Source organism: Pantoea hericii, from assembly GCF_014155795.1.
In the GTDB taxonomy this organism is placed as follows: Bacteria; Pseudomonadota; Gammaproteobacteria; order Enterobacterales; family Enterobacteriaceae; genus Pantoea; species Pantoea eucalypti.
In genome coordinates, this window is sequence record NZ_SCKV01000002.1 from 552,021 (window position 1) to 609,544 (window position 57,524).

Sequence of the window (57,524 nt, forward strand, 5' to 3'; positions counted from 1 at the left end):
TCGTGTCGAGCATTGCGAGACAACGCGCTTCAGCGCGGCCCGCAGGGTGAGGCGCAACGCGCCGAATAATCCTTCTCCCACCACCATTCTGCAAATCGCATATGAATCCCAAAAAACTACCCAAGCTTCCTGTTCTGCGGGGAGAGGGATGAGAACCTTCGATTAAGGTTCGTGTGCAGCATCGCGCTTCTGCGCTACCCGATAATTCCTTACCCGCTTTCGACCAATCTTCCCCTGTTCTGCCATGACTTTATGCATAAAAATCGTTACCATCTCCGGCTATCACTTGCTGAACAATGGTCGATCTCATGAAATTTGTTTCATTTAACATCAATGGGTTGCGCGCCCGCCCGCACCAGCTTCAGGCGCTTGTCGAACAGCATCAGCCGGATGTGATCGGTCTGCAGGAAACCAAAGTTCATGATGACATGTTCCCGCTGGAAGAGGTGTCAAAGCTCGGTTATCACGTCTTCTATCATGGACAGAAAGGCCATTATGGCGTGGCATTGCTCACCAAAGCTCAGCCCGTGTCGGTCAGTCGGGGATTTCCGGATGATGACGAAGAATCCCAGCGCCGTCTGATCGTCGCGGAAATTCCCAGCCCGATTGGCGATATCACCGTAATTAACGGCTATTTCCCACAGGGAGAAAGTCGTGACCATCCCACAAAATTTCCGGCTAAAGAGAAATTCTACCGCGATCTGCAACGTCTGCTGACCGACGATCTGCCTGCTGATAAGCCGGTTCTGATTATGGGCGACATGAATATCAGCAGCACCGATTTGGATATTGGTATTGGTGAGGATAACCGTAAGCGCTGGCTGCGCACCGGCAAATGCTCTTTCCTGCCGGAAGAGCGCGAATGGATGGATCGCCTGCTGAGCTGGGGACTGGTTGATACCTGGCGTGAGCACAATCCGGAAGTGGCGGACCGTTTCTCATGGTTCGATTACCGTTCGAAAGGGTTTGATGATAATCGCGGGTTACGTATTGATCTGGTGCTGGCAAGTAAAAACCTGGCGTCACACTGCGTCGAGACCGGCATTGATTATGCTATCCGGAGCATGGAGAAACCTTCTGACCATGCACCCATCTGGTCAACCTTCCGCTTTTAACTGACGGTCGCGTGGCAGAGCGCCACGCGACGGCTATTTCACAATCTTCCAGAGCAGGTTGTTGGTGCCAATGGAGTGTTCATCACGGGTGCATTGCAGTAACACACCCTCTGATTTCACCACCGCACCTTCCGTATAATTACGGTTCTCAAAGATACAGCAGCGAAGACAGTCTGGCTGACGTCGCTCAGCCTGCGTCCAGGCTTCGGGGGGGATATCTACTACCACGTCAGTATTCCCACCGCTGTTACCCTGTGGTGGCATCGACTGATAACGACTGTTCGCCTGCGCTGCGCTGGTCGCCAGCGTCAGGGCGATGACCAGTAATACTGAATAACGCCTCATTCCGTCTCCTTCACTTTACGCCTGGTTTTGCGCACCGGACGTTTCTGTCCGGTGGACGGTAATCCCCGAAATGCATGCGCCGCAGGCTGCTGTCGCGCCTGCTGGATAAGCGTCGTTAAGGTCTGCACCAGCGGCTGCATGAACTCATCATAGCGGCAGGCCTTTTCACTGATACGCGTCAGTGTCGATTCCCACTGCGCGGTCATATCCGGGCGGGCAGCCAGATCGGGCAACGAGTGAATAAGGGCACGTCCGGCATCAGTCGAATTGATGTAACGGCCCTTCTTCACCAGGAAGCCACGACGAAACAGTAATTCGATAATGCCGGCGCGTGTGGCTTCCGTTCCTAAACCATCGGTCGCACGCAGCACTTTCTTTAATTCTTTATCCTGGACAAAACGGGCAATACCGGTCATGGCGGAAAGAATGGTGGCATCGGTAAACGGGCGCGGCGGTTGTGTCTGCTTCGCCAGCACCTCGCCCCGCTCGCACAGAAGCTCATCCCCTTTTGCCACCACCGGCAGCGGCATACCATCATTCTCTTCATCCCGCTCTTTACTGCCCAGCAGCGCGCGCCAGCCTGCTTCTGCAAGAAAACGCGCTTTCGCCACGAATTTTCCGCCCGCAATATCAAGGTCGATGACGCATTTGCGGAACACGGAATCGGGGCAGAACTGCATCAGATACTGGCGCGCCACCAGCTCATAAATATTCTGCTCGTTTTCACTGAGCTTAACCGCGCTGGAACGCGCCGTGGGGATAATGGCGTGGTGGGCATCCACTTTTTTATCGTCCCAGCAGCGGTTTCTGCGATCGGCATCGAAGTCTCCGGGCGGGATCAGCTGCGACTGATGGGCTTGTATCGCCTTTAATACCGCATGTCTACCGGCAAAATGCTCTTCCGGCAGGTAGCGGCTGTCTGAGCGGGGATAGGTAATCAGTTTATGCGTTTCATAGAGCCGCTGGCAGGTATCCAGCACCGTCTGCGCACTCAGCCCGTAGCGTTTAGCCGCTTCAATTTGCAGGCTGGAGAGGGAGAATGGCAGCGGAGCCACCTCATTTTCACGCTTATCACTGTAAGCGGTGACGGTTGCAGGCTGGCCGGTAATGCGCGCCACCACATGATCGGCCAGCGCACGCTTGAGCAGACGGCCCTCTTCATCCTGCCACGGCTCACAGGCTTCGCTGGGGATCCAGCTGGCGATAAACTGAGTGCCATCAGGCGTGATAATATGGGCCTTCACTTCGAAGTAATCTTTCGGCACGAAGTTTTCGATCTCTTCATCGCGCCGGACGACCAGCCCCAGCACCGGCGTCTGTACGCGGCCAACCGACAGCACACCGTCATAGCCCGCATTACGCCCGAGAAGTGTCCAGGCACGGGTCATGTTAATACCGTAGAGCCAGTCAGCACGCGCGCGGGCCAGCGCGGAAACGCATAACGGGATAAACTCGCGATTCTCACGCAGGCGGTTTACCGCCCGGTCCACCGCCTGAGGATTGAGATCGTTGATCAGGCAGCGCTGCACGTTTTTACGTTTTTCTGGTGGCAGATTCAGGTAATCGAGTACCTCATCCACCAGCAACTGCCCTTCCCGATCCGGGTCACCGGCATGCACCACTTCGCTCGCCTGCGCCAGCAATCCCTCAACCACTTTCAGCTGCTTCGCGACCGAGGGACGAGGTTTAAGCTGCCACTTTTCCGGAATGATCGGCAGATCGGCCAGCGACCAGCGCGCATAACGGCTGTCATAACTGTCGGGTTGTGCCTGCTCCAGAAGATGGCCTACGCACCAGGTGACGATCTGATCGTTGCCGCAGGCAATGAAGCCATCACCGCGTCGATGCGGTTTCGGTAATACATCCGCGATAGCACGCCCAAGGCTCGGTTTTTCCGCAATAAACAAACGCATTGAATCAGGTAATCCTTAACATCAGGGGAACACGTTGATAACCGGTTGTTCGCTGTCGGTTTGCATCTCGCGGGCTATGTTAGCCTGGCTGCTCTTCTGGCGTAAGCGTGATACGCGGTGTTAGCGATCGTTCGCACAGGAACCGTGCAAAAGGCAGGGCTGAAGAGCACCCTGCCCGAACCCGCAGACAATCAGAAGTAACGGACGAAAGGCGCAGTGTCTGGCGGGAGCACAGTAGTGCTGGATTTCAGTTGCGGGGTGCCCAGATAGAGAAAGCCGACGATAGCATCCTGCTCGCGGCAGCCAAAGGCCTGGCGTACCTGCTCGTCATCGGTCCAGGCTCCACTGCGCCAGATACCGTTGAAGCCCTGGGCCACGGCCGCCATCTGCATCGCCATCACGGCACAGCTTGCCGAGGCGATCTGTTCCCAGCGCGGCACTTTATGGTGCTCTTCACAATGCGCCACTACCGTGATGATCATCGGCGCGCGAAACGGTGCCTGGCTCGCTTTGTTAATCGCCTTTTCATCCAGCTGATTATCGCGGGCTGCTTTCTCCAGCAGCTGGCTCATCCGGTCGCGTCCCTCATTTTCTACAATGATAAAACGCCAGGGCTGCAGCGTCCCATGATCCGGTGCGCGCATGCCAGCCCGCAGAATGTTTTCCAGCGCGTCACCTGCCGGTGCCGGCTCGGTCAGGCGTGAGGCCGAACGTCGGTTGACCAGTAATTCAAGTGCGTCCATGTTTCTCTCCCGATCTCTGTAATGTGGCCGTTATCCTGGCACAGGCAGATTTTTTGTAACAGTGCACAGTGATTTCCTGCTGACTTTTAACACGCCGCTCTTTAGGATGAGCTCGTCGGGGAAGTCTGGTCCGCGCGGCGGCCACTTCCTGCTACATATTTATGGAGAGTCTGATGCGCACATTGTGGCGAATAATTGCAGGTCTGTTCCGCTGGAGCTGGCGGGTATTGAATTTTATCAGGGAATTTATTCTGAATATTTTCCTGATTTTGTTGATTGTGGTGTGTGCAGGGATCTGGCTGCAGGTCAGCGGATCAGGCGGCAGTTCAGCGCCGGTTCAGCAAGGCGCACTGAAAGTCGATCTCAGCGGCGTACTGGTGGATAAACCCTCAGTGAGCAATCGTCTGAGTAAAATCGGCCGCCAGCTGCTGGGTGCCAGCAGTGACCGTTTACAGGAAAATTCGCTGTTTGATGTGGTCGACGCGATTCGCCAGGCAAAAGGCGACAGCAACATTAAAGGCATCGTGCTGGATTTACGCGAATTTGCCGGCGGTGATCAGCCTTCGCTGCAATATGTCGGAAAAGCATTACGGGAATTCCGTGACAGCGGTAAGCCGATTTATGCACTGGGCGACAGCTACAGCCAGGCGCAGTACTACCTTGCCAGCTACGCCACTAAAATCTATCTGTCGCCGCAGGGCAGCGTGGATCTGCATGGTTTCGCCACCAACGGGCTTTACTACAAAACGCTGCTGGATAAGCTGAAAGTCACCTCACACGTTTTCCGTGTCGGGACTTATAAATCCGCGGTAGAACCGTTCCTGCGTGACGATATGTCCCCTGCTGCACGGGATGCTGACAGCCGCTGGGTCGGTCAGCTGTGGCAGAATTACCTGAACACCGTGGCGGCCAATCGTCAGATTACGCCTGAGCAACTCTTCCCGGGCGCAGCGGCAATCATTGCCGGATTGAACGCGGTGAAAGGCGATACCGCGCAATATGCACTGGACAATAAGCTGGTTGATACGCTGGGTTCCCGTGCAGCAGCGGATGAAGAACTGATAAAGACCTTTGGTCTGGATAAGCAGAGCAATGATTATCGCAGCGTCAGCATTTATGACTACAGCGTGAAACCGGCTGGCTCTCAGCAGGATGGCAACATCGCCGTCGTCATGGCCAGCGGAGCCATCATGGATGGCGAAGAGACGCCGGGCAACGTCGGTGGCGACACCACGGCAGCTCAGATTCGCGATGCGCGTCTTGATCCGAAAATCAAAGCGATCATTCTGCGGGTAAACAGCCCGGGCGGCAGCGTCACGGCTTCTGAAGCCATTCGTGAAGAGCTGGCAGCGGCTCAGGCCGCGGGCAAGCCGATTGTGGTTTCAATGGGCGGTATGGCGGCATCCGGTGGTTACTGGATCTCAACACCCGCCAGCTACATCGTGGCGAACCCGAGCACGCTAACCGGCTCGATTGGTATCTTTGGCGTGATCAATACGCTGGAGAACAGTCTGGACAGCATTGGCGTGCACACAGATGGTGTCGCGACCTCCCCGCTGGCGGATATCTCTACCACCAAAGCGTTGCCAGCCGAAGTTCAGCAGATGATGCAGCTGACCATCGAAAATGGCTACCGCAACTTTGTGGGTCTGGTGGCGAAGTCGCGTCACAAAACACCAGAGCAGATTGATGCCATTGCCCAGGGCCACGTCTGGACCGGCAGCGATGCAAAAGCCAATGGTCTGGTTGATGCGCTGGGTGACTTTGATGATGCCGTGAAGAAAGCAGGCGAGCTGGCGAAAGTCGATAAACCTATGCTGAGCTGGTATCAGGATGACCCGAGCTTCCTGGATATGATGCTGAGCCAGATGAACGCGTCTGTGCAGGCAGTATTGCCGGATACGCTGAAAGCCTGGCTGCCAGCGCCGATGCTGGATGTGATGAGTGCCATGAAAGCCCAGCCGGGTCTGTTTGACAAACAAAACGATCCTCAGAACCGTTACGCCTTCTGCCTGAACTGCGGCGAAGTGCGATAAACCTCTCAGCCCGGCCGCTGGTCGGGCTGCTTTTCCCCGCTATTCCCCTTATACTGCGCGTTTTATGGCGAGTCTGAGTTCTCTGATGCAAAAGAAAAATATCTATGTAGCCTACACTGGCGGGACAATCGGTATGCAACGCTCGGCGCAGGGCTATATTCCGGTCTCCGGACACCTGCAGCAGCAGCTGGCAAACATGCCCGAGTTCCACCGCCCTGAGATGCCTGATTTCACTATTCACGAATATCAGCCGCTGATCGACTCTTCCGACATGACACCGGAAGACTGGCAGTCTATTGCCGAAGATATTCGCCAAAATTACGATCGCTACGATGGTTTTGTGATTTTGCATGGCACGGACACCATGGCGTTTACCGCTTCAGCCCTCTCTTTTATGCTGGAAAATCTGGCTAAGCCGGTAATTGTGACCGGGTCGCAGATTCCACTGGCTGAGCTGCGCTCAGATGGCCAGCAAAATCTGTTAAATTCGCTTTATGTCGCGGCTAACTATCCGATCAGCGAAGTATCACTGTTTTTTAATAACACCCTTTATCGCGGCAACCGTACGACCAAGGCCCACGCTGACGGCTTTAATGCCTTTGCTTCGCCAAACCTTTCTGCGCTGCTGGAAGCGGGCATTCATATTCGCCGCCTCAATACGCCACCCGCCCCGTCCGGTCAGGGCGAGCTCAGGGTCCACACGATTACGCCTCAGCCTATTGGTGTGGTCACCATCTATCCTGGGATTTCAGCAGACGTTGTGCGCAACTTCCTGCGTCAGCCGGTGAAAGCGTTGATCCTGCGTTCTTACGGCGTGGGTAACGCACCGCAAAACAAAGAATTCCTTGCTGAACTGCAGCAGGCCAGCGAGCGCGGCATCGTGGTGGTGAACCTCACTCAGTGTATTTCTGGCAAAGTGAATATGGGCGGATACGCTACCGGCAATGCACTGGAACATGCTGGCGTAATCAGCGGATTCGACCTCACTGTAGAAGCAGCATTGACCAAATTACACTTTTTACTCAGCCAGGATCTGTCGGCCGATCAAATCCGTGCAAGAATGCAGCAGAATCTGCGCGGTGAACTGACTGAAGACTGAAACGGAGCGACAAATAATGAAGCGGGCACTCATCATTATTGATATCCAGAACGATTTTTGCCCAGGCGGCCCAATGGCCGTTCATGAGGGTGATCACACTGTCGAGGTGGCAAATCGTTACGCACGCATGTTCCGTGAAAACGGTGAGTGCGTTCTGGCCCTGCAGGACTGGCACCCGGCCGATCACGGCAGTTTTGCCTCGATCTCAGGCGAACCGGTTTACACCCTGGGCGAATTAAATGGTCTGGCGCAGATCTGGTGGCCCGATCACGGTATTCAGGGCTCAGCGGGCGCAGATTTTCATCCCGGTCTGGATCGCTCGCTGTTTGATGCGACATTCCACAAAGGCGAAGATCATGATGTCGACAGCTACAGCGCCTTTTTTGACAACGGTCATCGCCGTAAAACCGAACTGGACAGCTGGCTGCGTGAGCGTGGCATTACCCATCTGGTGATGCTGGGGCTGGCGACGGACTACTGCGTGAAATATAGCGTACTGGATGCGCTGGAGCTGGGGTATCACGTTGAGGTGGTCAAAGAGGGTTGCCGCGGAGTCAATCTGAATCCAGAGGACAGTGAGATCGCCTTCGCACAGATGACCGCTCAGGGCGCTATTTTGATTTAAAGATAGAGCTGGCTCGACGCCAGCCAGCTCTATTTCGTGCAGATTAGTGCAGATGAATCCGTGTTACATCCGGGTCGATGCCGAACTCTTCTTTCAGTTCTTTTTTCGACTTCATCACCATCTCGCCACCTTTACCGATGGTCATATGCTGTGGCGCGTCGTTGTGCCTTGCCTGCCACATCATTACCAGTTGCAGGCAGTTGTCACGCTGCTCCTGAGTCAGCGCCACACCATCCGGCCACTTACCAATCTCAACCGCCGTCGCCAGCCGCTGATAAACTTCAGGTGTCATTGACGCAAGCATTGCTTCAAGTTGTTCCTTCATTGCCGTTACCCTTTGGTCTGTTCGCCCTGCTCGTCGGTAAAATTCAATGAGGCGGAGTTAACACAGTAGCGTTCGCCAGTCGGTTGCGGGCCATCGGGGAAGACGTGCCCCAGATGCGCATCACAACTGCCACAGCGGATCTCAACACGCTGCATGCCATGTGAGTTATCTTCGATGTAACGAATCGCATCATCACTCACTGGCTGATAAAAACTGGGCCAGCCACAGCCAGAATCATACTTGGTCTCAGAGAGAAAGAGTGGCGCCTCACAGACCAGGCAGTGGTAGATCCCTTCCTGCTTGTTGTGGAGCAGTGCGCCGCTGTAAGGCGGTTCCGTTCCGCGCTGCTGTGTCACATAACGCTGCATCTCTGTCAGCTCGGCGATTTTTGCGTCGGTTGCGGTGTCTTTAGCCATTTTAGGATTCCGGGGAAGTGCCATTCTGAAAAATTCGACTATTATTCTAACAAATGATCAACATAACCCGGGTCTTTTTTTGTGCTCACCCTTTCAGCCCGTCTGCTGCTAAGCGGATTTGTGACTTCGATCACCTTTTGTTTCGGGCATCCCTATATATTCGGCGATTGAATCGACGAAGCGCTATATGATGAGCGGCGCGCAAGCGGTTGCGCATCGAATAATTCCTTTCAGGCGAATTGACCTGTCGCAACAATTGACACGATTCCGCTTGACGCCTGGTAAGGTTTTTGTAATTTTACAGGCAACTTTTATTCACTAACCAATAGCTGGTGGAATATATGACTATCAAAGTAGGTATCAATGGTTTCGGCCGTATCGGTCGCATCGTTTTCCGTGCTGCTCAAAAGCGTTCTGACATCGAAATCGTTGCTATCAACGACCTGCTGGACGCGGATTACATGGCGTACATGCTGAAGTATGACTCTACTCACGGTCGTTTCGACGGCACCGTAGAAGTTCAGGATGGCGCACTGGTGGTTAACGGTAAAAAAATCCGTGTTACTGCTGAACGTGATCCAGCGAACCTGAAGTGGGATGAAGTGGGCGTTGACGTTGTTGCTGAAGCAACCGGTATCTTCCTGACCGACGAAACCGCACGTAAACACATCACCGCGGGTGCTAAGAAAGTCGTTCTGACCGGTCCATCTAAAGATGACACCCCAATGTTTGTTCGTGGTGCAAACTTCGACAAATATGATGGCCAGGATATCGTTTCTAACGCTTCCTGTACCACCAACTGCCTGGCACCACTGGCCAAAGTGATCAACGACAAGTTCGGCATCGTTGAAGGTCTGATGACCACTGTTCACGCGACCACTGCAACCCAGAAAACCGTTGATGGTCCATCTCACAAAGACTGGCGCGGCGGCCGCGGCGCATCGCAGAACATCATCCCTTCATCAACTGGCGCAGCGAAAGCCGTTGGTAAAGTTCTGCCAGAGCTGAACGGCAAACTGACCGGTATGGCATTCCGCGTCCCTACCCCTAACGTTTCCGTTGTTGACCTGACCGTGCGTCTGGAAAAAGCGGCGTCTTACAAAGAAATCTGTGCTGCAATCAAAGCAGCTGCAGAAGGCGAAATGAAAGACGTTCTGGGCTATGTTGAAGATGACGTGGTTTCTACCGACTTCAACGGCGAAATCCTGACTTCAGTGTTTGACGCTAAAGCCGGTATCGCGCTGAACGACAACTTTGTGAAACTGGTTTCCTGGTACGACAACGAAACTGGCTACTCAAACAAAGTTCTCGACCTGATTGCACTGGTTTCTGCTAAATAAGGCAGCCAGACAGCATTGAGAATAAGGGCGACTTCGGTCGCCCTTTTTTTATCCGTACAGGAAGGAAGCGAACATGCAAGATAAGCTGTTTACTCTGCCGGTGGTTAATCAGATTTCCCCTTACCTCACCCAGCGTCAGGTAGGTGAACTCCCGGCGATTGTCATCAGTCACCCTAAGGTTCGGGCTGCGATCACCCTGCAGGGCGCGCACCTGATCGCCTGGCAGCCAAGCGGTGAGAAGCCGGTGCTCTGGCTGAGCGATAAGAGTCTCTTCTCACCAGGCAAAGCAATTCGTGGCGGTGTCCCCATCTGCTGGCCGTGGTTTGGTCCGGCAGGCGAACCGGCACACGGTTTTGCCCGGATTCAGCCGTGGAAGCTGACTGCGCATGATGAGAATGAAGATGGCGTGATGCTGACGCTGGTGCTGGAGAGCAATGCACAGACGCTGAAGCTCTGGCCGCATGAGTTTACCCTGATTGCCCGCTTCCGCCTGGGCCAGCATTGTGAGATCGAACTTGAAGCCTACGGTGACTTCGAAGCGACAGCAGCGCTGCACAGCTACTTCACCGTCAGCGACATCAACGGCGTTGAGGTTTCCGGTCTGGGCAATAGTTTTATCGACAAGGTGAATAACGGCGAGGCTGGCAGCAGCGACGGCAAGCAACGTTATCCGGGACGCATTGACCGTATCTTTACCGCCGCAGAAGATTGCTCGGTGATCAATGATACGGCGGATCAACGGCAGATTGAGGTTTATCACCATCACCACAGTGACGTTGTCACGTGGAATCCAGGTGTGGAACTCTCCTGCAGCATGTCGGACATGGCGAATGAGGGTTATAAAACCATGGTCTGCGTGGAGACGGCGCGCATCAGTAAACCGTTACGCAGCGCAGGTGAGAAGCCAGCACGCCTGGCCACGACTTTCCGCCTGAAGAAGAAAGCCGCAGCGGGCGACAAGGTCAGCGGCTAAACGATATCCAGCGGTAACTTATGCTGTGGTGCTGGCCAGGCACGATCGATGAGCTGCAACTCTTCATCGGTCAGGACGACCTCCAGTGCCGCAGCATTTTCCTGAACGTGAACGACTGAGCTGGCTTTGGGAATGGCAATCACCCCAGGCTGACGAATGACCCAGGCCAGCAGAAGCTGCGCGACGCTGATGCCCTTCTGCTGTGCAATCTGCGTCAGTACCGGGTCGGTAAAGAGTGAGTCACGCAGCCTTCCTGCCTGTGCCAGCGGACAGTAGGCCATTATCGGCATCTCACGCTGCTGACATGCCGGCAAAAGATCAAATTCAATACCGCGTGACGCCAGATGATAGAGCACCTGATTGGTCGTACACTGACTTCCTTCCGGTTCATCCCACAGTTCTGCCATATCGTCTGTGTCAAAATTCGAGACGCCCCAGTGACGGATCTTGCCCTGCTGCTGCAGGCGTTCCATGGCCCGCAGGGTCTCTTCCAGTGGAACATTACCGCGCCAGTGCAACAGGTAAAGGTCAAGATAATCGGTCTGCAGACGGCGCAGGCTGCGCTCACAGGCTTCAATAGCATCCACTTCGCCTGCATTCCACGGATAGACTTTTGATACCAGCAGCGCCTTGTCGCGACGCCCCAGCATGGCCTGCCCGACCACCTCTTCGGCTCCGCCGTCGGCGTACATTTCGGCGGTATCAATCAATTGCAAACCACATTCAATACCTGCCTGCAGTGCAGCGATTTCAGCGGAACGCTGCGCCGGATTCTCGCCCATGTACCAGGTGCCCTGGCCAATGACCGGCAGATTGTTGAAGTCAGCAAAGTTAATCGTGTTGCGCATTCTGCTCTCCCGCCCCCTTTCGGGGCCCTGTAAAAGAACAGAGGGCAATAGATGCCCTCTTTTGGTGCGAATGAAGCGTTATCAGAAGGTGTAGCTGATACCCGTCCAGATTAACGCCTGCCCGCTTTTATCAATCATTGGGCTGTCTTTGATTTCGCTGTCAAAGCGCGTGTAGCGTCCTGTGAGGCTGGCATTCCACTGCGGAGAAATCTGATAGCTGGCATTCAGCTCAACGTAAGGGGACCAGCTGTCATCAGGGGTATAGCGACTGATACCGGTCCGGGCGCTTTCATGGCCGGATACACCGTAGTAGTAACGGTTTTGATTGGCGCTGTTCCAGATAGCACCAATGCCCGGAGTAAGACTGAAGTCGCCCATCTCAAAGCGATATAGGTAGGTTAAATCCCACATCATCCCGTTGCTGTTGTTCAGCACATCGCCCAGTAATGAAGTACGGACGATACCCCAGTCAGCAACGTGACGATACGTTGCGCCACCCATCAGCGTCATACGGCGTTTATCCAGCCCTTTCATGTCGCCCAGGTCATTCTCACTGGGTTTGTACTCCTGCGGTGAACCCAGCAGCGTCAGCGACAGCTGGTTCTGGGGATCTTTCCACAGATAGTAGCCACCCTGCAGGCTGCGGAACCAGAAGTCTTCACCCTCATAGTTGATCACCGGAAGGGGGATATAGCGATCCTGACCGCCGCGATAAGGTGACTGGGCATAGAGTACCGACGCACCAAGAGAAAGCGGTGCGGCAAAGGCCTGCGAGCTCAGTAAATAACACGGCAGAAGTGCAACAAGCGTCTTAAATTTGAATTGGTTCACAATTTATTCATTCCATAAATATAACAATCAAACAGGAAGTCTAACGTTTTTTTACGGCTGCATTAACTTATATCGAATTCCTTTAAGTTACTCACCAATCAAAGTGGCATTTAAGGTTAAAAACACGTTAAGTTAAAGCATCACCCATATGAACTCATCTCACGACAAACCTGAATTACTCTTGATCTCCCCCTCATTCACCTAAACCCGTGGAGGAAATTTCCTAGAAGCCATCTACAGTTAGAAGTAACAGCATAGAATTTGACCGAGCAGAGTAACCACAAACGTTGTGTATCCCGATAAAAAAGATCAGGTTGGCATAAGGGTTGCTGTACTCAACAGAGAATATCTTCCGGGAGCTGCTACAAGTCATTAATTGTGCTCCTTACCTGTGCTAAAAACGAAAGGACGGGCATCGCTATGAATATATTCGATCACTATCGTCAGCGTTATGAAGCTGCCAAGGACGAAGAGTTCACACTGCAGGAATTTCTTGCTATCTGTAAGCAGGATCGCAGTGCATACGCCAACGCTGCAGAGCGACTGTTAATGGCTATCGGAGAGCCGGTAATGGTCGACACTGCTCAGGAGCCACGCCTTTCCAGAATATTCTCCAACCGTGTGATGGGACGCTATCCAGCGTTCGAGGAGTTTTACGGCATGGAGGAAGCGATTGAACAGATCGTCTCCTACCTGAAACATGCCGCTCAGGGACTGGAAGAGAAAAAACAGATCCTCTATTTGCTGGGGCCGGTCGGTGGCGGTAAATCCTCACTGGCGGAACGGCTTAAGTCGCTGATGCAGCGGGTGCCTATTTATGTGCTCAGTGCTGACGGCGAACGCAGCCCGGTAAATGACCACCCTCTTTGCCTGTTCAATCCGCAGGAAGATGCGCACATTCTTGAAAAAGAGTATGGCGTACCGCGCCGCTACCTCGGCACGATTATGTCGCCATGGGCCGCTAAACGTCTGCACGATTTTGGTGGTGATATTTCACGCTTAAAAGTCGTTAAAGTCTGGCCGTCGATTCTGGAACAGCTGGCGATTGCTAAAACTGAACCCGGCGATGAGAACAACCAGGATATCTCTGCGCTGGTGGGTAAAGTGGATATCCGTAAACTGGAAAACCATGCGCAAAACGATCCCGATGCCTACGGCTACTCCGGTGCCCTCTGCCGCGCGAACCAGGGCATCATGGAGTTCGTCGAGATGTTTAAAGCGCCGATTAAAGTGCTGCATCCGTTACTGACGGCGACGCAGGAAGGGAACTATAACGGTACCGAAGGCATTTCGGCCCTGCCGTTCAACGGCATTATTCTGGCGCACTCCAACGAATCTGAATGGGTGACGTTCCGTAACAACAAGAATAATGAGGCGTTCCTTGACCGTGTCTATATCGTCAAGGTGCCCTATTGCCTGCGGGTCTCTGAAGAGATCAAAATCTACGACAAGTTGCTAAACCACAGTGAGCTGGCGACCTCGCCCTGCGCACCTGGCACGCTGGAAACGCTGGCACGCTTCTCTATCCTGTCGCGCCTGAAAGATCCTGAGAACTCCAGTATCTATTCCAAAATGCGGGTGTACGATGGTGAAAGCCTCAAAGATACCGACCCTAAAGCGAAGTCCTGGCAGGAGTATCACGACTACGCCGGTGTGGATGAGGGGATGAACGGTCTCTCGACCCGCTTTGCCTTTAAAATCCTGTCACGGGTATTTAACTTCGACCACGCTGAAGTGGCCGCCAACCCGGTTCATCTGTTCTATGTGCTGGAGCAGCAGATTGAACGTGAGCAGTTTCCACAGGATCAGGCAGAGAAATACCTTGAACATCTTAAAGGCTATCTGATTCCTAAATACGCTGAGTTTATCGGCAAAGAGATTCAGACTGCTTATCTGGAGTCCTACTCTGAGTATGGTCAGAACATATTTGACCGCTATGTCACTTATGCTGACTTCTGGATTCAGGATCAGGAGTATCGCGATCCCGATACCGGACAGCTGTTTGATCGTGAATCGCTCAATGCGGAACTGGAGAAAATTGAGAAACCCGCTGGCATCAGTAACCCGAAAGACTTCCGTAATGAGATCGTCAATTTTGTGCTGCGCGCCAGAGCACATAATAATGGTCGCAATCCAAACTGGACCAGTTACGAGAAGTTACGCACGGTAATTGAGAAGAAAATGTTCTCGAATACCGAGGAGTTACTGCCGGTGATTTCGTTCAATACCAAGACCTCTACCGATGAGCAGAAAAAACATGATGATTTTGTCGATCGCATGATGGAAAAAGGCTATACCCGCAAACAGGTTCGCCTGCTGTGTGAATGGTATCTGCGTGTGCGTAAATCGTCCTGATAGAGGTAAGCTTGCCGGTAAGTGATACCGGTCTGACAGGGTCGGGTGCGCCCGACCTGCTTACAATGTAGTTTGGGGGAATACCATGGCCTATTTCATCGATCGCCGGCTTAACGGTAAGAACAAGAGCGCGGTTAACCGCCAGCGCTTTCTTCGCCGTTATAAGTCGCAAATTAAGCAGTCGATCTCCGAGGCCATCAATAAACGCTCGGTGACCGACGTCAGCAGCGGCGAGTCCGTCTCTATACCTATTGACGACATCAATGAGCCGATTTTCCATCAGGGACGCGGCGGAAATCGTCATCGGGTCCATCCGGGTAACGACCATTTTGTGCAGAATGACCGTGTTGAGCGTCCACAGGGCGGCGGCGGCGGTGGCAGCGGACAGGGTAATGCCAGTCAGGATGGTGAAGGACAGGATGAGTTTGTCTTTCAGATCTCGAAGGATGAGTACCTTGACCTGCTGTTTGAAGATCTTGCCCTGCCTAATCTGCGCCGCAACCAGCATCGTCAGCTTAATGAATATAAGACTCACCGTGCCGGTTTCACCTCTAACGGCGTACCAGCCAATATCAGCGTCGTGCGTTCGCTACAGAACTCACTGGCGCGTCGTACCGCAATGACGGCAGGGAAACGCCGTATGCTGCATGAACTGGAAGAGACGCTGCAGGAGATTGAGAAAACTGAACCTGCTCAGTTGCTGGAGGAGGAGCGGCTACGCAAAGAGATCGCTGAATTGCGGGCGCGCATCGAACGGGTGCCCTTTATCGACACCTTCGATCTGCGCTACAAAAACTTTGAGAAACGCCCGGAGCCTTCCAGCCAGGCGGTCATGTTCTGTCTGATGGATGTCTCAGGTTCGATGGATCAGGCCACCAAGGATATGGCGAAACGCTTCTATATCCTGCTTTACCTGTTCCTGAGCCGCACCTACAAGAACGTTGATGTGGTTTATATCCGTCATCACACGCAGGCCAAAGAGGTGGACGAACAGGAGTTCTTCTACTCTCAGGAGACGGGCGGCACCATCGTGTCCAGTGCACTGAAACTGATGGATGAAGTCGTAAAAGAACGCTATGACCCGGCGCAGTGGAATATCTACGCGGCGCAGGCATCGGACGGTGACAACTGGGCTGACGATTCACCGCTCTGTCATGAGATTCTGGCGAAGCATATTCTGCCGGTCGTGCGTTATTACAGTTATATCGAAATCACCCGCCGTGCGCATCAGACGCTGTGGCGTGAATATGAGCATCTGCAGGCAACATTCGATAACTTTGCCATTGAACATATTCGCGAACCGGAAGATATCTATCCGGTGTTCCGATCGCTGTTTCATAAACAGGCAACGGAAGCCTGACCCACCAGGCCGGTTAATCACCGGCTTTTTTTATCTGCCGAATAACCTGCTAAAACAGTCTGTTTTCTCCCGCTTGCCTGCCAACCCCCTCATTCTTCACATTAATCTGATTCCATACCCTCTTCAGCAATTGGTATAATGATCATTTTCACAATGACAACTCCTTGATAAAACATTATCTTTCAGAGATAGCATGGATATTTGTCAGCAGTTGCTGCAGCGCACTGTCATATCTCAGGAGACCGGGTTTGAACCACACTATTGTCTACAGTCTTTTTATCATCGGTTCCGTGCTGGTAGCATCGAGCATTCTGCTCAGCTCTTTCTCATCCCGACTGGGCATTCCTATTCTGGTTATCTTCCTCGCACTGGGTATGCTCACCGGTGTTGATGGTATCGGCGGCATCGCTTTCGATAACTATCCCGCGGCTTACTTAATTTCTAACCTGGCGCTGGCGATCATCCTGCTGGATGGCGGTATGCGAACCAAAGCCAGCTCGTTTAAAGTCGCGCTCGGGCCTGCGCTGTCGCTGGCCACCGTCGGCGTGATGATCACCGCAGGTTTAACGGGCGTCGTGGCCGCATGGCTCTTTAACCTCGACATGATGCAGGGCTTCCTGATTGGCGCCATTATTGGCTCTACGGATGCTGCTGCGGTCTTCTCACTGCTGGGTGACAAAGGCCTGAATGAGCGCGTCAGCTCCACGCTGGAGATTGAATCGGGCAGCAACGACCCGATGGCCGTGTTTCTCACCATTACCCTGATTGAAATGATTGAACAGGGCCGCAGCGGCCTTGACTGGATGTTCCTGGTGCATCTGGTACAGCAGTTCGGTCTGGGTATCGTATTAGGCCTGGGCGGCGGCTGGGCGCTGCAGCAACTGATAAACCGTATCAGTCTGGCTCCTGGCCTTTACCCGTTGCTGGCGTTGAGTGGCGGCATTCTGGTGTTCGCGCTGACCACGGTATTAGAGGGCAGCGGTATTCTGGCGGTCTATCTCTGTGGCTTCTTACTGGGCAACCGCCCGATTCGTAACCGCCACGGCATTCTGCAGACCTTTGACGGTATGGCCTGGCTCAGTCAGATTGGCATGTTCATTGTGCTGGGCCTGCTGGTCACACCCTCTGATTTGTGGCACATCGCGGTGCCAGCCATGCTTCTTTCGCTGTGGCTCATTCTGGTGGCACGTCCGCTGTCGGTCTTTATTGGCCTGCTGCCATTTCGCAACTTCACGACCCGTGAACGGGTCTTTATCAGCTGGGTCGGCTTACGTGGTGCGGTACCGATTATTCTTGCGGTCTTCCCGATGATGGCAGGCTTAGAGAACGCTTCGCTCTATTTTAATATCGCTTTCTTCGTGGTGCTGGTCTCCCTGATGCTGCAGGGTACATCACTGGGCTTTGCTGCCAAAAAAGCCAAAGTGGTGGTGCCGCCAACCGCTTCACCTATCAGCCGTGTGGGTCTGGATATTCATCCGGAAAATCCCTGGGAGCAGTTCGTCTACCAGCTCAGCGCCGACAAGTGGTGTGTCGGTGCCGCACTGCGTGACCTGCAGATGCCACGAGAGACGCGTATCGCCGCCCTTTTCCGTGACAATGTGCTGATGCATCCCAATGGCGGGACGCGTCTGAAAGAGAACGACGTTATCTGCGTCATTGGCCGCGAGCGCGATCTTCCCGCGCTGGGCAAGATGTTCAGTCAGTCACCGCCGGTTTCGCTCGACCAGCGCTTCTTCGGCGACTTTATTCTGGATGCAGAAGCTCGCCTGCGCGATGTTGCGCAGATTTACGGACTGGAACTGGATGAGAGCACGAATGATCAGCAGTCACTGGGACAGCTGGTTCTGGCTATGCTCGGCGGTTCACCGGTGGTCGGCGATCAGGTGGAGTGGAATCAACTGACATGGACTGTTGCTGAGAAAGAGGATAACCGTATTGTGAAAATTGGTGTCCGGCCAGCGGAAGAGAAGGAATAATCCTAATGATTCAGCCACGTTATTTTCTCTCAATACGCTAAGCTTAACGTTCTACGCCAGTAAAAACGGGAGAAATGAATGGGACACGTGGTTAAAATTGGTCGTTATGAGATTGTTGATGCCGATCTTGGCGGTGAGAATCCGGACACTGTCAGTATCCCCTGTCACACTAATCCCGGTTTAATTACGCAACTTGATGGCTGGGATCGTGATACCAGCGTCCCGGCCTGGATTGACGGTGAACCGGTGAATCTGCAAATCGGCCATTACGATAAACAGCAGGACCGCTGGATTTTAAAGAAACCTGCCTGATGCGCGATCATTACCGCCAGTCGTCAGATTCGGCGGTAATTCCTAAAAAGCGTCTTAAACAGTTTAGTTATAACTGACCCCTTCCTTATTTTATCTAATTAAATCCACAAGTTAGCTATTTAAAACTTTAATCAGTTTTGATGTTTTCAGATTTTTTCCGTATTAACTCTGTCAAATAACTCCTGCATACTCATTCTCGATGCTGCAACATTCCGTGATTATCATCACGCTTTAATCGTTATCTTTTTTGCAGCTGAACTGGCTTTACTGACTGCAACAGACTGAAAATTATTTTTTAATTTTTCAGAGGCCCACTCCTGAGCGCGCACCTGATTCTGGTCAGGCCATCTTTTACTTGAGAAAGAGAGCAGGTTTTATGGCAAGTACATTGATAATGAATAGCCCGAGCCGCTCATGGAGCGGCACGCGTAAAAATATCATCGTGAAATTCGCCCTGAGCTTTTCCGATCTGATTGCACTTAACCTGGCACTGTTTTTATCTGCCGCGACGATACAAGGTATTTGGGGCGAGCTGGATACCTTTATTCCACCGCACCAGATCGAATATCGTTTCGTGGCACAGTTTATTATGTCAGTAATGTGTACCGGCTGGTTCTGGGTACGTCTGCGTCACTATACTTATCGCAAACCGTTCTGGTTTGAGCTTAAAGAGATCGTTAAAACATTATTTGTTTTTTCACTGCTCGACCTCGCACTGATCGCTTTTTCTAAATGGGACTTCTCCCGCATGGTGTGGGTCTTCAGCTGGACATATGCCCTGCTGCTGCTCCCACTGATGCGTGCTCTGGTGAAACGCGCCATCAACAAGGCGGGCCAGTGGCAGAAAGAGACCATCATTATCGGTTCCGGCCGCAATGCCACCGAAGCTTATGCGGCGCTGCAGAGTGAAGAGATCCTGGGCTACAACGTGCAGGCCTTTATCTCGGTTGATGATGTTCCTGCCCAGCAGAGCGTGAATGGCGTGCCCGTTATCACCTGGAAAGACATTAACTGGCAGACCATTGACCGCGATAACGTGCAGTTTATTGTTGCCATGGAGTATGAGCAGCAGCCAATGCGCGATCGCTGGCTGAAATTCCTGTCGAAGATGAACTGCCGTTCAGTCTCAGTGATCCCTACGCTGCGCGGTGTACCGCTTTATGGTACGGACATGTCCTTTATCTTTAGCCATGAAGTGATGATCCTGCGCGTCAGCAACAACCTGGCGAAACACTCCTCCCGTTTCATGAAGCGTGCCTTTGACATCGTGGTGGCGTCAATGCTGCTGCTGTTCCTTAGCCCGATCTTCGCCCTGCTCTGCTACATGGTGAAACGCGATGGCGGCAATGCAATTTATGGTCACGAACGTGTGGGCCAGAATGGCAAAAAATTCAAATGCCTGAAATTCCGTTCCATGGTGACCAATTCAAAAGAGGTGCTGGAGAAATTACTGGCAACCAGTGAAGAGGCGCGGATTGAGTGGGACAAAGATTTCAAACTGAAAAACGACCCGCGCGTGACCCGTATTGGTAGCTTCCTGCGAAAAACCAGTCTGGATGAGTTACCGCAGTTATGGAACGTGTTCCGCGGCGAGATGAGCCTGGTGGGTCCGCGTCCGGTTATCGAAGCGGAGCTGGAGCGTTATGCGGGTGATGTGGACTATTACCTGATGGCCAAACCCGGCATGACAGGTCTTTGGCAGGTCAGCGGACGTAACGATATCGACTATGACACTCGCGTCTACTTTGACTCATGGTATGTCAAAAACTGGGCGCTCTGGACCGATATCGCGATCCTGTTTAAAACCGCAGGGGTGGTATTACGCCGCGACGGCGCCTACTAGGCCTTTAATGCGATGCCTGTTTACAGCAGGCATCGCACTTTCCGCACGACTTCCTCTATCTTTTTTGCCTCTGAATCATTACCCTCTTCGATCGTTTTTCAACAGAACGTTACCCTCTGGTTGTTATGCAAAAATTTACGCTGCTGTTATTAAGCCTGGTGCTGCTGGCACCCTTAGGCATTGATCTCTATTTGCCCACGCTGCCACAAATCGCAGAAGGGCTGGATACGCCGGTTAATCTGGTTCAGACCACGATTCCGCTGTTTCTGCTGGTCATGGGGCTGGGACAACTGGTCACGGGTCCGCTGGTGGACAACTATGGCCGCAAGCCGATTGCCCTGCTGGGACTTGCACTTTACATCGCCGGCAGTGCTATCGCTGCCACGGCGACGTCATTCCCTCTGTTCGTCGTTGCTCGTCTGGTGCAGGGCTGTGGCGTCTGTTGTAGCGCCGTTGTCGCCTTTAGCGGCGTGCGCGACCGCCTGAGTGGCGATGATGCCGCACGCGCCTATGGATTCCTGAACGGCGCACTGAATATCGTTCCGGCACTCGCTCCGTTACTGGGTGGCCTGCTGGCCAGCGCCTTTGACTGGCGCGCGCCCTTCTGGTTCCTCTGCGCCTATGGTCTGCTGATTACGCTGCTGGTGATTATCTGGCTGCCCGAGACGCGCCCGGCAGATACCCTGCGGGTGAAAGGATTACCGGTTAAGCAGTACGCTGAAATCCTGCGTCAGCCGCGTTTTCTGGCGTTCGCTTTTGCCAATGCCGGTGCGCTGGGCATGGTGCTGACCTACGTGTCACTGGCACCACAGGTATTAATGACCGAAGGCGGCCTGACGCCGATCCAGTTCTCGTTTGCTTTCGGGGCCAACGGTTTCTGGATTATGTTTGTCAGCATGTTTGTGAATAAAGCGATTCGCAAAGCGGGTCGCCCTTTCTGTCTGGCAATGGGTTTTTTAACGATGCTGCTGGGGGCGGTACTACTGATGGCGGGAACGCAGATATTTCCGGCGGAAATGCAAACACACTGGGCGCTCTACATGTTCCCGGTGGCGGTATCGGTTGCCGGACTGGCCTTTACGGTAGGACCCGCCACCAGCTATGCGCTGGAGCCGTATCAGCAACAGGCAGGCGTGGCGTCCGCCCTGCAGGGATTTATTCAGATGGCTGGTGGTGCAGCAGGCAGCCTGGTAATCGTTGCGCTGCCGGTGGCGGAGAAGCTCTCGCTGAGCCTGATGATGCTGCTGGGTGCAGCGCTGGCGTTTATCGCCTGGCGCTGCAGCAGAAAGATGCGCGGCAGCCTGACCGCGCTTAAATAACGGTGACCGGAACGCGGGGTGCCAGGGCGCACATCAGCTCATACCCTACCGTTCCGGCTGCTTTTGCGACCTGATCGATTTTCACCTGCTCACCCCACAGCTCAACGGCTGAGCCAATGCCAGCCTGAGGGCAAGGCGTTAAGTCCACGGTAATCATATCCATGGAGACGGCTCCCACCACCTGCGTCATTACACCATCGACGCAGACCGGCGTGCCGGTTGGGGCATGACGCGGATAGCCATCAGCGTAACCGCAGGCCACCACGCCAATCCGCTGCGCCGTGCTGGCATGATAGCGATAGCCGTAACCCACGCCATCGCCAGCCTGTAATTGCTGAACCGCGATAATCTCACTGCTTAAGGTCATCACCGGCTGCAGGCCACTGCCTGCAATGTCCTGCCAGTTACCGCTGGGCGATGCGCCATACAGAATGATGCCAGGACGAACCCAGTCAAAATGCGCTTCAGTATGCCATAAGGTGCAGGCGGAGTTAGAGAGCGATCGCGGGCAGCTCAACCCTTCTGCCGCCTGCTCAATGCGCTGCAGCGGTGCAACTAAACCCTGCGGATTTTCAGCATCGGCGAAATGCGCCATCAGCGTCATCTCACCGACATTGCTCAGCGCCCGCAGTTTCTGCCACGCGCCGTTGACCTGCTCCGGGCGAAAGCCCAGACGATTCATCCCGCTGTTCATTTTGAGATAAATATCAACCGGGGCAGAGAGTTGGGCACTGGCCAGTGCTTTGATTTGCCAGTTGCTGTGCACACTGGTAGTCAGACGATAGCGATCGATTAACTGCAAATCTTCTGGCTGGAAAAATCCCTCCAGTAACAGAATCGGTTTTTTCCAGCCCTGCTCACGCAGCTGAATCGCCTCCTCCATATTAAGCAGTGCGAAGCCGTCAGTGGCAGATAACGCCTCGCGGACGCGTTCAATACCATGGCCGTAAGCATTCGCTTTCACCACTGACCAGACGCGGGATGCAGGTGCCGCCTGGCGAACGACCGCCAGGTTCTGACGTAACGCCTGCTGATTGATGGTAGCGATAATCGGACGTGACATCCTCTCTCTCCCTGAAGACTTAACGAGTTGCGTTGGCGTTACGCAGCGGCGATGACGTCGCCGCGAAACCGGGTAAGTAGCGGAACACCGCTAAGTCATCCGCCGCAATGGCAGGCTTTTTACCGGAGATGAGATCGGCCAGCAGCTGACCAGAACCACACGCCATCGTCCAGCCCAGCGTACCGTGACCGGTATTGAGCCAGAGATTAGAAATTGGCGTGGCACCCACAATCGGCGTACCGTCTGGCGTCATCGGACGCAGCCCGGTCCAGAAACTCGCCTGCGCGACATGACCGCCTTCAGGATAGAGATCACTGACGACCATCTCCAGCGTTTCCCGACGTGCTTCAGTGAGTCTGGTGTTAAAACCAACAATCTCTGCCATGCCACCCACACGAATACGATCGTCAAAACGGGTCACCGCCACTTTGTAAGTCTCATCCAGAATGGTCGAAACCGGCGCAGCGTCAGGGTTTTTAATCGGAATGGTCAGAGAGTAGCCTTTTAGCGGATAGACCGGGATATCAATGACATTTTTTAACAGCGCGGTGGAGTAAGAACCAAAGGCCACCACATAACTATCCGCCTTGATGATCTCCTCACCACACTTCACACCATAAATACGATTGCCATCGCGCAGCAGGTGGTCAACCGGGGTGTTAAAGCGGAAAACGACGCCCGCCTCTTCGGCCATTTTTGCCAGACGCTGAGTGAAAAGCTGACAGTCACCGGTTTCATCGTTGGGCAGCCGTAATCCGCCAGTGAGTTTATGCTGCGTTGCCGCCAGAGCTGGCTCAACGCGTGACAGTTCATGCGCCTCTAACAGCTCATAGGGCACGCCCGCGTCGCGCAGCACGGCAATATCTTTGCTGGCGCTGTCAAACTGCTGTTGAGTGCGGAACAATTGTAATGTTCCACCCTGACGACCTTCATAGGCGATGCCGGTCTCAGAACGCAGCGCTTTCATGCAGTCGCGACTGTACTCGGCAATCCGTACCATGCGGCTTTTGTTCTGCTGATAGTGGTTGATGTCGCAGTTACGCAGCATGCGCCACATCCACTCCAGCTGAAAACTGCTGCCATCCAGCCGGATAGCCAGCGGCGCGTGGCGCTGAAACATCCACTTCACGGCTTTCAATGGCACGCCTGGCGCGGCCCAGGGTGCGGCATAACCGGGTGAGATCTGACCGGCATTACCCGCGCTGGTCTCCATCGCCGCCGCGGGTTGACGATCGATGACGGTCACCTGATGTCCGGCGCGCGCCAGATACCAGGCGCTTGCCACTCCCACCACACCACTTCCAAGAATTACAACGTGCATAGCTCCCCCACCCGGCATGTAAAAGCATAATTCACTGTTAAGAAGATGATAGTCAGCGGATTTACACAGCGGACATCACCCCATAAATTCAGCATCCATTTCACATCTTTTTCACTTTTCAGGTAACTAAAATCTTGCTGCCCGGCTAATTTCAGCGCTTTATGCGCCTTAATCACGAAAGACAGAAATAAATGACAACAGTGGCAGTTAAATCTGCGCATTGCAGGAGAATCCTTCAACCCCATACATTCCGCTTATAAACAGGATGATATTCCGCATTTTAAATTAATAGTCGCATCAAAGGCTGTTAAATTCTCTGCTGCAACACTCTTAATGATTTTGTGCCAAAGAATTCATTTGAGTTCGCATTTCGGATAAGCGACAGTGGGCTATCATTGTTGTGTTCGCTCAGTTTTTTTCGGGTTCCCTTTTTCAGGACGAAGCCTTAAATAACCAGAACGGGTTGTCTTTCGGGTCAGCCGGTTTGCAAAAAAGAGGTGCGCTATGACGACAATCTTTGACGAAGCCATCAGAGACAGCAAACGACTCAATGACGGACCAGACTGGACATTCGAACTGCTTGATGTCTATTTAGCAGAGATCGACCGGGTGGCTAAACTCTACCGGCTTGATACCTACCCGCACCAAATCGAAGTGATCACCTCTGAACAAATGATGGATGCCTATTCCAGCGTCGGCATGCCCATCAACTATTCACACTGGTCATTCGGTAAAAAGTTTATCGAGACCGAGCAGCGTTATAAGCACGGTCAGCAGGGGCTGGCCTATGAGATTGTCATCAACTCGAACCCCTGCATCGCCTACCTGATGGAAGAGAACACCATGACCATGCAGGCGCTGGTGATGGCGCATGCCTGCTATGGTCACAACTCATTCTTCAAAAATAATTATCTGTTCCGCAGCTGGACCGATGCCGGCTCAATTGTCGATTATCTGCTGTTTGCCAAAAACTATATCAGTGACTGCGAAGAGCGCTATGGCGTCGAAGAGGTCGAGCGACTACTCGATTCCTGCCATGCCTTAATGAATTATGGCGTCGATCGCTATAAACGCCCGCAGAAGATCTCCCTGCAGGAGGAGAAGGCGCGCCAGAAAAGTCGTGAAGAGTATCTGCAAAGTCAGGTAAACACCTTGTGGCGCACGCTGCCACGACGTGAGACCGAGGCGGTGGCTTTTGAAGCCGCACGCTACCCTTCTGAGCCGCAGGAAAACCTGCTCTATTTTATGGAAAAAAACGCCCCGCTGCTGGAGTCCTGGCAGCGTGAGATCCTGCGCATCGTGCGCAAGGTAAGCCAGTATTTCTATCCACAGAAACAGACCCAGGTGATGAATGAGGGCTGGGCAACCTTCTGGCACTACACCATCCTGAATCACCTGTATGACGAAGGCAAAGTGTCGGAACGCTTTATGATGGAGTTCCTGCACAGTCACACCAATGTGGTGTTTCAGCCGCCCTATAACAGTCAGTGGTACAACGGTATCAACCCTTACGCCTTAGGGTTTGCGATGATGCAGGACATCAAGCGCATCTGTCAGTCGCCAACGGAAGAGGACCGCTACTGGTTCCCGGATATCGCCGGTTCCGACTGGCTGGAAACACTGCATTTTGCGATGCGTGAGTTCAAGGATGAGAGTTTTATCAGCCAGTTCCTGTCGCCGAAAGTGATGCGCGATTTCCGGCTGTTCACTGTGCTGGATGATGACCGCAATAACTATCTCGAAATCGCCGCGATCCACGATGAAGCGGGTTACCGGGCGATTCGTCAGCAACTTTCCGCACAGTACAACCTGAGTAATCTTGAGCCTAACATTCAGGTTTACAACGTTGATGTGCGCGGTGACCGTTCGCTGACACTGCGCTATGTGCCGCAGAGCCGCACGCCGCTGGATAAGAGCCGTCGCGAGGTGCTGAAGCATGTGCATCGCCTGTGGGGGTTCGATGTGATTCTGGAACAGCAGAATGAGGATGGCAGTGTGGAGCTGCTGGACCGCAATCCGCCACGCGGTTCTTCACTTTGAGGGTTCAGTTGAAGGTGACGGCTTAGAAACAAAAAACCGGACGCGATGTCCGGTTTTTTTTAACGTTTGTTGCCGAGATCGTCAGGCAAGTTTTTCTGCATGCTGTGCCAGATTTCACCGCTGCGGCGACCATAGTTGCGCACCACATCCACAATCTCATCCTGTCCTGGTTCTTTATCGCACAGCGCCAGAAGCTTAAGATAGAAATCGCGCGCGACCTGGCGAGCTTCCGGGTTAGAGAAGTAGTGACGACCAACGCGAGTATAGAGGCCTTTCAGGCCATTCAGAATCAAACCATAAATCGGGTTACCTGACGCAAATGCCAGGCCACGGAACACCCGATAATCAAGTTCGGTATAGGCATCAGCCTGATCGGCTGCGGCACTGACTGTCTCCAGCACTTCACGGGCTTTATCAGGATGATGGCGCAGCGCACGGCTGATAAAAATCGATGAAATGTTGCTGCGGACAGACAGCAGGTTGTCGATTAACACGGGAACGCTGTCGTGATCGAGACGGGCCAGGGTTTCCAGAATATTGAGGCCGGAGGTCTCCCAGAAATCGTTTACCCGTGTCGGTTTGCCATGCTGAATCGTCAGCCAGCCATCGCGTGCCAGTCGCTGCAGCACCTCACGCAAGGTAGTGCGCGTTACCCCAATCAATTCAGAAAGCTCACGCTCAGCAGGAAGAATCGATCCGGGCGGAAAGCGACTGTTCCAGATGCTTTCAATAATATACTCTTCATCAAATCCCGCTGGACTCTGAGCCTTTATAACCATAGCAATGTGTTCTCGTTGCTTTTCTCATCATGATGGGGACTCATCATACCAGACGCCCTATAGCGGATATAGCCTGCGTACTCATTAAACCGGGCGTAGTCGCATATTTCAGAATGGCTGACAATCTAATCTGCTGCGCAGAGACAACCGTCATCAGAACAGTTTTATGGGCTGAAACAACCTGTGTCCCCGAACAGCATAATGGCGTTCTGAATGCGTGGACTGTTCGCGCAGGATAGTTGCTGCCAGCCGTTTCACTGACTGCCTTATGCGACCCACTCTCTCCGCCTGACTGATTTCAATCGCCGTGCTGATGCGACCTCCGCGGCGATAGCCTCTGCAGATCCTCATTTAACCTGTTCTGGATCAGAATCAGGTCATGTTTGCACACGATTTTTCCTTGCGACTGGCTGGTTTGCAAACGCTTTTGGTTTACACTGCGTGGCATTAACGTTTACAGGGAATGCAATATGTTGCGATATCTGAATCAATGTTCACGGGGGCGTGGAGCCTGGTTATTACTGGCACTGACGGCGCTTGCACTGGAATTGACGGCACTCTTTTTTCAGCATGTGATGGGCCTGAAGCCCTGCGTAATGTGTATCTATGAGCGTAATGCCCTGTTTGGTGTGCTGGGTGCGGGTCTGGTGGGCGCAATTGCGCCTAAATCGCCGTTGCGTCTGGGCGCGCTGGCCTTGTGGATCTACAGTGCCTGGGAAGGACTGCGTCTCTCCTATGAACATACGATGATTCAGTTGCACCCTAACCCCTTCACCACCTGTGATTTCGCCGCACGCTTCCCCAGCGGATTACCGCTGGATAAGTGGATGCCATCCGTGTTTCAGGCTACCGGTGATTGCGCTGATCGCAGCTGGACGTTCCTGACGCTCAGCATGCCACAGTGGATGATTGTGGTATTCGCCGGTTATCTGCTGGTTGCGGCGCTGGTACTGATTACCCAGCCACTAAAACCAAAACGTCGCGATCTCTTTAGTCGCTGAGATCAGGAAAGGCTGCCAATGGCAGCCTTTTTTTCATATCCCGACTCACGCGACGCGTTTAGCCGTTGCGATCGGGGCGATCGATAATGTGATCTTCCCAATCCCGCACTTCACTCTCGCGCACGGCAATATACCTTACAGAAATACGCTTCGCGTGCATGGCGGTTTTAGAACCGGCTCGCAGCGGATGCCAGGCGGGGAGATCTTTACCTTCACCCAGCAACCGGTATGCACAGGTACGCGGTAACCAGTTAAACGTGGTCAGATTTTCGCGCGTTAACTTGATGCAATCCTCTTCAAGTTCGAAGCGGCGCTCATAGTTGCGGCACTGGCAGGTTTTAATATTGAGCTGATTACAGGCGACATTGGTGAAGTAGATCTCATCGGTGTCTGCGTCCTGTAACTTGTTCAGGCAACACTGTCCACAACCATCACACAAGGATTCCCATTCCTCATCGCTCATTTGTGCCAGGCGTTTTTGTTGCCAGAAAGGGGTGTCTGTCATGATGATTTGTCCGGGTTGTGCCTAAACCGCACCTTATAAAGCCTATGCTGCGGTGATGCAAGTTTTTAGAGTACGCGCGTGCTGATGCCGTGACCCGCCAGGGAGACTTCCAGCTGATCACCCGAGCGCATCGGGCCCACCCCTTCTGGCGTACCGGTCAGAATCACGTCACCGGCGCGCAGGGTAAAGTAGTGGCTCATGTGGGCAATCAGCGGCAGGATTTTATGAATCATATCTTCGGTGTTACCGTGCTGCCGCACTTCACCATTCACCACCAGTTTCAGTTCGACATTCTGCGGATCGCCACTGAAGTCTGACACCGGGATAAAACCGGAAACCGGACAGGCGTTATCAAAACCTTTGGATTTTTCCCAGGGCTGGCCTGCTTTTTTCAGCCCGGACTGCAGATCACGCAATGTCAGGTCCAGCGCCACGCCATAACCTGCAATCGCTTTAGCCACATGTGCCTCCGTCGCCTGCTTCAGCGTCCCGCCAATCAGCACGGCCAGTTCGACCTCGTGATGAACTTCGCCAAATGCGTCGGGAATAGAGAGCGGCTGGCGTAAATCACACAGCGCTGTTTCCGGCTTGATAAAGATCACCGGCTCAGTCGGCGTTGCGCTGCCCATTTCTTTAATGTGTTTTGCGTAATTACTGCCCACGCAAACCACTTTACTGACCGGAAAATCTAACAGAGCGCCTTGCCAGTTACGATGCTGATACATGCTCATCCCCTGTTCAGGTTAGGTGTGATGCCAGCGCTGCTGGCGGGTTGATGTTTGCTTTTGTGTTGATCGAAATGCCAACCTCATGGCGTGATAATAAGATCCTTTTAACGGTCCGGGGGATGGAATTTGTCAAAAAGCGTAAATGGCGGCGCTGGGGTGCTGAATAATCGTACAAATCAGGCGAAAAAAATGAGCAGGAAATTTAGAAACGGGTGAAACAGATAAGCTGCGCCGTTAATTTTACGCAGCGTCGGGCAATATTATCCTGCCAGGATGACGCCGACAGGATTTATATTTACAGAAGAATCTGAGTTAAACTTTTTTATCAGCCTCTAAATGAATTTTTAGCAGACTTTCAATCGGCGGAGGAAGTTGCAAATAATAGCCCTGCTCACTCAATCCCTGCTTAACTTTATTGATATCTGCATTTGCCAATCTGTCGCGGCCCGCCAGCTTTAGCACCATCGCCAACTGCGGCTTGCCAAACCCTTTCAGCAATTCTTCAGGAACGCGCGAGAAATCGTCCTTTTTTTCTACATAGAGATAAGTCTGGTCACGTAACGGGCTTCTGTAGATCACACAAAACATATTTTTTACTCGAATTAACCGGCGTTGAGGCTTGTCTGAATATAGCTGTAACTATAACATGCTTGCAGAACTTCGAATATTCACCGTTAGCGCTTCAGTGATGATTTTATCATCGCCTTGCTAACGGTAGTGAAAACAGGACTGAGTCGGGACAGATGTCGCAAACGCCAATCGAATTCAAAGGTAGCAGTTTCACCCTATCTGTCGTCCATTTGCACCACCATGACCCTGCGGTGATTCGTAAGGCACTTCAGGACAAGATTGATCAGGCTCCGGATTTCCTGAAAAACGCACCGGTTGTACTTAACGTCGCCACATTGAGTGCCGAGGTTAACTGGAAACAGTTGCAGCAGGCGATTCTCGCCACCGGTTTACGTATTGTCGGCGTAAGCGGCTGCAAAAATGACGCACTGAAACGCATGATATCCCGGGCAGGCCTGCCGGTTCTGGCAGAAGGCAAAGAGTCCAGACCGCGTGCAGAAGCGCCACCACCCGTGCCAGTTCCTGAACCGCTGCCGGTGGTCACCGAAACGGTGGCAACGAAAACACGCATCGTGAACACGCCGGTGCGTTCAGGCCAGCAGATTTATGCGCGTGACGCTGATTTGATTATCACCAGCAGCGTCAGCGCCGGCGCCGAACTGGTCGCCGATGGCAACATTCATATTTACGGCATGATGCGCGGTCGCGCACTGGCGGGTGCCAGTGGTGATCGCAATTGCCAGATTTTTTGTACCAACCTGGCCGCCGAGCTGGTCTCGATTGCCGGAGAGTACTGGATCATGGATCAGATCCCGCAAGAATTTTTTGGTAAAGCCGCGCGTCTGTGCCTGCAGGATGGCGCGCTGACTATCCAGACACTTAATTAGGCCCCTTTTCTTTTGTTAAGGAAATCAACATTTATGGCACGCATTATTGTAGTTACATCCGGTAAAGGGGGCGTTGGTAAGACCACGTCAAGCGCGGCCATCGCCACCGGTTTAGCGCAGAAAGGCAAAAAGACGGTCGTGATCGACTTTGATATCGGTCTGCGTAATCTGGATTTGATCATGGGTTGTGAACGCCGCGTGGTTTATGACTTCGTCAACGTTATCCAGGGCGATGCCACGCTGAACCAGGCGCTGATTCGCGACAAACGCACTGAGCAACTCTACATTCTGCCCGCCTCGCAGACCCGTGATAAAGATGCGCTGACTCGCGAAGGTGTTGAAAAAGTTCTGAACGACTTAGCCGCTATGGAATTCGATTTCATCGTCTGCGATTCACCGGCAGGGATTGAAACCGGTGCACTGATGGCGCTCTATTTTGCTGATGAAGCCATTATCACTACGAACCCGGAAGTCTCATCTGTGCGTGACTCCGACCGTATCCTCGGTATTATTTCGTCTAAATCGCGTCGTGCGGAAAACAGTCAGGATCCGGTGAAGGAGCATCTGCTGCTGACCCGCTATAACCCTGGCCGGGTTAACCGTGGCGATATGCTGAGCATGGAAGATGTGCTGGAGATTCTGCGCATTCCTCTGGTTGGCGTGATTCCTGAAGATCAATCGGTGTTACGTGCCTCTAACCAGGGTGAACCGGTGATTCTTGACGGCGAATCTGATGCTGGCAAAGCCTATGCCGATACCGTTGAACGGTTGCTCGGTGAAGTACGCCCCTTCCGCTTTATCGAAGAAGAGAAGAAGGGTTTCCTGAAACGCCTGTTCGGGGGATAAACCATGGCATTACTTGATTTCTTTTTATCCCGGAAGAAGAACACTGCCAACATAGCCAAGGAAAGGCTGCAGATTATCGTGGCAGAACGGAGAAGGGGCGACAGTGAGCCCCATTATCTTCCGCAACTTAAGCGCGACATTCTGGAAGTGATTTGCAGATATGTGAAGATCGATCCAGAAATGGTGACTGTGCAGCTCGATCAGAAAGGTGACGATATCTCGATTCTGGAGCTGAACGTAACGTTGCCGGAAACGGATGAAGTGACTAAATGACGCTGACGGTTTCCTGAATTTCCCCTGCGCTCTGGCAGGGGAAATTTTTACCGTTAACAACCCGCCAGAATTTCCTCAATGCCGGGTTTCAGCAGTTCGCCCCGCCATCCGGTCAGTAACTCCGGTTGACGTCCCTGTGGCTTAAGACCCCAGTGCTGGCTTAATACCTGATTAATCTGACGTCGTGACGCCAGTAATTCCTGACTGAACCCACTCTGCCCGCTGAGCTGCTGCACCAGAGCTTTCATCGCTTTAAACACCTGCTTGTAATCAGGATGGTCGATCAGATTGCCCAGCGGAGCCGGCAGTTCACTTTCATCCAGCGCCTCTGCTTCGGCCACCAGCGCCACCAGCGTTTTACCGTGGAAACGGATTTCATGACCTGACAGTCCCAGATGATCCAGCTCACCCAGTGAACCTGGCATAAAGCGCGCGACTTTCCACAGGTGCTCTTCGCGCACAACAAAGTTAACCGCCATATCCTTTTCACGCGCCAGTTTCAGACGCCAGGCCGCCAGTCGCTGCAACGCGGCCAGTTGACGCGGACGCAATTGCCAGGCATTGGTGATATCCCGCCAGGCTTCATCCGGCGAAAGGCTATCCAGACGACGCTGACAAAGATTGTCGCACTCACTGAGCGCCGCCGCCATGTTGCCGGCCTCTTCAGTGTTGATCATCAGCTGGCGCGCAATCGGCAGCAGATAGTGAACGTCTGCCGCCGCATATTCGCACTGACGCTGGGTCAGAGGGCGTGCCAGCCAGTCGGTGCGTGATTCACTTTTATCGAGTTCGACCTGCGTGAAATGCGCCACCATTGAGGCAAAGCCCCAGGAGAGCGGCTGGCCGGAGAAGGCCGCCAGAATCTGTGTATCGATCATCGGTGTCGGCAGCACGCCGAAACGGTGCAGGAAGACTTCCAGATCTTCACCTCCGGCATGGAGGAATTTGGTGACACGGGTGTCGGTAAGCAACGCAATAAAGGGTGACCAGTCACGGATATTCAGTGGGTCAATCAGCACCAATTGGTGATCGTCGAACAGCTGGATCAGGCCAAGCTGAGGATAGTAAGTACGGGTACGGACAAATTCGGTATCCAGTGCCACCGCCGCCTGCTGGCGCGCTTTCTGACACACGTCTGCCAGTTGATCATCCTGGTCGATAAGGGAATAGTTCACGTCTGATTTCCACCGCAGCTAACAACGCGCGGCGCTCCATGTTAAAAACAATAAAAACGCCGGACATGCCGGCGTTCAACCTCAATTTTGCCCGGATTCAGCTCGCGCCGGGTTTTACCTCGTCACGCAACTCGCGCCGCAGAATCTTGCCGACGTTGGTTTTGGGCAAATCATCACGAAACTCAATGATCTTCGGCACCTTGTAGCCGGTCAACTGACGGCGGCAGTGATCGAGCACGTCTTCTTTGGTCAGTGACGCATCTTTTTTCACGATACAGACTTTTACGGCTTCGCCAGAAAGATCGCTCGGCACACCAATTGCCGCCGCTTCACGCACTTTAGGATGCTGCATCAGCACATCTTCGATTTCATTCGGATAGACATTAAAACCGGAGACCAGAATCATATCTTTTTTGCGGTCAACGATGCGGATAAAGCCTTCCTGATCAACGGTAACAATATCACCGCTGTGGAGCCAGCCATTTTTCAGCACTTCCGCTGTCGCTTCCGGATGCTGCCAGTAGCCCAGCATCACCTGGGGACCTCTGATGCAGAGCTCACCCGGCTCACCTGGCGGCACTTCGTTGCCATCGTCATCCAGAATCCGCACGTCTGTCGAGGGCACCGGCAGGCCGATACTGCCGGTATGACAGCTGATATCATACGGATTGACTGACACCAGCGGCGAACATTCGGTCAGGCCATAGCCTTCCAGCAGATAGTGTCCGGTTAGCTTTTCCCAGCGTTCCGCCACCACTTTCTGCACAGCCATCCCGCCCCCGGCCGAAAGACGCAGCGTTGAGAAATCGAGCTTATTGAACTGCTCATCGTTGAGCAGCGCATTGAACAGCGTGTTCACGCCAGTGATCGCGGTAAACGGAAATTTACCCAGCTCCTTAACGAAGCCAGGAATATCACGCGGATTCGTGATCAGCAGATTCTGACCGCCCAGCTCCAGGAAAAGCAGGCCATTCACTGTTAAAGCGAAAATGTGATAAAGCGGCAGCGCAGTGACGACAAACTCTTTACCGTCGCGCAGCACTTTACCGTAAGTCGCGCGGGTCTGCTCCAGGTTCGCCTGCATGTTGCGATGGGTCAGCATTGCCCCTTTGGCTACGCCGGTCGTGCCGCCGGTGTACTGCAGGAAAGCGAGATCGTCATTTGAGACGGTCGGACGCTGATAATTGAGTGTGGCACCCACGTCCAGAACATGACGAAAGGAGATGGCGCCAGGCAGATGATATTTAGGCACCAGCTTCTTCACATACTTGACGATAAAGTTAACCAGCGTCGCTTTTATGGGTGCCAGCTGATCGCCCATCCGCGTCAGAATGACATGACGCACCGCGGTTTCCGCCACCACTTTTTCCAGCGTGTGGGCAAAATTCGAGACGATGACGATGGCGCTGGCACCGCTGTCATTGAGCTGATGCCTGAGTTCACGTGGCGTATAGAGCGGGTTAACGTTGACCACCACCATGCCAGCGCGCAGCACACCAATCAGGGCCACCGGATACTGCAATAAGTTAGGCATCATCAGGGCCACGCGGTCACCCGCTTTCAGGCCCAGTTGCTGCTGGAGATAGGCGGCAAACGCGCGGCTCTTCTCCTCCAGCTGACGGTAACTCATCTTCTGACCCATGTTTATAAACGCGGGTTGATCAGCGTAGCGTTTTACGGCCTGCTCAAACAGATCCACCAGCGAGGTGTAACGATCTGCACTTATTTCGGCAGGCACATCTGCCGGGTAGCGTTTCAGCCAAACCTTATTCAAGGATTCACCCCGATAATTATGTTGTATTTCCATCGCTGCCTCAGCCAATCTGTTTTGTTAACAATATTTTAACTGATTGTACCAGTTTGCCTGGTTTGGCATGTTGAGGTTGCGAAGTGCATCACTAAATTTCGTGCAGCGAAAACAGGCAAATAAAAAGCCCGGCAGCGAGCACCGCAACCGGGCTGGATATCACCTTTTTCACCGTTACTCGGTCAGTATGGTTTGCACCTCAGTCGGCCCACTGTTAACCATACCCCAGTAAGGATTTGGGCCCCAGTAGCCGCCGCGATGACGAGTCGGACCATACCAGATCCAGGGATCCATTGGCTGAGGCGGTGCTGTTACCTGTTGCGCGAGACGCCAGCGCTGGTAACCTCGTACATCGATAACGGCAAATTTATAATCTGCCTCACCAATTTTGCCCTGCTCCGTTCCCTTCAGGGTACCCAGCACAGTGACATACTGGTTTCTGACATCCACTGGATCAACAAAGCCGTGGATATCGGCATAAATCCGCCCCACCGACGCCGCCCCCAGACGCGGTCTGGCGCTATCGTCCAGCGGCTGTGCAGCAATCTCAAGCCGGGTTTTGCCGTTCAGATTAGTGACATTCACGACCTTGCCGCCAAAGCGAGATTCCTGCCCGACGAAGATCGAAGGATCGCTCATGACCCGCAACAAATCCTGCTGCGGCTGAGGCGAGCTGCCCTGCAGTGTGTCGGGAATCGAGACACAACCGGTTAACGCCAGCACACAGGTCAGTAGCAGACCTGAAAGCCCTTTACCACACATTGACGACATAGACGTTCTCCCGTTAGGTAAAGACTTAGACTGGACGCATAACAATAAGTTGCGTGCATTTTACCGGCCAGGTAATTTTTTCCAGGCGACTTCATTGCGCAGATAAGTGGGCTCCGCCGTCTCCGGCAGCAGCGTATTCCCCTGCGCCAGTGCAAGTATCGCCAGCGGCAGCATATCCTGAGCGGCAGGCAGCGTGACCTCACTGGCAACCAGCGTCAGTTCATGTCCCTGCTGCAGGCCAGGATAAGCCTGCCAGCCGGTGCCAGCGGTCATCCATTCACCAGAGAGCGCCTGCATACGTGCCAGTGCCGCTTCCGGCGACAACACACTTTCGCTGGCTTCGCCCTGCCAGGCACCGTGCTCATCACGCTGATATTCGGCCCAATAGACTTCGCCCATCCGCGCGTCAATCGCCGTTAATACCCGGGTTGTCCCGTGAAGGCGCCATGCGCCTTCCGCCAGCGTCGCGAGGGTAGAAACCGCGATCATCGGCAGTGCTGCGCCCAGTGCAAGGCCCTGCGCAATGCCAATGCCAATGCGTACGCCAGTAAAACTGCCCGGGCCGCGACCAAAGGCGAGCGCGTCCAGTTCGGTCAGTTCCAGCTGCTGCGCCAGCAGGAGCTCTTCGACCAGCGGTAAAATACGCTGGGTATGATCACGCGGGGCGATCTCGAATCGGGCATCAATCTGTTGCTGATTCAGCAAGGCAGCTGAACAGGCTTCTGTCGCCGTATCCAGCGCTAAAATTCGGGCTGACATGACCACCTCAGAAGAAAGAAAACGGCGCGCATATTAGCATAAAATTATGCGTCTGGTTCGGGTTGCTGACGGATAAAGGCGATGGCACGATCAATGTCCCGGGTGCGCGGCGTAGGTGGCAGGCTGTTGAGAAACAACGCGCCATAAGGACGCGATACCAGCCGCTGATCGCAAATCACCAGCACACCCCGATCATCCGTATCACGGATCAACCGTCCCACCCCCTGCTTCAGCGTGATCACGGCATCCGGTAGCTGCACATCCGTGAAGGGATCGCCGCCACGAATCCGGCAATCTTCCATTCTGGCTTTTAACAGGGGATCTTCCGGCGAGGTGAACGGCAGTTTATCAATAATGACCAGCGACAGCGCATCACCCCGCACATCAACCCCTTCCCAGAAACTGCTGGTCGCCACCAGCAGGGCGTTGCCTTTGTCGATAAACTGTTTCAGTAACTGACCTTTGCTGGTTTCACCCTGTACCAGCACAGGCAGGGTCATTGAAGCGCGAAATTCTGCCGCCAGTTCACGCATCATCAGGTGCGATGTGCAGAGGAAGAAACAGCGGCCTTTGTTGGCATCGATCAGCGGTTTCATCATCGCGGCCAGCTGGCGGGCGCCGCCGGGACGGTTAGGCTCAGGCAGATTGCGCGGCACGCAGAGCAGTGCCTGCTTCGCAAAGTCAAACGGGCTATTCAGAATCAGGCTCTTTGCCGCATTCACACCCAGTCGTTCGGCGAAATGGGCCATTTTTTCATCCACCGCCAGGGTGGCCGAGGTGAAGATCCACGCCGCTTTACGGTTGTCCATCACTTCCCGGAAGCGTTCAGCGACCGAGAGCGGCGTCAGCGCCAGAATAAAATGACGCGACGTACATTCATACCAGTAGCTGTAGCCCGGCTCGTTAATCGCCCGTAACCGTTTTAAGCGGGTACGGTAAAGCGCGGCGCGCTCAAAGGCGGCATCCAGCAGAGCTGAACGACCCAGCGAGAGTTTGCTAACGTCGTAACAGAGCTCCAGCGCATCGTCCAGCAAGGTGAACATGCGCAGTATCTGGTTATCGCTCAGCAGTTCGCGTAAATTACCGCGATAACCCGGATCGCCTAATGACAGGCGGAAATCCTGTGCGCATTGCGCCAGTCGATCAGCTGATTTCTGCAGTTGCTGGGCATCACGCACTTCCGTGCGGTAGGCGGTAATAATATCTTTAGCCAGATCGAGTAACTGGCGGCTGGAGAGTTGCTGACCAAAATACTGGCTGGCGATATCGGGCAACTGATGGGCTTCATCGAAGATCATCACATCAGCCTCGGGAATCAATTCGCCAAAGCCCCCCTCTTTTACCACCAGGTCGGCAAGAAACAAATGGTGGTTAACGACCACCACATCAGCGTCCATGGCGCGCTTACGTGCCATGACCACAAAACACTCTTTATAGCGCGGACAATCCGTGCCCAGGCAGTTGTCGTTGGTGCTGGTCACCAGCGGCCAGATCGGGCTATCTTCGGTCACACCCGCACAGCTGCTGATGTCGCCATCTTTTGTCTGTGATGACCAACTGCGCAGCGTCACCAGATCGGTTAGCGCCTGCACGGTGAGCTCACCACCGGCCATCGACTGCTGTTCCATGCGTTCCAGGCAGAGATAGTTAGAGCGCCCTTTCAGCAAGGCCGTTTTCCCTTTGAACTTCAGTGCCTTAATCATGGTGGGCAGATCGCGGCCATAAAGCTGATCCTGCAGCGCTTTTGAGCCGGTGGAGACAATGACTTTTTTTCCGGCCCGCAAGGCGGGTGCCAGATAAGCATAGGTTTTGCCGGTGCCGGTACCGGCCTCAACCACCAGTTCACCCTGCTGTTTTACGGCTTCAGATACCGCCTGCGCCATCTCACGTTGTGCTTCACGCGGTTTAAAACCCGCGATCGCCAACGCCAGTGCGCCATCCACTGCAAAATCGTCTGCCACATACCCTCTCTAAGAACGGCAAAAACACTGTAATTATGTCAGTATTGGATAAACAAATCAAAATCGATAAATATCAACAGGTTGAGGTTTTAGCCGTTTCAGGTGCGGCGGTACGTGACCCGAAAGTACGATAAGAAAACCTGAAATTTTACCGCTTCATTAAATACCCTGCTGAATAAGCTAATTAATAACAGGGACATTATTCCATTCGCTTTTTAATCTGTAAGGCGATAAACCGCCGTGCATCCGCGCAGGAATCGCTAAAGGTTTTCATCGATGCGAATGTCAGTAAGACTAATGACTGAAGGATTTTATCCGGGTAGTTTATCTGAACAACCCGAGCGGTCAGAGGGTCATCACCAGGGTGTTGTTTAGCCAGATTCCAGCAACCCGGGTAAAGCGGAAAAGGCGCGGAGAGAAGTGAGTCAATGAGACCGGTGTAGAAACCGCAAAACTGCGCGACTGACGGTTTTGCGGCGTGAGTCAGAATTCAGAAGAAATAGAGGTCGTCAGACAACCGTTTCAAACGCCTAAACATCCTTTTCTAAGGGATCGTTTTCCTCATCCTCTTCTTCATCTTCCGGATAGATCTCAGCATCATCTGGCAGCGGTTCATCGTAATCAGGACGTTCAGACATAATTACCTCCGGTGATAAATAGCAAGGCTGCTATTTCAACTGATCATAGTTAACACTCACTGGAGGCCGCACACTTTCCACCTGAAATGTGAACCAAACGTGAATTCACTGTAATGGACTGAAAACAGCCCAACCGCACCTTGCTAATGATGCAGGTACAGTGCACCCGCCAGCATGATGATGAACAGCACGGCAAAGGTAACAAATCCCTGCTTACTGCCTTTGGATAACCCCACAAATGCCGCGATAACAATAAACAGCAGCGTCAGAGCGCCAGCCATTACCCAAAAAAGATACTGCGTATTCGCCATGCTTTAATCCTCAACCTGTGGCGCAATCTCATGACTGATTTATAACATTTTTAAGCCGCCAGTTCCCCTAATTCCGTGTTTCTTATCCCCTGTCAGCGCTAACAGCAGGCGCGATTAAGGACACCTCATTGTCAGCGCAGTTAGCGCCACAGTGTGATGCAGTTATCAAATGCAAATGAACACATCAGGTAATCAAAAGGCAGGATTATAATGATTAAATCAGCTTACTGTTGGGATGTGGCACCCGTAGGCTGATGTGCTGAGACTGGCTTAACATTGCCCTTCAGGTGATGTTTCGCAGATGGCTAAACCCGACTGCCTGTTTCAGGCGGAGGTACATCATGAATTATGTCCGCATCGGATCTCTGGCTGGCGTGCTGCTGCTCTGCGGCTGCCAGGCACCTACCCCTGATCAGGCTCGTCTGCAGCAACCCGTTTTCCAGGGCCAAAGCGCCCGCACCGTCCCTCAGCTCAGCGACTGTATTTATCGCGGCTGGTCCACCACCAGCGTCATTGCACGGGATAACACCACCCACACCCAGCCGAACGGCAGTGAGATCAGCGTCTTTACCTGGGAAGATTCTATTTTTGCGGATGTTTCGCCCCGCCGAAAAGGTGCTGATGTGAAATATTTCACCACCTTCCGGATGTCCCCGGAAGTGATGGCAGACAGACAGGCGATTGTTGAGCGCTGCCTGTAAAGCGTAAGAGGTGACAGCGATATCAGGAGTGTGCCAGGCTAATGCGCAATTAACCAGGGAGAAACCGATGAGTATTACCCGCATTGACCCGGAACATCGTATGTCCGAAGCCGTCATTCATAACGACACAATCTATTACACCAGTGTGCCCGAAAATCTGGATGCCGACGCAGAAGCACAGACCGCCAATGCGCTGGCGGTGATTGACGCCATTCTGACCCGGCTCGGTAGCGATAAAAGCAAAATTCTGGATGCGACGCTGTTCCTGGTAGATAAAGCCGACTTCCCCGCCATGAACCGCGCCTGGGATGCCTGGGTTTCGCCGGGCAATGCGCCGGTGCGCTGTACGGTTCAGGCCGGTCTGCTAAATCCAAAATACAAGATCGAAATTAAAATCATCGCTGCACGTTAAACCTGCCGGGCGTTATTCCTCTTCGTTTTCGTCATCTTCGTCTTCGAATAACGCCCGAATACGTTCGCCCTTGTGATTTTCGCGGATTTCCTGCGCCACCTGGGCGATTGCTTCACCGCTCGATAGTCCGCCTGCCATCAGCGCCTGAATACGTTCGACGGCCTGTTGTTGTTGCTCATGAGAGAGAGCCGGTAATCCAATAAACATTTTTTACTCCTGCGTTGGGTCAGACAGTATCCCACGTGGAACTAACAGGTGCCAGTGAGGAAAAAATATGTCAGTCTGACCGCCTCTTAGCTTTCTGATTTGTCTGCCCGATGATTGTTGAAACCCTCACGCTTGATTATACCCCCGATGCGCTGACTCAGCGTTTCGCCACCCTTGCCCATCTGCCCTGGGCGATGCTGCTCTCCTCCGCGCAGGCCAGCCACAGTGACAACCGTTTTGATCTTCTGACCGCCGATCCCCGCGCCACCCTGGTGACCCGCGGCGCACTCACGACGCTCAGCGACCCAACCGGTACAACCGAATCAACCGCCGATCCCCTGTTGCTGGTGCAGCAACAGTGTGATGCGCTGGGCGTCACACCTGCATCCAGCGAGACGCTGCCGTTTCAGGGCGGTGCGCTGGGGCTGTTTGGTTATGACCTGGGCCGCCGGTTTGAGTCCCTGCCGCAGCGGGCTGCAGCCGATCTCACTACGCCTGACATGGCCGCAGGAATCTATGACTGGGCATTGATTGCCGACCATCATCAGCAAACCCTGACGCTCGTGGCGTTGAGCAATGTTGAAGAACGTGCCGCCTGGCTGGCACAGTGGCCTGTACGCGAAACTGTACCCTTTTCGCTGACAAGCCGCTGGCGCTCTAATATGAGCTATGCCGAATACGCCGCGCGCTTTGCCGCCGTTCAGGCTTATATTCAGGCCGGTGACTGTTATCAGGTAAACCTGGCACAGCGTTTTCAGGCGGGTTATCAGGGTGATGAGTGGCAGGCATTCACTCTCCTCAATGCGGCTAACCGCGCACCCTTCAGCGCGTTTCTGCGGCTGCCTGACAGTGCAATTCTCAGCCTGTCGCCGGAACGCTTCCTGTCGCTGAATAACAAGCAGATTGAAACTCGCCCCATTAAAGGGACCCGACCACGCTGTGACGACCCGATTGCCGACGCACAACAGGCGGAGTCGTTGCGCCATGCGGAGAAAGATCGGGCTGAAAATCTGATGATTGTTGATTTGCTGCGCAACGATATGGGCCGTGTGGCGCGACCCGGTTCGGTTACGGTGCCAGAGCTGTTTGTGGTTGAACCCTTCCCCGCCGTGCATCACCTGGTGAGCACGGTGCGGGCGCAGCTACCTGACAGCCTGCAGGCCACTGATTTACTGCGCGCCTGTTTTCCTGGCGGCTCGATAACCGGTGCACCTAAGATTCGGGCAATGGAGATTATTGATGAACTGGAACCGCAGCGCCGCAATGCCTGGTGCGGCAGCATCGGCTATATCAGCCTGTGTGGCCGGATGGATACCAGCATCACGATTCGCACGCTAATCGCCGAAGGCCAGCAACTCTACTGCTCTGCCGGTGGCGGATTGGTGGCTGACAGCGATCCGGAAGCGGAGTATCAGGAAACGCTCGATAAAGTCAGCCGGATCTTACCGACACTTGAGCAGGCAGGAGGTTCAGTTGGCACTGACGATTGATGTTTTTCGCAGCCGTTTTTTATTGCAGCAACCCGCCCGCAGCACCCAGCGTCTCTCAGGACGTCATGCTGCGGTGCTGGTGCCTATTGTGGCCCGTCCTGAGCCGGGTTTGTTGCTGACGCAGCGTTCGCAGGCCCTGCGCAAGCACGCCGGACAGGTCGCCTTTCCCGGCGGGATGCAGGATGACACCGACGCCTCACTGATCAACACAGCACTCCGTGAAGCGCAGGAAGAGGTCGGCATCGATCCGCAGCAGGTCGAGATACTGGGTGCGCTGCCTGCCGTCACCAGCAGCACCGGCTTCCAGGTCACGCCCGTGCTGGGCATTATTCCGGCCGATTTACGACTTACTCTTAACCCGGATGAGGTCAGCAGTGCTTTTGAGATGCCGCTGGCCGAAGCTCTGCAGCTAAGCCGCTACAGCGCGCTGGAGGTGCATCGGGCCGGTGTACGCCATCCGGTCTGGCTCTCGCGCTACCAGGATTATCTGGTGTGGGGCATGACCGCCGGAATCATCCGTTCATTGAGCACCCAGATCGCCTTCTGAAACCTTTTTGTCTGTTTTTTCCACAGATGCTCGCCAGCGACCTGCCGGGCTGCGCTATAATTTTTTCTATCGTTTTAGATAAGTTTATTTCATGCGAAAAAGCGCTCTTTTCTGGTGCATGACTATTACTATGGGCGCCATAAACTGCCCCGGCAGACTGAGAATAATTGTGAGGAGTGTCACCTGTGATTAGTGTTTTCGACATGTTCAAAGTGGGCATCGGCCCATCGAGTTCGCATACTGTCGGCCCGATGAAAGCGGGTAAACAGTTTGTGGATTTGCTGTGCGAACAGGAAAAGCTGCAGGAGGTCACCCGGATCGCCGTGGATGTTTACGGTTCTCTGTCTCTGACCGGTAAAGGCCATCATACGGATATCGCAATTATTATGGGTCTGGCGGGCGAATCGCCGGACACGGTGGATATTGATGCCATCCCCGCGTTTATTAAAGATGTCGAACAGCGTGAGCGGCTGCTGCTGGCGAAAGGCGCGCATGAAGTCGATTTTCCGCGCGAAGGCGGCATGGTGTTCCGTAGCGAGAACCTCTCGCTGCATGAAAATGGTCTGCGTCTGCTGGCGTTTGCAGGTGACCTGCTGATTCTGTCGAAGACCTATTACTCCGTTGGCGGCGGTTTCATCGTTGATGAAGAGCACTTTGGGCAGTCGGCACTGGATGAAGTGTCAGTGCCATGGCCGTTTCATTCCGCTAAAGATCTGCTGGCGCACTGCCATGAGACCGGCCTCTCCCTCTCTGGCCTGGTGATGAAAAATGAGCTGGCGCTTCACAGCCGCGATGAGATCTATGCCTATTTCACCGATATCTGGCAGACGATGCAGGCCTGTATCGATCGCGGTCTGAATACCGAAGGTGTGTTGCCCGGACCGCTGCGCGTGCCACGTCGTGCTGCCTCACTGCGTCGCCTCCTGACCTCCTCCACTAAGCACTCCAGTGACCCGATGATTGTTATCGACTGGATTAATATGTATGCGCTGGCCGTCAACGAAGAGAACGCCGCAGGAGGTCGTGTCGTCACCGCACCAACAAACGGTGCCTGTGGCATCGTGCCGGCGGTGCTGGCTTATTACGATCACTTTATCGAGCCGGTAACCCCCGATATTTTTCTGCGCTATTTCCTTGCCTCCGGCGCCATTGGCGTACTGTACAAAATGAACGCATCTATTTCCGGTGCTGAAGTGGGTTGCCAGGGTGAAGTGGGTGTGGCCTGCTCCATGGCGGCGGCCGGTCTGGCCGAGTTGCTGGGCGGCAGTCCTGAGCAAGTCTGCGTGGCCGCTGAAATTGGCATGGAGCACAACCTGGGACTAACCTGTGACCCGGTTGCCGGTCAGGTTCAGGTGCCCTGCATTGAGCGCAATGCGATCGCCTCAGTTAAAGCCATTAACGCGGCGCGAATGGCACTGCGTCGTACCAGCGAACCTCGCGTCTCGCTGGATAAGGTTATTGAGACGATGTATGAAACGGGCAAAGATATGAACGCTAAATACCGCGAAACCTCACGCGGCGGTCTGGCAATTAAAGTGCAGTGTGATTGAACGAAACGTTTAAATGTTTAAATAACGTTCAACTGTAATAAAATCCGCATCCTGCGCTATCTCAGCGCAGGTTTTAACGGTAGAGTGTTTTCCGCGCAGCCGTCCGGCTTTCGTCGCTTTCCAGACCCGCTTTTCTGCATTTCGGCCTCAATATTGATCTGGCCGTGCCGATACTAACCCCGTAATTTTTTTGCTTTATTCTGGCTTTTTGGGAAGGTGGATACTGATGTTTATGGCCCAGCAATTTGTTGGACAATTCAGACGCAAGCGTTTGCTCATAGCATTCTCAATCGCCATCGTGGTCATGATATTGACGCTGGCCTTTCGCTATTTTGAAGAAAAGTCACGTATTGAACGTCAGGCAATGGATTTCGCCAATAAAGCGATTATGCGGTTTGACCGGATGTTTTCGCCGCTGGAAGTTTCCGCGAATAATACGCTGGGCCTCGTGGGTGTACCCTGCAACGATGTTCGTTTTCCACTCATCGAAAAAATCTCTTCTCTGCAGACGCTCCGGGCGATTCTGCTGGTGGATAACGATGTACTTTACTGCTCCAGTGTTTATGGACCCCGCGCGATTCCTTTTAGCCAGACCTGGCCCGACCTTGCCTATAATGGCGAGCGTATGACCCTCTCAACCGATGATTATCTGCTCAAAGGCTCACCGATTTTAATGTTGTGGACGCCAAAAAGCCCGGATAACCGCTCAGGCATTTTGCAGGTAATTAACATCGAAATGATGAGCAATTATCTGCTGGAGCCGCAGTTACCCTGGGTTGAACGCGCCGTGTTTAACGTTAACGGACAGAGCCTGGAGTATGGTAATCCGTTGATCGAGTCGACAGTCGCTGCAGACGATGAGGTGAGCTATGAACAAGGCTCGCTGCGCTATCCATTCACGCTTACACTCTATGGCCCCTCTCCTACCCGATCGGCGCTGGCAACGCTTCCCTCACAGCTGCCGCTGGCAGTGCTGCTGAGCCTGCTTATGGGCTATATCGTCTGGCTGGCAACCGCAAATCGCATGAGCCTGAGCTGGCAAATCAGTTATGGCATTACCGCCCGCGAGTTTATGGTTTATTGCCAGCCACTGATCAATAGCAAAAGTGGTCAGTGCGACGGTATTGAGATACTGATGCGCTGGCATAATGCCCGTCAGGGCTGGATTGCGCCGGATGTTTTTATTCCGCTGGCTGAGCGCCAGAATCTGATCAAGCCGCTGACGCGCTTTGTGCTGAATGAAGTGGTGAGTCAGCTACCGCTCTTGCCCACGGATCCCGGCTTCCATATCGCTATCAACGTGGCTGCCAGTCATTTCCGGGACGGCGCAATTATTGAAGATCTGCAAAAGCTGTGGTGGCCCGCCTCGCCAGTGCCGACACTGATGGTGGAGCTCACCGAGCGGGATGCACTCCCGGTGGTGGATCAATCGGTCATTACGCAGCTGCACGATATCGGCGTTCAGCTGGCGATTGATGACTTCGGCACCGGTCATAGTTCACTCTCCTATCTGAAAGACCTGCAGCCCGACGTGCTGAAAATAGACAAAATTTTCACAGCAGCTATCGGCACTGACGCCATCAACGCGACGGTAACGGATATGGTGATTTCGCTGGCCCAGCGCCTGAACATCAGTCTGGTTGCTGAGGGCGTGGAAACGGCTGTGCAGGCGGCTTATCTGCGCGAACGCGGCGTGGATCATCTGCAGGGTTACTATTTTGCCCGTCCGATGCCGCTGCAGGATTTTCCGGCGTGGCTGTTACTGCACCAGGCCGATACCCACAGATAAAAAAACAGCCGCGACGTTGAAGCAGCGGCTGTCGGGAAGATTTACCGCGGCCGGTTATGCCAGCCGCGCCTTAGCAACAACGTGAAGAATTAACCCTCTTCATCTTCGTCATGCGGTTTATCTTTGGTGACACGCACCAGATCGATGCGGTAGTCGGTCGCTTCGATGATCTGGAAGTGCAGCGGAGTGATATCAATTACATCGCCAGGCAGCGGTAACTGCCCTTTCTGCTCAATCAGCAGACCGGCCAGCGAGGCGTGGTCCTCTGTCGGATCGACCAGCTCATGGAAATCGAGCAGTTGCTGCAGCGAATGCAGATCGGTCCCGCCCTTAACTAACCAGCCATCACCGTCCGCCACAATATCAGGCGTTTCATCTTCATCCGGGAATTCACCCGCGATCGCTTCCAGCACGTCCAGTGGCGTGATCAAACCCTGGACCACACCAAACTCGTTGGTGACGATAACGAAGCTACCTTTGGCACGGCGCAGCACGCCAAGCAGGTTAATCGGATCCAGCGTCTCCGGCACCACAATGGTCGGGCTATTGGCCGCAAAGGTTGCCACATCCACGCCATGCTCCAGCGCCACCAGCAGCTCTTTAGCGCGCACTACGCCGACAATTTCGTCCAGCTCACCCCGGCAGACCGGAAACAGACTGTGGGGGGTATCAAGCAGCTGACCGCGAATCTCATCCACCGGACGATTCGCATCAACCCAGGAGATTTCACCGCGCGGCGTCATGATGCTGCGAATTGAACGTGACGCCAGGGTCAGTACGCCATTAATCATGTAACGTTCTTCATCTTTAAACGCTTCCTGCGGCATCGCTTCCGCCAGCGCAGCCTCTTCGCTGCTGCTGGTGTTGCTGTTACTGGCCATCTGGGCACGATTGCGGCCTCCCATCAGGCGCAGAATCGCCTCTGCGGTACGTTCACGCATCGGACGGTTGGACTGATGGCGGATAAAGTTTCGACGCGCAATCTGGTTAAACATCTCAATCAGAATTGAGAAGCCGATTGCCGCATAGAGATAACCTTTAGGAATATGGAAGCCGAAGCCTTCTGCTACCAGTGACAGACCGATCATTAACAGGAAGCTCAGACAGAGCACCACCACGGTCGGATGCGCGTTAACGAAGTTAGTTAACGGCTTAGACGCCAGCAGCATCACACCCATCGCAATCACCACAGCCGTCATCATCACCGGCAGGTGGTTGACCATACCTACAGCCGTAATCACAGCATCCAGCGAGAAGACCGCATCCAGCACCACAATCTGCGTCACGACTGCCCAGAAACTGGCATATCCCCGATTACCTGATCCGTCGAGCTGCCGGTTCTCCAGCCTCTCGTGCAACTCCATCGTCGCCTTAAATAACAGGAACAGACCACCCGCCAGCAGAATTAAATCACGACCCGCAAAGCTGAAACCGCCTACGCTGAAAAGAGGTGTTGTCAGCGTCACCATCCAGGAAATCAGTGACAGCAGGCCCAGACGCATAATCAGTGCCAGCGACAGGCCAATCAAACGGGCCTTGTCACGCTGCTTTGGCGGCAGTTTGTCGGCCAGAATGGCAATAAACACCAGATTATCGATGCCGAGTACGATTTCCAGCACGATGAGCGTCAGTAAACCCGCCCAGATTGAGGGGTCGAATAAAAATTCCATTATTTATGACTCCAGAACAGGGAACAGATTGAGCCGGTGCGTATCAGCGCAGCAAAGCGTGACATCCGGGTGGTCGGGAAAGCGGTGAAAACGCCGCGAGGCGAAGGGTGACGCGCCAGCAGGCGCAAAGAACAGGTTAAGCGACGTCGGTGACGATCCATAAAGGTGGGCTGAAGCCCGTTACTCCTGAGTATTAAACAGAACGTTAATGTATCAGGTCGGTGATTTGCGTCAAAAAATTTTCTTATTTTTACAATCTGCAGAGCGGATGATCGGGCGCATAAAAAGGGTGACTCGCCTCTTCACAGGGTGAATAGCTGACAGACATCACATAATTTATTTTTTCGATCACTAAAATAAATCGCGACTTTATCGCCTTAACGTCATTAACCCATGTTTTTTCGACGCTAAACCGATTAATCGAATCACCCGGTTAAAACAATAACCAAAGCATGACTCAATACAGTTCATTGACTCAGATGAGCATCTCTAGCGAACGGAGGTAGCACGTGACCATTGCGATTGTAATTGGTACACACGGCTGGGCAGCGGAACAACTGCTGAAAACAGCAGAAATGCTGTTGGGCGAGCAGGACAATGTCGGCTGGATAGATTTTGTCCCTGGTGAAAATGCAGAAACGCTGATTGAAAAATATAATGCACGACTGGCAGAACTGGATACCAGCAAAGGGGTCCTGTTTTTAGTCGATACCTGGGGTGGCAGCCCGTTTAATGCGGCCAGCCGTATCGTCGTCGATAAGCCCCAGTATGAGGTCATCGCCGGGGTCAATATCCCGATGCTGGTCGAAACCCTGATGGCGCGCGATGACGATCCCGGATTTGACGAACTGGTCGCCGTCGCGGTCGAAACTGGCCGTGAAGGGGTTAAAGCCCTGAAAGCCAAAGAAGAAGCACCGGCACCGGCTGCGGTAAAACCGGCCGCTGCAGCGCAACCGGCTAAACCGATGGCACCTGGCGATCACATGAAAATCGGACTGACGCGCATAGATGACCGTCTGATTCATGGACAGGTCGCGACACGCTGGACGAAAGAGACCAACGTTCAACGCATTATCGTGGTCAGTGATGAAGTGGCCAACGACCACGTGCGTAAAACCCTGCTGACGCAGGTCGCCCCGCCCGGCGTGACAGCCCATGTGGTGGATGTCGATAAAATGGTGCGGGTGTGGAATAACCCGAAGTATGGTCAGGATCGCGTGATGCTGCTGTTTACCAATCCCACCGATGTTCTGCGCGTCGTGGAACAGGGTGTGGATATTAAAACGGTGAACATCGGCGGGATGGCATTTCGCCAGGGAAAAACCCAGGTGAATAATGCAATCTCGGTTGATGAAAAAGATATTGCCGCCTTCCGAAAACTCAACGAACGCAATATTGAACTGGAAGTGCGTAAAGTTTCCAGTGACCAGAAACTGAAAATGATGGATCTGATTGCGAAAGTTAACGCGTAACAGAAGCACTTCTGCGCCTGCGTTTCCGGGCTCGTCGTTATCCTGCTGAGGACAAGAAGTATGATGGAAATAACCTCGCTACAAATTATTTTAATTTTTATTGTCGCCTGCATTGCCGGTATGGGGTCGATTCTGGATGAGTTTCAGTTTCACCGACCGCTGGTGGCCTGTACTCTGATTGGTATCGTGCTGGGTGATATGAAAACCGGCATTATCATCGGTGGTACGCTGGAGATGATTGCACTGGGCTGGATGAACATCGGTGCCGCCGTGGCCCCTGATGCCGCCCTCGCCTCCATTATCTCGACCATCCTGGTGATCGCCGGCGGTCAGAGTGTGGGTGCCGGTATCGCGCTGGCCATTCCGCTGGCGGCGGCCGGACAGGTGCTGACCATTATCGTGCGTACCCTGACTGTGGCCTTCCAGCACGCAGCTGATAAAGCCGCCGAAAAAGGTAACCTCACGGCCATCTCCTGGATCCATGTCTCTGCCCTGTTGTTGCAGGCGATGCGTATCGCTATTCCGGCGCTGATTGTGGCGATTTCGGTCGGCACCAGTGCGGTTCACGCCCTGCTCAGTTCTATCCCTGAAGTCGTCACCAACGGTCTGAATATCGCGGGTGGCATGATTGTGGTCGTCGGTTACGCGATGGTCATCAACATGATGCGCGCAGGCTACCTGATGCCGTTCTTCTATCTCGGCTTCGTCACCGCGGCGTTTACCAACTTTAACCTGGTGGCGCTGGGCGTGATTGGCGTGGTCATGGCCGTGCTCTACATCCAGCTCAGCCCGAAATACAACCGTGTAGCAGGCGCACCCAATGGTGCAGCAACCGCAAACGATCTTGATAACGAACTCGATTAAGGAACAGGTGAGCACATGGTTGATATTACGAAAGTCGAAAAGAAACTGACAGCCGGAGATGTTCGCGCCGTCTTTATGCGCTCGAACCTGTTCCAGGGCTCATGGAACTTTGAACGTATGCAGGCGCTGGGCTTCTGCTTCTCTATGGTGCCGGTGATCCGCCGTCTCTATCCGGAGAACAATGATGAGCGTAAGCAGGCAATAAAGCGTCATCTGGAGTTCTTTAACACCCATCCTTATGTGGCCGCGCCGGTACTGGGCGTCACCATGGCGATGGAAGAGCAGCGTGCCAACGGCGCACCCATCGACGATGCGGCGATTAACGGCCTGAAAGTCGGCCTGATGGGACCGCTGGCCGGTGTCGGCGACCCGATCTTCTGGGGCACGGTACGTCCGGTGTTTGCCGCGCTGGGTGCCGGTATCGCAATGAGCGGCAGTCTGCTGGGGCCGTTGCTGTTCTTTGTGCTGTTTAACCTGGCGCGTCTGCTAACCCGCTACTACGGCGTGGCGTATGGCTATCGTAAAGGAATCGACATTGTCAGCGACATGGGCGGCGGTTTTCTGCAGAAGCTCACGGAGGGCGCCTCGATTCTGGGCCTGTTTGTCATGGGGGCGCTGGTCAACAAGTGGACGCACGTTAACATCCCGCTGGTCGTCTCGCGCATCACCGACTCCACTGGTAAAACCACCGTCACCACGGTTCAGTCGATCCTTGATCAACTGATGCCGGGCGTGGTGCCGCTGCTGCTGACCTTTGGCTGTATGTGGCTGTTGCGTCGTAAAGTGAACGCGCTGTGGATTATCGTCGGCTTCTTCGCCATCGGTATCTTTGGTTACTGGATCGGCCTGCTCGGTCTGTAATTTCACCCGGCCGGGAGCCTGCGCTCCCGGCTTTTAAGCGTGGTGAGCTGAGCCACAACCGGCTGAGCTCACCCTGTTTGAGGTAGATGTGATGTCTTTAACTGACGCGTTGATTGCGTGTTGTATCGCCGCCCTGATGGGGTTTGCCGTTTACCATGAGGCGATTCTGCCGCGTCGGCATGGCCCCACCCGCTTAAGGGTCACGCTGCGCAGGCAGCATAAACTCGACAGCCTGATTTTTATCGGTCTGCTGCTGATTTTGCTGTGGAACAACGTCAGTCATCACGGCCCGCAGCTCACCACCTCTCTGCTGATGATGCTGAGTTTTCTGGCGTTCTGGCTCTTCTGGCTGCGAAAACCTACGCTACTGATGAAGAATGATGGATTGTTTTACGCCGGTGTCTGGATCGATTACCGGCGGATTCAGGGGATGAATCTCTCTGAGGATGGCATTCTGGTGATTCAGCTTGAACAGCGTCGACTGCTGATCGCGGTGCAGCAACTCGACGATCTGGAGCGCATCTATAACACCCTGGTAGAAGCGCGTTAGTCGCGCTGCCACATCGTCAGGCTAAAGTCGGCATCGCAGCTGAACTGCTCGCTCTGCTGCAGCGTTTGCCAGACCTCCTCCCGCGCCCGCCAGGCGAATGGCGTCATCTGCAACAGGGTTGTCGCCGCTGCGCCGGTTAATGCCATCGGGTAACGCAGCGCCTGCTGTGTCACCTGCGTGAATCCGGGGTACGCTTTCTGCTCCGGCACATGCAACTGCACTTCGCGGTAAATCAGCGCTTTAAACTGTTGCAGATGATGCGGGCCAGGTGTGACCGTCAATACCAGGCCACCCGGCTTCAGCACGCGTGCCAGTTCTGCTTCATTGCAGGGGGCGTAGATGCGTACCACCGCATCCAGGGCCTGATCGGCAAAGGGTAAGCGCTGGCTGGAGGCGACGCAGAAGCGCACCGCAGGATAGCGCTTTGCCGCCAGACGGATTGCCATTCGGGCAACATCCAGCCCATAAATCTGTGCCTCTCCGCCTGCCGCCTCAGCCAGTGCGGCGGTGTAGTAGCCTTCGCCACAGCCTATATCAAGAATTTTGCACGCCGGCTGGGTCAGTGCCGGGCTGAGCAGGCTGACCACCTGATCACGAAGCGGTTGGTAGTAGCCTGCCTCAAGAAACGTCCGCCGTGCCTGCATCATCTCTGCACTGTCACCTGGCTCCCGTGAGCGTTTGTGCTGAACGGGCAGCAAATTGACGTAGCCTTCTTTCGCCTGATCAAACTGATGGCGATTTTCACAGCACCAGCTGCGGTTTGTGAAGGTCAGAGGTGAGTGGCAAAGAGGGCAAATCAGGGACATAAGGTGCTCCGGCATCAGATAACGCGGCGCAGTGTAACCTTATCGTTTACGCATCGGAAGCATAAAGAAAGCCCCGGCTGAGAAGCCAGGGCTTTGAGATTCCGTGTCAGGGTGCGACGCACCGAGGCGGAGTCGAATCAGATAGCAGTTACGTTAACTGCTGCCGGGCCTTTCTGGCCGTCCTGAATTTCGAACTCAACGCTCTGGCCTTCAGCCAGGGTTTTGAAACCATTGCCCTGGATAGCAGAGAAGTGTACGAACACATCTTTGCTGCCGTCAGCAGGGGTGATAAAACCAAAACCTTTAGACTCGTTGAACCACTTAACCTGACCTTTAATCTTTGCCATTTTGCAAATTCCTTTAGATGTTTATTTAGCCCGAAGGCTGTCATACAGAAAAACCAGAGACATTACTGCATGAGGCACTAATTAAGGTTCGGCAAGGAAGCGGTATTCAACGTCAACGTCTTTACTCGTACTTCTTTACTGAAGATGCCATGCATAAACAGAACTGTACCTCGTTTAACTCAGGAATTGTTATCACATATCCTAAAAATAATGGCAAGCCATTTTTAGGGGCTCAGAGAGCCTGTGCACATAATTGCCAAAAGGCTCACATTGCCTGTCAGGTGGGTTTACACATGTCTGCACGAATAAGGCCCCTGCCCGGCCAGCGCGGTGCCACGTTGCGGCTGCCAGTATGAATTCGATGGATACCATAAGAAATTAATATTTCACAAATATGGCAATTGCAGAATGATTAAGCGAAGCGGTAACGGTTGAAGATATCAGAAATCTGACGTCAATCCTGTACACCGCTGTTTATTTTTGTACAAACAACATTTTTTTGCACCAAAACCATGAGTAACACATTAGCCTTGCGCCAAATAAAAGCATCGAAGACAATTTTTCTTATTAATAATTTAACTTTCGATTTGAAAAATTGATATCAGATAAAAAAGTACTGGCTTTTATTTATCCATCAGGGTTTAGGATAATTCCTGGGCGTCATTATTCAGCCTTCGGCTTTCACCTATTCGCCAGGGCGTGAAGCCGTCGTTTCGCTCGTTTGCCCGCAGCAGCGCATCTGCCAGTTCTTTTGGTGGCGCATCCAGTGACTCATCGGCCAGTTCGTACACACCCCAGTGGATCGGCAGCGTTAACGGCCTGCCGGCTGCCTGCCACAGCGCCACCGCCTGATCGGGATTCATATGCTGGCTTGCCATGAACCATTCAGGTGCATAGGCGCCAATCGGCAAAGCGGCCAGGTTGAACGGCCCCAGTCTGCCCGGAATGTCCAGCAGGCTGTCGCTATAACCGCTGTCGCCCGAAAACCAGAAACGTACGGAGGCAGACCGCACAACCCAGCCGCACCAGAGCGAACGGTTTCGATCGCGTAGCGTTCTCATGCTCCAGTGACGTGCCGGAACGGCATCAAAACAGAGGCCATTGACCGCAGTCTGCTGCCACCAGTCGAGCTGATGCACCTGTTTCACGCCCCGCGCCCTGCACCACTTAGCCAGACCCAGCGGCACAATAAAGGTTGCCTGAGGGAAACGCCGGACAATAGCTTTAACGGTCGTCCGATCAAGATGATCGTAATGGTTATGAGAAATCAGCACCACATCCAGACGCGGCAGATCAGCGATACTGAGCGGCGCAGGTGTTTTTCGCTGTGGTCCGGCAAATGAGAACGGCGAAGCGCGTGAGCCGAGTGCAGGATCGATCAGGATATATTGCTCGTTCAGCCGCAACAGCACGGCAGCATGCCCCAGCCACCAGATGCGATCGTCACTGCCGCGGATGTCGGCTGGCTGCCACCATTGATCGGTGAACGCCGCATAGCCCTGCTGTGGAGGATGCGGCAGTCCCTGAGCCTTACGCTCTCTGCGCCAGCGCTGCAGATCGCCTGGCTGGCGCTGCTCCGGTTCTGGACTACAGAACCCCTCGGGCGTATGGTGCGCTTTACTGCTGTCATACCACGGATTTTTCCAGGCCATCCTGCCTCTCTGCTGTGATTAACGTTCCGGAATTAACCGGATAAAGTCCCGTTTCTCCGCATCTTCATCGGTTTTTTTGACCTCGGAGACGGGCTGCATCTCAATCAGACGGCGCAGCAACTGGTTCTGTTTCTTCTGCTCTTCCAGCAACGACGCCAGTAAGTGAATTTGCTCTCCGGCGCGAACGCTGGCCCGGTTAACAAAGAACCAGGCAATAAACGCCACAATTAAAATAATGACCATCAGGCCATAACTGACCAGCGGTCCCGGATTTGCGGCTAACTCATTCATAACTGCCTCATAAAACAAAGTGAAAACGCCAACCCCCTATTCTACCTTTAGCCATCACAAAAGATAATGGGGATCACGTCAATGCAGATTTTGCCGTTTCAGTTATCTCTGATCGATCCTGCCTGAAAACCGAGGCATGCTGATATCATCATAACCGGCAGCACCAGGTTGTGCGCTGAGTTATCTTTCACAAGGAGACATAATGAAACTGTTGATTCGCACGATAGGCTTGCTAGCGGTGATCTGGCTGGCGATGCTGTTTACCGGCTATGGCGTATTAACCGGCAGCACTAAAAATGCAGCCGGACTTGGCCTGCAATGCAGTTATCTGACCGCTCGCGGCGTGATCAGCGCGCAGTATCTGCACACTGACAGTGGTGTAGTGGGCGTAACGGATTGCCCGTTGCTGAAGAAAAGCGGAGAAGTGATCGATAACTAGTAGAATGGCGGGCCGGATGGCCCGCTGTTTTCAGAACGGGTAGTCGTGATAGCCCATCTCTGATGAAAGCGTGCGCGCCGCACGATGCAGCATGGCCACGTAATCCTGACGGGCATCTTCTGAAAAACGAATGGTGGGAAAAGAGATACTGAGTCCCGCAATCACCACGCCAAATCGGTCGAATACCGGCACGGCGAGGCAGCGCAATCCCTCTTCCTGTTCTTCATTATCCTCACCATAACCCTGCGCTCTGACCTGATCCAGCGTCGTAATCAACGCCTCCGCGCTTAACAGCGTATTGGCCGTGCTACGTTTAAACTCCACATCCCGTAGAATCTCCTCCACTTCGCTTCGGTCGCGCCAGGCCAGCAGCACTTTACCGATCGCAGTGGTATGCAGCGGATTACGACGACCAATGCGTGAATACATACGCAGGTTATAGAGCGAGTCGATTTTGTGGATGTAGACAATACTGTCCTCTTCCAGCGCGCCCAGATGAATCGTCTCTTTGGTCAGACGCGACAACTCACGCATCTGCACATCCGCGCTGCGGATTAAATCAACGTTCTGTAATGCTTTTGCACCCAGCTCAAACAGCTTCAGCGTCAGTGAGTACTTCTCGCTCTCGCCTTCCTGCGTGACATAGCCCAGCGACTTCATGGTCTGCAGAAAACGGTAGACGGTGCTTTTTGACATCATGACGCGCTGCGCGAGCTCAGTAATACCATGATCGCGCTCTTCGCCCAGCGCCTGCAAAATGCCAAACACTTTAAGAACAGAAGAGACCGAATCAGGCTGTTTATCATTTTCACCAATGGACATCGCGCACCTTATTAAACCTGTTTCAAAAAAAATGGAACGGATAGTCAGTATAGAGTGAGGCGCAGCATGGCAGCAATGCTTTAACCCATGCGTCATATTTTAAGACAGTTTTTTATCCGTTCGAGCGCTGCATTTCAGCGTTAATTTCATTAGCATGATGATATTCACCCTCTTTAGTAATTAACTTATGACTCTTTCTCCTCCGCAAGATGGATTACCAGGCCGTCAGCGCTATATGGCTATTGCCACAATCGCTATCGGGCTGACCATGGCGGTGCTGGATGGCGCGATTGCCAACGTCGCCCTGCCGACCATTTCGCGTGAACTCAATGCAAGCCCGGCGCAGTCAATCTGGATAGTGAATGCCTATCAGATTGCGATTATCGTCTCGCTGCTGTCGCTCTCGTTTCTGGGCGATATGCTGGGCTATCGGCGCGTCTACCAGGCCGGCCTGGCGCTGTTTATTGCCACCTCGCTGTTCTGCGCCTTCTCGACCACGCTAACCATGCTGACCTTTGCCCGCGTGCTGCAGGGGTTAGGTGGCGCCGCGCTGATGAGTGTGAACACTGCGTTGATACGCATTATTTATCCCCAGCGCTATCTGGGACGCGGCATGGCAATTAACTCGCTGGTGGTGGCGGTGTCGACCGCGGCAGGCCCGACAGTAGCGGCTGCGATTCTGTCAGTGGCGAGCTGGAAATGGCTGTTTCTGATTAACGTCCCGCTGGGTGCTATTGCATTGTGGCTGGCGCTGCGCACACTGCCCGATAATCCGCAAAAAGCCACCGCACAGAAATTTGATGTGCCCAGCGCGATCATGAATGCCCTGTTCTTTGGTCTGATCATCTCCGCATTGAGCGGTTTTGCGCAGGGTCAGAGTCATCTGCTGGTGCTGTCGGAGGTCGTTGTTCTGTTGGTGACAGGCTGGTTCTTTATTCGTCGTCAGTTAAACATGGCGGTGCCGCTGCTGCCGGTTGATCTGTTGCGTATCCCCATTTTCAGCCTGTCGATGGGCACGTCGGTCTGCTCCTTCTGCGCGCAGATGCTGGCGATGGTCTCACTGCCCTTCTTCCTGCAAAACGTCCTGCAGCGTGATGAGGTGGCAACCGGTTTACTTCTGACGCCCTGGCCGCTGGCGACCATGGTGTTTGCGCCAATAGCCGGCCGGCTGATTGAGCGGGTGCATGCCGGGCTGCTGGGAGGAATCGGGCTGGCGATGTTCGCCCTGGGGCTGTTCCTGCTCGCCTGGCTGCCAGCAAACCCTGGCGATGGTGATATTATCTGGCGCATGATGCTGTGCGGTGCCGGTTTTGGGCTGTTCCAGTCACCTAACAACCACACAATTGTCACCTCTGCTCCACGTAACCGCAGCGGCGCTGCCAGCGGCATGCTGGGTACCGCGCGCCTGCTGGGTCAGAGTATGGGTGCTGCGCTGGTTGCGCTGATGTTTAATCTGTTTGATGAGCGTGGCACGCACGTTTCGCTGCTGCTGGCGGGCAGCTTTGCCGCCGTGGCGGCGCTGGTGAGCGTGTCGCGCATGACGCAGACCCGCGCCTGATGGCAGCGAAAAAGCGAACGCCTTACAGCATGTGAACCGATTCGCTGTAAGGCCGGGTCTGCACAGGGAACCCTGACAAATCAAAAGGACGACTGTCATCCCAGACGGTCGTCCTGCACGATTACGCACCTCATCCCTGATGTGCGCCCATAAACGGGCCAACGCTTTGCGTTGTTTAAAAACGCTCCCGGCGTTTTTGTACAGGCGTCGGGACGTTATCCTCCTCTCTCTGGGTTCCCTGCTCTTTGAGCTAAGATACTGGAGCTAAGATATTGCTGTCTGATTCA

55 protein-coding genes and 1 other RNA gene (1 of these 56 only partly in view) are annotated in these 57,524 nt (G+C 53.7%); 30 read left to right on the top strand and 26 right to left on the bottom strand.

What is annotated here, in order from left to right; all coding sequences use genetic code 11:
* Both H7K52_RS06230 and xthA read left to right on the top strand, forming a co-directional pair.
* A non-coding RNA gene (locus tag H7K52_RS06230) (RtT sRNA) lies at positions 1-86 on the top strand; it begins 98 nt to the left of the window's first position.
* A 222-nt stretch (positions 87-308) separates the two neighbouring features.
* Entirely contained in the window at positions 309-1,115 is an 807-nt protein-coding gene (gene xthA / locus H7K52_RS06235) for an exodeoxyribonuclease III (RefSeq protein WP_033762790.1), read from the top strand.
* 33 nt (positions 1,116-1,148) lie between these two features.
* Here xthA and H7K52_RS06240 read toward each other — a convergent pair whose 3' ends face one another.
* The 3 genes from H7K52_RS06240 to H7K52_RS06250 form a co-directional block, all read right to left on the bottom strand.
* Positions 1,149-1,460, bottom strand: a complete 312-nt coding sequence (locus H7K52_RS06240; protein WP_008925299.1) for a DUF1496 domain-containing protein — start codon at positions 1,458-1,460, stop codon at positions 1,149-1,151.
* On the bottom strand, positions 1,457-3,373 hold the full coding sequence (locus H7K52_RS06245) for a DNA topoisomerase III (protein WP_105099125.1): 1,917 nt from the start codon (positions 3,371-3,373) through the stop codon (positions 1,457-1,459). The genes H7K52_RS06240 and H7K52_RS06245 overlap by 4 nt, the downstream gene beginning before the upstream one ends.
* Before the next feature lie 191 nt (positions 3,374-3,564).
* Entirely contained in the window at positions 3,565-4,116 is a 552-nt protein-coding gene (locus tag H7K52_RS06250; RefSeq protein ID WP_008925301.1) for an NAD(P)H nitroreductase, read from the bottom strand.
* A gap of 173 nt (positions 4,117-4,289) precedes the next feature.
* Here H7K52_RS06250 and sppA point away from each other — a divergent pair, with 173 nt between their 5' ends.
* The 3 genes from sppA to pncA all read left to right on the top strand — a co-directional run bounded on the left by sppA (position 4,290) and on the right by pncA (position 7,876).
* Positions 4,290-6,152, top strand: coding sequence for a signal peptide peptidase SppA (sppA, locus tag H7K52_RS06255; RefSeq protein WP_003852755.1), 1,863 nt, complete (start codon positions 4,290-4,292; stop codon positions 6,150-6,152).
* Between the two features lie 85 nt (positions 6,153-6,237).
* Complete coding sequence (gene ansA, locus H7K52_RS06260) at positions 6,238-7,251, top strand: asparaginase (RefSeq protein ID WP_008925303.1); 1,014 nt, start codon at positions 6,238-6,240, stop codon at positions 7,249-7,251.
* 16 nt (positions 7,252-7,267) lie between these two features.
* Positions 7,268-7,876, top strand: a complete 609-nt coding sequence (gene pncA, locus H7K52_RS06265; protein ID WP_003852752.1) for a bifunctional nicotinamidase/pyrazinamidase — start codon at positions 7,268-7,270, stop codon at positions 7,874-7,876.
* 43 nt (positions 7,877-7,919) lie between these two features.
* On the opposite strand, the gene H7K52_RS06270 is transcribed toward pncA, so the two are convergent.
* Positions 7,920-8,201 (bottom strand): YeaC family protein, encoded by a 282-nt coding sequence (locus H7K52_RS06270; RefSeq protein WP_003852750.1) that lies wholly within the window; start codon positions 8,199-8,201, stop codon positions 7,920-7,922.
* A 5-nt stretch (positions 8,202-8,206) separates the two neighbouring features.
* The gene (gene msrB, locus H7K52_RS06275) at positions 8,207-8,617 is read right to left on the bottom strand and encodes a peptide-methionine (R)-S-oxide reductase MsrB (RefSeq protein ID WP_003852748.1); all 411 of its coding nucleotides are present in this window, start codon (positions 8,615-8,617) and stop codon (positions 8,207-8,209) included.
* A 341-nt stretch (positions 8,618-8,958) separates the two neighbouring features.
* Here msrB and gapA point away from each other — a divergent pair, with 341 nt between their 5' ends.
* Positions 8,959-9,957, top strand: coding sequence for a glyceraldehyde-3-phosphate dehydrogenase (gapA, locus tag H7K52_RS06280; protein ID WP_003852747.1), 999 nt, complete (start codon positions 8,959-8,961; stop codon positions 9,955-9,957).
* Between the two features lie 73 nt (positions 9,958-10,030).
* Complete coding sequence (locus tag H7K52_RS06285; RefSeq protein WP_003852745.1) at positions 10,031-10,930, top strand: D-hexose-6-phosphate mutarotase; 900 nt, start codon at positions 10,031-10,033, stop codon at positions 10,928-10,930.
* On the opposite strand, the gene H7K52_RS06290 is transcribed toward H7K52_RS06285, so the two are convergent.
* The gene (locus H7K52_RS06290; protein ID WP_140915459.1) at positions 10,927-11,778 is read right to left on the bottom strand and encodes an aldo/keto reductase; all 852 of its coding nucleotides are present in this window, start codon (positions 11,776-11,778) and stop codon (positions 10,927-10,929) included. The genes H7K52_RS06285 and H7K52_RS06290 overlap by 4 nt on opposite strands.
* Positions 11,779-11,859: 81 nt before the next feature.
* A complete protein-coding gene (locus H7K52_RS06295) occupies positions 11,860-12,609 on the bottom strand; it encodes a MipA/OmpV family protein (RefSeq protein WP_003852740.1) in 750 nt (249 codons plus the stop codon).
* Positions 12,610-13,029: 420 nt separating this feature from the next.
* Here H7K52_RS06295 and yeaG point away from each other — a divergent pair, with 420 nt between their 5' ends.
* The 6 genes from yeaG to H7K52_RS06325 all read left to right on the top strand — a co-directional run bounded on the left by yeaG (position 13,030) and on the right by H7K52_RS06325 (position 21,774).
* The gene (gene yeaG / locus H7K52_RS06300; protein WP_182629832.1) at positions 13,030-14,964 is read left to right on the top strand and encodes a protein kinase YeaG; all 1,935 of its coding nucleotides are present in this window, start codon (positions 13,030-13,032) and stop codon (positions 14,962-14,964) included.
* Between the two features lie 85 nt (positions 14,965-15,049).
* Positions 15,050-16,324, top strand: a complete 1,275-nt coding sequence (locus tag H7K52_RS06305; protein WP_003852738.1) for a YeaH/YhbH family protein — start codon at positions 15,050-15,052, stop codon at positions 16,322-16,324.
* Between the two features lie 248 nt (positions 16,325-16,572).
* The gene (locus H7K52_RS06310; RefSeq protein ID WP_003852737.1) at positions 16,573-18,300 is read left to right on the top strand and encodes a potassium/proton antiporter; all 1,728 of its coding nucleotides are present in this window, start codon (positions 16,573-16,575) and stop codon (positions 18,298-18,300) included.
* Positions 18,301-18,378: 78 nt separating this feature from the next.
* The gene (locus H7K52_RS06315; RefSeq protein ID WP_003852736.1) at positions 18,379-18,612 is read left to right on the top strand and encodes a DUF1480 family protein; all 234 of its coding nucleotides are present in this window, start codon (positions 18,379-18,381) and stop codon (positions 18,610-18,612) included.
* A 376-nt stretch (positions 18,613-18,988) separates the two neighbouring features.
* Positions 18,989-20,455, top strand: a complete 1,467-nt coding sequence (gene wbaP / locus H7K52_RS06320; protein WP_182629833.1) for an undecaprenyl-phosphate galactose phosphotransferase WbaP — start codon at positions 18,989-18,991, stop codon at positions 20,453-20,455.
* A 125-nt stretch (positions 20,456-20,580) separates the two neighbouring features.
* Positions 20,581-21,774, top strand: coding sequence for a multidrug effflux MFS transporter (locus tag H7K52_RS06325; protein ID WP_008925308.1), 1,194 nt, complete (start codon positions 20,581-20,583; stop codon positions 21,772-21,774).
* Here the strand turns inward: H7K52_RS06325 and dadX are convergent.
* Together dadX and H7K52_RS06335 are read right to left on the bottom strand one after the other, a co-directional pair.
* Positions 21,767-22,837 (bottom strand): catabolic alanine racemase DadX, encoded by a 1,071-nt coding sequence (gene dadX / locus H7K52_RS06330; protein WP_182629834.1) that lies wholly within the window; start codon positions 22,835-22,837, stop codon positions 21,767-21,769. The two genes, H7K52_RS06325 and dadX, sit on opposite strands and share 8 nt — an antisense overlap.
* A gap of 19 nt (positions 22,838-22,856) precedes the next feature.
* A complete protein-coding gene (locus H7K52_RS06335) occupies positions 22,857-24,158 on the bottom strand; it encodes a D-amino acid dehydrogenase (protein WP_033762787.1) in 1,302 nt (433 codons plus the stop codon).
* A 504-nt stretch (positions 24,159-24,662) separates the two neighbouring features.
* Between H7K52_RS06335 and H7K52_RS06340 the strand changes: the two genes are divergently transcribed.
* A complete protein-coding gene (locus tag H7K52_RS06340) occupies positions 24,663-26,198 on the top strand; it encodes a SpoVR family protein (RefSeq protein ID WP_003852729.1) in 1,536 nt (511 codons plus the stop codon).
* Positions 26,199-26,257: 59 nt separating this feature from the next.
* On the opposite strand, the gene fadR is transcribed toward H7K52_RS06340, so the two are convergent.
* Positions 26,258-26,977 (bottom strand): fatty acid metabolism transcriptional regulator FadR, encoded by a 720-nt coding sequence (gene fadR, locus H7K52_RS06345; protein ID WP_182629835.1) that lies wholly within the window; start codon positions 26,975-26,977, stop codon positions 26,258-26,260.
* A gap of 470 nt (positions 26,978-27,447) precedes the next feature.
* On the opposite strand from fadR, the gene dsbB reads away from it, so the two are divergent.
* Positions 27,448-27,978 (top strand): disulfide bond formation protein DsbB, encoded by a 531-nt coding sequence (gene dsbB / locus H7K52_RS06350; RefSeq protein ID WP_008925312.1) that lies wholly within the window; start codon positions 27,448-27,450, stop codon positions 27,976-27,978.
* 58 nt (positions 27,979-28,036) lie between these two features.
* On the opposite strand, the gene H7K52_RS06355 is transcribed toward dsbB, so the two are convergent.
* The 3 genes from H7K52_RS06355 to H7K52_RS06365 all read right to left on the bottom strand — a co-directional run bounded on the left by H7K52_RS06355 (position 28,037) and on the right by H7K52_RS06365 (position 29,799).
* Entirely contained in the window at positions 28,037-28,483 is a 447-nt protein-coding gene (locus H7K52_RS06355; protein ID WP_003852723.1) for a YcgN family cysteine cluster protein, read from the bottom strand.
* A gap of 65 nt (positions 28,484-28,548) precedes the next feature.
* The gene (locus H7K52_RS06360) at positions 28,549-29,208 is read right to left on the bottom strand and encodes a fumarylacetoacetate hydrolase family protein (RefSeq protein ID WP_003852721.1); all 660 of its coding nucleotides are present in this window, start codon (positions 29,206-29,208) and stop codon (positions 28,549-28,551) included.
* A 315-nt stretch (positions 29,209-29,523) separates the two neighbouring features.
* Complete coding sequence (locus tag H7K52_RS06365) at positions 29,524-29,799, bottom strand: YcgL domain-containing protein (protein WP_003852719.1); 276 nt, start codon at positions 29,797-29,799, stop codon at positions 29,524-29,526.
* Between the two features lie 155 nt (positions 29,800-29,954).
* Here H7K52_RS06365 and minC point away from each other — a divergent pair, with 155 nt between their 5' ends.
* The 3 genes from minC to minE are packed head-to-tail and all read left to right on the top strand — an operon-like array spanning position 29,955 to position 31,787.
* A complete protein-coding gene (gene minC, locus H7K52_RS06370) occupies positions 29,955-30,668 on the top strand; it encodes a septum site-determining protein MinC (RefSeq protein WP_008925313.1) in 714 nt (237 codons plus the stop codon).
* Positions 30,669-30,701: 33 nt separating this feature from the next.
* On the top strand, positions 30,702-31,514 hold the full coding sequence (gene minD, locus H7K52_RS06375) for a septum site-determining protein MinD (protein WP_003852716.1): 813 nt from the start codon (positions 30,702-30,704) through the stop codon (positions 31,512-31,514).
* 3 nt (positions 31,515-31,517) lie between these two features.
* Positions 31,518-31,787, top strand: coding sequence for a cell division topological specificity factor MinE (gene minE, locus H7K52_RS06380; RefSeq protein ID WP_008925314.1), 270 nt, complete (start codon positions 31,518-31,520; stop codon positions 31,785-31,787).
* A gap of 53 nt (positions 31,788-31,840) precedes the next feature.
* Here minE and rnd read toward each other — a convergent pair whose 3' ends face one another.
* The 6 genes from rnd to H7K52_RS06410 all read right to left on the bottom strand — a co-directional run bounded on the left by rnd (position 31,841) and on the right by H7K52_RS06410 (position 39,209).
* A complete protein-coding gene (rnd, locus tag H7K52_RS06385) occupies positions 31,841-32,962 on the bottom strand; it encodes a ribonuclease D (RefSeq protein ID WP_182629836.1) in 1,122 nt (373 codons plus the stop codon).
* Between the two features lie 97 nt (positions 32,963-33,059).
* Entirely contained in the window at positions 33,060-34,736 is a 1,677-nt protein-coding gene (gene fadD, locus H7K52_RS06390; protein WP_152333562.1) for a long-chain-fatty-acid--CoA ligase FadD, read from the bottom strand.
* A gap of 207 nt (positions 34,737-34,943) precedes the next feature.
* A complete protein-coding gene (locus H7K52_RS06395) occupies positions 34,944-35,540 on the bottom strand; it encodes a Slp family lipoprotein (RefSeq protein ID WP_003852709.1) in 597 nt (198 codons plus the stop codon).
* Between the two features lie 60 nt (positions 35,541-35,600).
* Positions 35,601-36,299, bottom strand: coding sequence for a tRNA (adenosine(37)-N6)-threonylcarbamoyltransferase complex dimerization subunit type 1 TsaB (tsaB, locus tag H7K52_RS06400; protein ID WP_182629837.1), 699 nt, complete (start codon positions 36,297-36,299; stop codon positions 35,601-35,603).
* Positions 36,300-36,343: 44 nt separating this feature from the next.
* The gene (locus H7K52_RS06405) at positions 36,344-38,260 is read right to left on the bottom strand and encodes a DNA repair helicase YoaA (protein ID WP_182629838.1); all 1,917 of its coding nucleotides are present in this window, start codon (positions 38,258-38,260) and stop codon (positions 36,344-36,346) included.
* Between the two features lie 781 nt (positions 38,261-39,041).
* Positions 39,042-39,209, bottom strand: coding sequence for a hypothetical protein (locus tag H7K52_RS06410; RefSeq protein WP_003852701.1), 168 nt, complete (start codon positions 39,207-39,209; stop codon positions 39,042-39,044).
* Positions 39,210-39,550: 341 nt separating this feature from the next.
* Between H7K52_RS06410 and H7K52_RS06415 the strand changes: the two genes are divergently transcribed.
* Together H7K52_RS06415 and H7K52_RS06420 are read left to right on the top strand one after the other, a co-directional pair.
* Positions 39,551-39,910 (top strand): hypothetical protein, encoded by a 360-nt coding sequence (locus tag H7K52_RS06415; protein ID WP_003852700.1) that lies wholly within the window; start codon positions 39,551-39,553, stop codon positions 39,908-39,910.
* Positions 39,911-39,977: 67 nt separating this feature from the next.
* Entirely contained in the window at positions 39,978-40,322 is a 345-nt protein-coding gene (locus H7K52_RS06420; RefSeq protein ID WP_003852699.1) for a RidA family protein, read from the top strand.
* A 12-nt stretch (positions 40,323-40,334) separates the two neighbouring features.
* Here H7K52_RS06420 and H7K52_RS06425 read toward each other — a convergent pair whose 3' ends face one another.
* Complete coding sequence (locus tag H7K52_RS06425) at positions 40,335-40,529, bottom strand: YoaH family protein (protein ID WP_003852697.1); 195 nt, start codon at positions 40,527-40,529, stop codon at positions 40,335-40,337.
* A gap of 110 nt (positions 40,530-40,639) precedes the next feature.
* Here H7K52_RS06425 and pabB point away from each other — a divergent pair, with 110 nt between their 5' ends.
* The 4 genes from pabB to H7K52_RS06445 all read left to right on the top strand — a co-directional run bounded on the left by pabB (position 40,640) and on the right by H7K52_RS06445 (position 45,905).
* Positions 40,640-42,019, top strand: coding sequence for an aminodeoxychorismate synthase component 1 (gene pabB / locus H7K52_RS06430; protein ID WP_182629839.1), 1,380 nt, complete (start codon positions 40,640-40,642; stop codon positions 42,017-42,019).
* Positions 42,003-42,566: a CoA pyrophosphatase gene (locus H7K52_RS06435; protein ID WP_003852695.1), complete on the top strand. Its 564-nt coding sequence runs from the start codon at positions 42,003-42,005 to the stop codon at positions 42,564-42,566. The genes pabB and H7K52_RS06435 overlap by 17 nt, the downstream gene beginning before the upstream one ends.
* 185 nt (positions 42,567-42,751) lie before the next feature.
* Positions 42,752-44,116 (top strand): L-serine ammonia-lyase, encoded by a 1,365-nt coding sequence (locus tag H7K52_RS06440; RefSeq protein ID WP_003852693.1) that lies wholly within the window; start codon positions 42,752-42,754, stop codon positions 44,114-44,116.
* A 226-nt stretch (positions 44,117-44,342) separates the two neighbouring features.
* Positions 44,343-45,905 carry an EAL domain-containing protein gene (locus H7K52_RS06445; RefSeq protein ID WP_140033339.1) on the top strand — a complete coding sequence of 521 codons (1,563 nt, stop codon included), beginning with the start codon at positions 44,343-44,345 and terminating at the stop codon, positions 45,903-45,905.
* Between the two features lie 89 nt (positions 45,906-45,994).
* On the opposite strand, the gene H7K52_RS06450 is transcribed toward H7K52_RS06445, so the two are convergent.
* Positions 45,995-47,575: a TerC family protein gene (locus tag H7K52_RS06450; protein ID WP_003852691.1), complete on the bottom strand. Its 1,581-nt coding sequence runs from the start codon at positions 47,573-47,575 to the stop codon at positions 45,995-45,997.
* Positions 47,576-48,084: 509 nt separating this feature from the next.
* Here H7K52_RS06450 and manX point away from each other — a divergent pair.
* The 4 genes from manX to H7K52_RS06470 all read left to right on the top strand — a co-directional run bounded on the left by manX (position 48,085) and on the right by H7K52_RS06470 (position 51,322).
* Entirely contained in the window at positions 48,085-49,047 is a 963-nt protein-coding gene (gene manX / locus H7K52_RS06455) for a PTS mannose transporter subunit IIAB (protein WP_003852689.1), read from the top strand.
* 63 nt (positions 49,048-49,110) lie between these two features.
* Complete coding sequence (locus tag H7K52_RS06460; RefSeq protein ID WP_033743088.1) at positions 49,111-49,911, top strand: PTS mannose/fructose/sorbose transporter subunit IIC; 801 nt, start codon at positions 49,111-49,113, stop codon at positions 49,909-49,911.
* A 15-nt stretch (positions 49,912-49,926) separates the two neighbouring features.
* On the top strand, positions 49,927-50,772 hold the full coding sequence (locus tag H7K52_RS06465; protein WP_003852687.1) for a PTS mannose transporter subunit IID: 846 nt from the start codon (positions 49,927-49,929) through the stop codon (positions 50,770-50,772).
* Between the two features lie 91 nt (positions 50,773-50,863).
* Complete coding sequence (locus H7K52_RS06470; protein ID WP_003852686.1) at positions 50,864-51,322, top strand: DUF986 family protein; 459 nt, start codon at positions 50,864-50,866, stop codon at positions 51,320-51,322.
* Here H7K52_RS06470 and rlmA read toward each other — a convergent pair.
* From rlmA to H7K52_RS06495, 4 genes are all read right to left on the bottom strand, one after another.
* Positions 51,319-52,128 carry a 23S rRNA (guanine(745)-N(1))-methyltransferase gene (gene rlmA, locus H7K52_RS06475; RefSeq protein WP_003852685.1) on the bottom strand — a complete coding sequence of 270 codons (810 nt, stop codon included), beginning with the start codon at positions 52,126-52,128 and terminating at the stop codon, positions 51,319-51,321. The two genes, H7K52_RS06470 and rlmA, sit on opposite strands and share 4 nt — an antisense overlap.
* A gap of 137 nt (positions 52,129-52,265) precedes the next feature.
* Entirely contained in the window at positions 52,266-52,475 is a 210-nt protein-coding gene (gene cspE / locus H7K52_RS06480; protein ID WP_003852684.1) for a transcription antiterminator/RNA stability regulator CspE, read from the bottom strand.
* 641 nt (positions 52,476-53,116) lie between these two features.
* Positions 53,117-54,127 carry an MBL fold metallo-hydrolase gene (locus tag H7K52_RS06490; RefSeq protein WP_008925325.1) on the bottom strand — a complete coding sequence of 337 codons (1,011 nt, stop codon included), beginning with the start codon at positions 54,125-54,127 and terminating at the stop codon, positions 53,117-53,119.
* An 18-nt stretch (positions 54,128-54,145) separates the two neighbouring features.
* Entirely contained in the window at positions 54,146-54,418 is a 273-nt protein-coding gene (locus H7K52_RS06495; RefSeq protein WP_008925326.1) for a YebO family protein, read from the bottom strand.
* A 202-nt stretch (positions 54,419-54,620) separates the two neighbouring features.
* Here H7K52_RS06495 and H7K52_RS06500 point away from each other — a divergent pair, with 202 nt between their 5' ends.
* Positions 54,621-54,857, top strand: a complete 237-nt coding sequence (locus tag H7K52_RS06500; protein ID WP_003852681.1) for a YobH family protein — start codon at positions 54,621-54,623, stop codon at positions 54,855-54,857.
* A gap of 30 nt (positions 54,858-54,887) precedes the next feature.
* Here H7K52_RS06500 and kdgR read toward each other — a convergent pair whose 3' ends face one another.
* Positions 54,888-55,679 (bottom strand): DNA-binding transcriptional regulator KdgR, encoded by a 792-nt coding sequence (kdgR, locus tag H7K52_RS06505; protein ID WP_003852680.1) that lies wholly within the window; start codon positions 55,677-55,679, stop codon positions 54,888-54,890.
* Positions 55,680-55,866: 187 nt separating this feature from the next.
* On the opposite strand from kdgR, the gene H7K52_RS06510 reads away from it, so the two are divergent.
* Positions 55,867-57,237, top strand: coding sequence for an MFS transporter (locus tag H7K52_RS06510; protein ID WP_008925327.1), 1,371 nt, complete (start codon positions 55,867-55,869; stop codon positions 57,235-57,237).
* The last annotated feature ends 287 nt before the right edge of the window (positions 57,238-57,524 follow it).

Bases quoted from the DNA above. Each gene is read 5' to 3' on its own strand.
- H7K52_RS06245 (WP_105099125.1), bottom strand. From the start codon at position 3,373: ATGCGTTTGTTTATTGCGGAAAAACCGAGCCTTGGGCGTGCTATCGCG.
- minE (WP_008925314.1), top strand. From the start codon at position 31,518: ATGGCATTACTTGATTTCTTTTTATCCCGGAAGAAGAACACTGCCAAC.
- pncA (WP_003852752.1), top strand. From the start codon at position 7,268: ATGAAGCGGGCACTCATCATTATTGATATCCAGAACGATTTTTGCCCA.
- H7K52_RS06365 (WP_003852719.1), bottom strand. From the start codon at position 29,799: ATGTTTTGTGTGATCTACAGAAGCCCGTTACGTGACCAGACTTATCTC.
- H7K52_RS06285 (WP_003852745.1), top strand. From the start codon at position 10,031: ATGCAAGATAAGCTGTTTACTCTGCCGGTGGTTAATCAGATTTCCCCT.
- msrB (WP_003852748.1), bottom strand. From the start codon at position 8,617: ATGGCTAAAGACACCGCAACCGACGCAAAAATCGCCGAGCTGACAGAG.
- minD (WP_003852716.1), top strand. From the start codon at position 30,702: ATGGCACGCATTATTGTAGTTACATCCGGTAAAGGGGGCGTTGGTAAG.
- tsaB (WP_182629837.1), bottom strand. From the start codon at position 36,299: ATGTCAGCCCGAATTTTAGCGCTGGATACGGCGACAGAAGCCTGTTCA.
- wbaP (WP_182629833.1), top strand. From the start codon at position 18,989: ATGGCAAGTACATTGATAATGAATAGCCCGAGCCGCTCATGGAGCGGC.
- rlmA (WP_003852685.1), bottom strand. From the start codon at position 52,128: ATGTCCCTGATTTGCCCTCTTTGCCACTCACCTCTGACCTTCACAAAC.
- H7K52_RS06465 (WP_003852687.1), top strand. From the start codon at position 49,927: ATGGTTGATATTACGAAAGTCGAAAAGAAACTGACAGCCGGAGATGTT.
- H7K52_RS06450 (WP_003852691.1), bottom strand. From the start codon at position 47,575: ATGGAATTTTTATTCGACCCCTCAATCTGGGCGGGTTTACTGACGCTC.
- H7K52_RS06495 (WP_008925326.1), bottom strand. From the start codon at position 54,418: ATGAATGAGTTAGCCGCAAATCCGGGACCGCTGGTCAGTTATGGCCTG.
- H7K52_RS06415 (WP_003852700.1), top strand. From the start codon at position 39,551: ATGAATTATGTCCGCATCGGATCTCTGGCTGGCGTGCTGCTGCTCTGC.
- H7K52_RS06305 (WP_003852738.1), top strand. From the start codon at position 15,050: ATGGCCTATTTCATCGATCGCCGGCTTAACGGTAAGAACAAGAGCGCG.
- H7K52_RS06410 (WP_003852701.1), bottom strand. From the start codon at position 39,209: ATGGCGAATACGCAGTATCTTTTTTGGGTAATGGCTGGCGCTCTGACG.
- H7K52_RS06470 (WP_003852686.1), top strand. From the start codon at position 50,864: ATGTCTTTAACTGACGCGTTGATTGCGTGTTGTATCGCCGCCCTGATG.
- sppA (WP_003852755.1), top strand. From the start codon at position 4,290: ATGCGCACATTGTGGCGAATAATTGCAGGTCTGTTCCGCTGGAGCTGG.
- dadX (WP_182629834.1), bottom strand. From the start codon at position 22,837: ATGTCACGTCCGATTATCGCTACCATCAATCAGCAGGCGTTACGTCAG.
- H7K52_RS06325 (WP_008925308.1), top strand. From the start codon at position 20,581: ATGCAAAAATTTACGCTGCTGTTATTAAGCCTGGTGCTGCTGGCACCC.
- gapA (WP_003852747.1), top strand. From the start codon at position 8,959: ATGACTATCAAAGTAGGTATCAATGGTTTCGGCCGTATCGGTCGCATC.
- H7K52_RS06360 (WP_003852721.1), bottom strand. From the start codon at position 29,208: ATGTATCAGCATCGTAACTGGCAAGGCGCTCTGTTAGATTTTCCGGTC.
- H7K52_RS06250 (WP_008925301.1), bottom strand. From the start codon at position 4,116: ATGGACGCACTTGAATTACTGGTCAACCGACGTTCGGCCTCACGCCTG.
- H7K52_RS06315 (WP_003852736.1), top strand. From the start codon at position 18,379: ATGGGACACGTGGTTAAAATTGGTCGTTATGAGATTGTTGATGCCGAT.
- kdgR (WP_003852680.1), bottom strand. From the start codon at position 55,679: ATGTCCATTGGTGAAAATGATAAACAGCCTGATTCGGTCTCTTCTGTT.
- minC (WP_008925313.1), top strand. From the start codon at position 29,955: ATGTCGCAAACGCCAATCGAATTCAAAGGTAGCAGTTTCACCCTATCT.
- H7K52_RS06290 (WP_140915459.1), bottom strand. From the start codon at position 11,778: ATGCGCAACACGATTAACTTTGCTGACTTCAACAATCTGCCGGTCATT.
- H7K52_RS06240 (WP_008925299.1), bottom strand. From the start codon at position 1,460: ATGAGGCGTTATTCAGTATTACTGGTCATCGCCCTGACGCTGGCGACC.
- H7K52_RS06340 (WP_003852729.1), top strand. From the start codon at position 24,663: ATGACGACAATCTTTGACGAAGCCATCAGAGACAGCAAACGACTCAAT.
- H7K52_RS06445 (WP_140033339.1), top strand. From the start codon at position 44,343: ATGTTTATGGCCCAGCAATTTGTTGGACAATTCAGACGCAAGCGTTTG.
- H7K52_RS06355 (WP_003852723.1), bottom strand. From the start codon at position 28,483: ATGACAGACACCCCTTTCTGGCAACAAAAACGCCTGGCACAAATGAGC.
- H7K52_RS06270 (WP_003852750.1), bottom strand. From the start codon at position 8,201: ATGAAGGAACAACTTGAAGCAATGCTTGCGTCAATGACACCTGAAGTT.
- H7K52_RS06425 (WP_003852697.1), bottom strand. From the start codon at position 40,529: ATGTTTATTGGATTACCGGCTCTCTCTCATGAGCAACAACAACAGGCC.
- pabB (WP_182629839.1), top strand. From the start codon at position 40,640: ATGATTGTTGAAACCCTCACGCTTGATTATACCCCCGATGCGCTGACT.
- H7K52_RS06395 (WP_003852709.1), bottom strand. From the start codon at position 35,540: ATGTCGTCAATGTGTGGTAAAGGGCTTTCAGGTCTGCTACTGACCTGT.
- xthA (WP_033762790.1), top strand. From the start codon at position 309: ATGAAATTTGTTTCATTTAACATCAATGGGTTGCGCGCCCGCCCGCAC.
- fadR (WP_182629835.1), bottom strand. From the start codon at position 26,977: ATGGTTATAAAGGCTCAGAGTCCAGCGGGATTTGATGAAGAGTATATT.
- H7K52_RS06420 (WP_003852699.1), top strand. From the start codon at position 39,978: ATGAGTATTACCCGCATTGACCCGGAACATCGTATGTCCGAAGCCGTC.
- H7K52_RS06510 (WP_008925327.1), top strand. From the start codon at position 55,867: ATGACTCTTTCTCCTCCGCAAGATGGATTACCAGGCCGTCAGCGCTAT.
- cspE (WP_003852684.1), bottom strand. From the start codon at position 52,475: ATGGCAAAGATTAAAGGTCAGGTTAAGTGGTTCAACGAGTCTAAAGGT.
- H7K52_RS06500 (WP_003852681.1), top strand. From the start codon at position 54,621: ATGAAACTGTTGATTCGCACGATAGGCTTGCTAGCGGTGATCTGGCTG.
- dsbB (WP_008925312.1), top strand. From the start codon at position 27,448: ATGTTGCGATATCTGAATCAATGTTCACGGGGGCGTGGAGCCTGGTTA.
- H7K52_RS06460 (WP_033743088.1), top strand. From the start codon at position 49,111: ATGGAAATAACCTCGCTACAAATTATTTTAATTTTTATTGTCGCCTGC.
- H7K52_RS06490 (WP_008925325.1), bottom strand. From the start codon at position 54,127: ATGGCCTGGAAAAATCCGTGGTATGACAGCAGTAAAGCGCACCATACG.
- ansA (WP_008925303.1), top strand. From the start codon at position 6,238: ATGCAAAAGAAAAATATCTATGTAGCCTACACTGGCGGGACAATCGGT.
- H7K52_RS06335 (WP_033762787.1), bottom strand. From the start codon at position 24,158: ATGCACGTTGTAATTCTTGGAAGTGGTGTGGTGGGAGTGGCAAGCGCC.
- yeaG (WP_182629832.1), top strand. From the start codon at position 13,030: ATGAATATATTCGATCACTATCGTCAGCGTTATGAAGCTGCCAAGGAC.